Genomic DNA, 57,191 nt, shown 5'->3' on the forward strand with positions numbered 1-57,191 from the left:
ACCCCCCAGGTCATCGCCTTCGACAGGGGGCACACAGCCATACCGGACCCGGGGGCCAGGCACCCCATTGCGGGGCCACGAGAAAGGTAACGGGGCGAGGGCGGGCGTGAGTGCGGCCTACCACCAGTCGGAATCCAACCGTCCCTCGATCGCCCTGAGGTTCTCCCTGGCACAGGTGTCACAGAAGTAGTGCCGGGTCCCGTTCTCCACGGAGCAGGTCCAGGTGGGTTGCGGGCCTTCTGACCGGGTGCCGCAGCGGGCGCACACAACGGGCTGGGGCTCCGCGGTGGAGGCGCTGGTGTCACTGCCTCCGGGACGACTCGTCACGCGGCGACGATATCGCCGCGGCCGGGGATCGGGACAGAACGCACCGCGGGGGCCGGTCCGTTCGGACGGACCGGCCCCCGCGGGGAGCATTCGCCTCCCGGGCTGGGAAGGCCACCGCTTCAGGTGTGATCGGCTACTGCATGACGGCCATGGCGAGCGCACGGCGGGCGCGCATCGAGGCACGCTCGGCCCTGCGCTGCATCCGGCGAGCGGCCAGCAGGCGCGTGACCTGCCGTTCCCGCTCGGCCTCCTGCAGGCGCTCGTGCATATGCGCACGGGCCAGGGCTTCTGGAATGAGTTGCATCTCTCGGGTCCTGTTCTGGCGCGACTCGGTCGCACCCGGAGTGGTGAAGTCTGGGATCGCGGAGCCCGCGGGCTCGCTGGGAGTGGACGGCTTCATCGGGGCCTGCTTCTTGGGGTCGTGCGTGAGGGGGCGGTCGATCGTTCCGAGGGTGGTGTTCATGCCGTGACCGGGTTCTTGCGCGGACGGCCACGCGGCCGCTTGCGGGCCACGACGACACCCTGGACGAAGAGCTCGCCACCCCAGACGCCCCAGGGCTCACGCCGCTCCTTGGCGCCGGCGAGGCAGGCCTCGATCAGCGGGCAGGTGCGGCAGAGGGACTTGGCGTACTCGACATCGGCCGGCGACTCGGCGAAGAAGACCTCCGGGTCGTAGGAACGGCAGGGGACGGGCACGCCGAGGTTCTCGATGGCGTCGTCGAGCGCGGTGAGCGCAGTGAGCGGAGTCAAGGTGGAGTCCTCCGTGAGGCCGGGCGGGGGGATCGTTTCGGAAGGCGGTACGGACGGGGCGTGCGCTTCGAGTTGCACGGTTGTTCTTCCTCGTCTGGTCGGTCCGGCCCTGTTGGGCCGGGTGTCGGCTTGGTACCGGGTTCTTTTCTTGTCCCGAGGCCCCTTCGCTCCGTCATCCCCGTTCGGGGACAAACAGAAGGGCCGCGGATCCCGGATGGGGTTCCGCGGCCCTGAAGGCGCCGGCCTGATCAATCAGGCTGGATCACTCCAGGGTTCTGGCCCACGGAAGGCCCACATCTGGTGGTGCTGCGTCGTCTGCTTCCGGCTTCCGGCACCGGGCGCAAAGGCATAGGCCTGCGCCTGTGCTCCTACTGCTTCCAGTGCCTTGGTCGGTCGCTCATTGCGCTCACGGATGGGAAGAACCGCGAGAGACAGGGCGGACGCCGGACGGGCGGCAGAAATGCCGGACAGACCGGTGCCCAGGTTCGAAACGCCGAGCATGCACAGGGAGACGACCGAGGGATCGGTCATTTTCACGATGCTGGCGGAGCTGGTGTTGATGCTGATCACTGGAATCGCCTCCTCTCGGCGTCTCGGGGGACCGGGGGTGAGCCCGATCCTTCGGATATGCAAGTACATCACGGAATCAGGGCCTCCGAGAAGGCCTTCTGTTCCCGTGGCTTAGAACCTATGGGGATCGCTGGGGCATGCGCAAACTATTTTTCCGACGAGTTTTCATCAGTCCCCCGCGGCACCCTCCACAGGCTCCTGACCGTCGCAGATGGCCAGGACATCGGCCCCGTACCGGTTGAGCTTGCGCACTCCGACACCGGGGATCCGCGCGAGTTCGCCCTCGTCGTCGGGGACGGTCTCGGCGATCGCCATCAGCGTCTTGTCCGTGAAGACGCAGAACGCCGGCTGGCCGCTGCGCTGCGCCTGGACCTCCCGCCACTCGCGCAACCGCTCGTAGAGGCCCTCGTCCATGTCGGACGGGCAGTCCTCGCAGCGCATCAGTTTCATCTCGCCGGCGTCGGTGAGCGTGCGACCGCAGACCCGGCAGCGGGCCACGGTGCGCTGGGCCCGCCGGGGGACGACTTGGGGACCGGTGCCCGTGTAACCGCGCTCGATGCCGCCGGGGGCGACCAGGCCGGGTCTGCCCGCCCCGCCGGTCGAGCCGGGGCGCAGACCGTCCAGGAAGCGGCTGGGGCGGCGGTTGGGGCGACTGCCGGGTGAGCGGGCGAGGGCCCAGGAGACGTGGAGCCGTTCCCTGGCGCGGGTGACTCCGACGTACAGGAGGCGGCGCTCCTCCTCGATCTGTTCGTCGGTCTTCGCGTAGCTGATCGGCATCATGCCCTCGGCGACGCCGACCAGGAAGACGGCGTCCCACTCCAGGCCCTTGGCCGAGTGCAGGGAGGCGAGGGTGACGCCCTGGACGGTCGGGGCGTGCTGGGCGTTCGCCCTCTCGTCGAGTTCGGCGACCAGGTCGGCGAGGGTGGCTCCCGGTCTGGCCGCGGCGAAGTCCTGGGCGAGGTTGACCAGGGCGGCCAGGGACTCCCAGCGCTCTCTGACGGCTCCGGAGCCGGCCGGTGGCTCGGTGGTCCAGCCCTCGCCGGAGAGGACGGCACGGACCTGGGAGGGCAGGTCGACGACGTCGTCGAGGAGGGAGTCGTTGCCGCCGAAGCGGGCCGCGCCGCGCAGGGCGACGCCGGCCTTGCGGACCTCGGGGCGGTCGAAGAACCGCTCGGCACCGCGCAGTTGGTAGGGGACTCCGGCGTCGGCGAGGGCCTGTTCGTAGGTCTCGGACTGGGAGTTCGTGCGGAACAGGATCGCGATCTCGCTGGCCGGCACGCCCGCTGCCATCAGGTCACGGATGCGGCGCGCGGCACCCTCGGCCTCGGCGGGCTCGTCGGTGTAGTCGGCGTAGACGGGCTCGGGACCCGCGGCGCGCTGCGAGATCAGCTCCAGCCTGTGGTCGGCGGCCCGGCCGCGGGCCTGGGAGAGCAGGCCGTTGGCGAGGTGGACGACCTGGGGTGTGGAGCGGTAGTCGCGGACCAGCTTGACGACGGTGGCGCCGGGGTGGCGGGTGCGGAAGTCGAGGAGGTGGTCGGGGGTCGCTCCGGTGAACGAGTAGATCGTCTGGCTGGCGTCGCCGACGACGCACAGATTGTCGCGATCACCGAGCCAGAGCTCCAGGAGACGCTGCTGGAGCGGGCTGACGTCCTGGTACTCGTCGACCACGAAGTGCTGGTACTGCGAGCGAACCTGTTCGGCGATGTCGTGCCGGTCCTGGAGCACGGCGACGGTCAGCAGCAGGACGTCCTCGAAGTCGATGACCGCGCGGTCGCGTTTGACGTCCTCATAGGTGGCGTAGAGCTGGGCGATCTCGGCGGGGGCGCGGGGGACGTCGCGGCCAGCCTTGGCCGCCGCGGCGGCATAGTCGGAGGGGACGGTCTGGGTGACCTTGGACCACTCGATCTCGGCGGTGACGTCCCGCAGTTCGCCGCGGTCGAGTCGGATGCGGCAGGCCGCCGCCGCGTCGGCGACGAGCTGGATCTTGCGGTCGACGAGCCGGGGCATGCCGCCACCGATCGCTTTCGGCCAGAAGTACTGGAGCTGACGCAGGGCGGCGGAGTGGAACGTACGTGCCTGCACTCCCGTGGCACCGAGTTGGCGCAGTCGGCCACGCATCTCGCCGGCGGCGCGGTTGGTGAAGGTGACGGCCAGCACGCTGGAGGACTGCAGGACCCCGGCGCGCACTCCATAGGCGATGCGGTGGGTGATGGCCCGTGTCTTGCCCGTGCCGGCGCCCGCCAGCACGCACACCGGGCCGCGCAGGGCGGTTGCCACCTCGCGCTGCTCGGGGTCGAGCCCTTCGAGCACCGCGTCGGCCGAGTCCGGTACCTGCGGGAAGAGGGGGGAGTGCGTTGCTGCTGTCACACGGCCATGCTGCCAGGTCGCCGGAGACGGGTGAGCCGGTTGTCCACAGGGAGGCACCCGCAGTCGTACTAATGCGGCAGGCGTCACGTCCCGTGGGATACCCCGGCGGGAATGGCGGGTGCGTCGCGTACGTTTCGTCCACTGCGAGGACCTATTCCCTGAGCTGTTGAGGAGCGCGAGAGAATGTCGGGCACCGTGACGATGTACAGCACCACCTGGTGCGGTTACTGCCGTCGGCTGAAGAGCCAGATGGACCGCGAGGGCATCTCGTACAACGAGGTCAACATCGAGCTGGACCCGGATTCCGCGGCGTTCGTCGAGAAGGCGAATGGCGGGAATCAGACGGTTCCGACTCTGCTCTTCGCGGACGGTTCGACGCTCACGAACCCTTCGCTGGCCCAGGTGAAGCAGAAGGTCGGCGCCTGATCGGCGGTCGGCGCGCGCGGCTCCGCGGAAGGCGGCTCCTGATACGTCAGGGGCCGCCTTCTTGTTGCCTGCTCCTTGTTTTGCCTGCTCCTTGTTGTCGGCCTCAGACGAAGGTTCTCGTCGGCAGCGGCTTGCCGTACCAGAGTTCGATCAGACGGGCCGCGATCGAGATGCCGTACGGCGGCAGGACCTCTTCGGACTCGAAGGCGGCGCGCAGTTCCTCGCGGGAGAACCAGCGGGCCTCGTGGATCTCGTCGCCGTCGACGTTGATGTCGGTCGAGGTGGCGCGGGCCATGAAGCCCAGCATGAGGCTGGACGGGAAGGGCCAGGGCTGGCTGGCGACGTACTCGACGTGGCCGACGCTGATGCCGGCCTCCTCGAAGACCTCGCGGCGCACCGACTGCTCGATGGACTCGCCGGGCTCCACGAAGCCGGCGAGCGTCGAGAAGCGGCCCTCGGGCCAGTGGACCTGGCGGCCTAGCAGGATGCGGTCCTCCTCGTCGGTGACGGCCATGATCACGGCGGGGTCGGTGCGCGGGTAGTGCTCGGCGCCGCAGGCCGGGCAGCGGCGGATGTGGCCGGCCGCGGCGATCACCGTGCGCTCGCCGCAGCGGGAGCAGAAGCGGTGCAGGCGCTGCCAGTTCTCCAGGGCGACCGCGTGCACCATCAGACCCACGTCCCGGGGAGACAGCAGCAGACCCGCCTCACGCAGGCCCGCGGGCCGTGCCGACTGGTCGATACGGCCGGGCAGCGTGTCCTTCTGGAGGGCGAAGTAGCTGACGCCGTCCTCGTCGGTGCCCAGGAAGTAGCGGTGCGCCTCGGTGAGGGGTGCCTCGAAGGACGGGGTCATCACGAGTTCGGTGCTGCCGTCGGGCGTCTCGTCGATGAGGACCTGGCCGCCGGAGACCACGAAGCAACGGGTGGTGGGGTGGCTCCACGCCGCGGCGAGCCAGGCCTCGTCGAGCCGGTGGTGGGCGGCTCGGTCGATGCCGCTCGGGGCGGTGAGCGAGATGGGTCGGTCGGCTGTGTGGTCGGTCCAGGTGGTCACGGGTGCTTCCAACTCCCCCGGCAATGCGGATTGTTTCGGCGGGCGGTTCAGCGGGACGTACGGCAGGAGGCGACCGGGTCCGGCGGAGACGGGTGGCGGGGCGGTTCTTCCAGTGTGCCTCGCGCTTGTTGCCGTTCCGGATCGCGCGGGTTCGTCAGGGCGCGTGGCGCCAGGTGTCGGCGAGGTCTCCCCACAGGTGGGCGGTGGTTTCGACGCCCTTGAGGAGGAGGTCGAGTTCGACCTTCTCGTTCGGGGCGTGCCAGCCGTCGGAGGGGACGGAGATGCCCAGGAAGAGAACGGGTGCCCCGAGGACTTCCTGGAGGTCGGCGGCCGGTCCCGAGCCGCCCTCGCGGGTGAAGAGAACCGGTTTCTCGAAGGCGCGGGCCATGGCTCGGACGACGGACTGCAGGGCCGGGTGGTCCAGAGGGGTCAGGCACGGGCGCGTGGCGGCACTGAACTCGATCTCCTGGCGGATGCCATCGGGCACCTGCCGGGCGGCCCAGTCACGGACGACCTTCTCGATGTGGTCGGGGTCCTGGCCTGCGACCAGCCGGAAGGAGAGCTTCACCGTGGCCGAGGACGGGATGATCGTCTTGCTGCCCGGGCCCTGGTACCCACCGCCGATGCCATTGACCTCGGCGGTGGGGCGGGCCCAGATGCGCTCCAGGGTGGTGTGTCCGGCCTCTCCGTGGGTGGCGTACGACTTGGCGGTGCGCAGCCACTCCTGCTCGTCGAAGGGCAGCTCGGCGAAGAGCTCGCGCTCTTGCTCGGAGAGTTCGACGATGCCGTCGTAGAAGCCGGGGACCGTCACGCGTGCGTGCTCGTCGTGCAGCGCGGCGACGAGACGGGCGACCGCGGTCGCCGGGTTGGGCACGGCGCCGCCGAAGGAGCCGGAGTGGATGTCCTGGTCGGGGCCCTGCAGCCGGATCTCGCACTCCGCGAGGCCGCGCATGCCGGTACACACAGTGGGGGTGTCCTCGGACCACATGCCGGTGTCGGAGACGATCACGGCGTCGGCGGCGAGCCGGTCGGCGCGCTCCTCGACCAGCGCCCGGAAGTGCGGGCTGCCGGACTCCTCCTCGCCCTCGACGAGCAGCTTCAGGTGCACGGCCGGGGCGGTGCGGCCGGTGGCGGCGAGGTGGGCTCGGACGCCGAGTGTGTGGAAGAACACCTGGCCCTTGTCGTCGGCGGCCCCGCGCGCGTAGAGGCGGTTTCCGCGAACGACGGGTTCGAAGGGCTCGCTGTCCCAGCCGTCCTCGCGGGCGGCGGGCTGTACGTCGTGATGGCCGTAGACGAGGACCGTGGGTGCCTCGGGGTCGTCGGAGGGCCACTCGGCGAAGACGGCGGGTGCGCCCGGGGTCGGCCAGACCTCGGCGGTCGGGAAGCCGGTCTCCCGGAGTGCGGCGGCGAGCCAGTCCGCGCTGCGCCGGACGTCGGGCGCGTGCTCGGGCTGCGCCGACACGGACGGGATGCGCAGCCACTCGGCGAGGTCGTCGAGGAAGGCTGCGCGGTGCTGCTCGATGTACGTGCGGACCGCGCTGACGGCACTGTCAACGGTGTGGCTCATGGTCACGAGCCTATCGGCCCGCACTGACATCCTCGGTGGGCGGTTCCTCACAGTTTGCTTGCGCGGCCGGCTACTCCCCTCGCGCGCCCGGTGATTCCACCTGCGCGCCCGGCTCCTCCAGCAGCAGCCGCTCCAGTGCGGCCCGGTCCGGGAGGCCCTCCGGCCGGACGACCTCGCCGCCGCGCACGTACAGGAACGCGGCCGTGACCGCTTCCAGCGGCACGCCCTGCCGCTCGGCCCAGGCGAGCCGGTAGATCGCGAGCTGGAGCGGGTCGGCGGTGCGGGTGCTGCTGGTCTTCCAGTCGAGGATCTCGTACGTCGCCTCGTCGCCGTCGCCCTGCTTGTAGACGGCGTCGATACGGCCCCGTACGACGCGGCCGGCGATCGAGAGCTGGAAGGGGGTCTCGACGCGGTAGGGCGTGCGCCGGGCGTACTCGGTGCGTTCGAAGGCGTCCTTGAGTGCTTCCAGATCTCGTTCGTCGGCGATCTCGGCTTCGCTGCCGGGCAGTTCCTCCGGCTCCAGCATGGGCAGGGTCAGTTCTTCGAAGCGTGATTCCACCCAGGCGTGGAAGCGGGTGCCTCGACGTGCGGCGGGTTGCGGAGGGCGTGGCATGGGGCGCGCGAGTTCCTGCGCGAGCCCGTCCGGGTCGGCGGCAAGGTGCAGCAGTTGGGTGGCGGTCAGAGAGGCCGGCAGGGGGACTTCGGTGACGCCTCGGCGGGCGCGCAGGAGTTCACCGGTGAGCGCGTCGAGATCACGGTCCCAGGAGGCGATGGCTCGGGCTTCCTCGGGGGTGAGGCGGGTGCCGCGGGGTTCCCGGAGTGCGCCCCCTGGCGTACTGGAGTGTTCGGCAGAGTGCGGGGCCGTGGCCTGGTGCGGGAGGGTCGGGCGGTCCGTGGTCCAGGCGTCCCAATCAGCGGGGTCGTCCTCCGGTGGGCCGTCATCGGCATCGAGAGGGGATTCCTCGTAGGGCGGCTCGTCGTGGAGCGGTTCGTCGTCCTCCAGTGGCGGGGGCCAGTCCGGGTCGTCGTGCGCGTCCGGGTCGTGAGTGGCCGCGGGGTGGCTCTCGTCGTGGGAGGCGAGGCGCTCCAGGTGGTCCATGACCATCTTGGCGGCGTTGTGGCGGTGGGCCATCGCCCTGTCGTCCAACGGCAGTGGCCAGGCCTGGTCGACGGTGGCCGTCTGCAGGGCGGGGTTCTCCTCACCCTCTTCGGGTCCGTCCGCCCAGGCCTCGATCTCGCCGTACCCGGCCGCGGAGTGGTCGTAGAGGGCCTGGAGGAAGTCGGACGGTCCTCGGCGTTTCTTCTGGGTGGGACCCCACCAGTGGCCGGAGCCGAGCAGCAGGGAGCGGGGGCGGGTGAAGGTGACGTAGCCGAGGCGGAGTTCCTCGGTGCGCTGGTGGTCCTTCATGGCCTCGTGGAAGGCCTTCATGCCTTTGGAGTCCCAGGAGACGACGTCGGGCAGGGTGGCGGTGTCGCCGCGCAGCGCGTGCGGGAGGACCTTGCCCTGGGCGGTCCATTTCTCGCGGCCCTGGCCGCTGGGGAAGGTCCCGGTGACCAGGCCGGGGACGGCCACGACGTCCCACTCCAGGCCCTTGGACTTGTGCGCGGTGAGGACCTTGACGGTGTTCTCGCCGCCTGGGAGGGCGTTGTCGAGGCCCTTCTCGTACTGGGCGGCGGTGCGCAGGAAGCCGAGGAAGGCGAGCAGGCTCGCCTCACCGTCGCCGGCGGCGAAGGAGGCGGCGACGTCCAGGAAGTTCGACAGGGTCTCGCGGCGGCGGGCGGCCAGGGCGTGCGGGGACGCCGCGAGTTCGACCTCCAGGCCGGTGACGGCCAGGACGCGGTGCAGGACGTCCATCAGAGGGTCGGACAGGGAGCGGCGCAGGTCGCGCAGTTCGGTGGCGAGGCGGGCGAAACGCACGCGCGCGTCCGGAGAGAAGGGCAGCCCGTCGTCGTCCCCGGCGCCGCCGGAGCCGTAAAGGGGTGTCTCCAGGAACGTGTCGAGGGCGTCGGCGAGCGATATCACCTCGGAGGGGTCGACCCCCTCGACGGCCTCGGCGAGCCTGCGGTCCGGGTCGTCGTCGGCCCCCACGCGCGCGTGGGCCACGAGGAGTCGGGCGCGTCGGCCCAGAAGGGCGAGGTCTCGGGGGCCGATGCGCCAGCGGGGTCCGGTCAGCAGCCGGACCAGGGAGGCGTTGGCACCGGGGTCCTGGAGAACTTCGCAGACGGCGACGAGGTCGGCGACCTCGGGCAGGTGCAGCAGCCCGGAGAGCCCGACGACCTCGACCGGGATGTCGCGGGTCACCAGGGCGCCCTGGATCTCGGCGAAGTCGGTGGCCGTGCGGCACAGGACGGCGATCTCACCGGGTGCCTTCCCGGTCCGTACGAGGTGGGCGATGGAGTCGGCGAGCCAGTCGATCTCCTCGGCGTGGGTGGGCAGCAGCGCGCAGCGGACCATGCCGTCGCGCTCGGCGCCGGGGGCCGGGCGAAGGGCCTCCACGCCCGCGTGCATGGCGCGCAGGGGTTCCGCGAGGCCGTTGGCGAGGTCGAGGAGGCGGCCACCGCTGCGGCGGTTCTCGCTGAGCGACTGGCGGGCGGCGAGGCGGCCGTCGGCGTGCGCGAAGTGCTCGGGGAAGTCGTCGAGGTTGGCGACGGACGCGCCGCGCCAGCCGTAGATCGCCTGGCAGGGGTCGCCGACGGCGGTCACCGGGTGGCCCGTGCCGGAGCCGAACAGGCCTGCCAGGAGGATGCGTTGGGCGACCGAGGTGTCCTGGTACTCGTCGAGCAGCACCACCCGGAACTCGTCGCGCAGGATCTCGCCGACCTCGGGGCGGGTGCGCGCCAGGGTCGCGGACAGGGCGATCTGGTCGCCGAAGTCGAGCAGGTCGCGCTCGCGCTTGGCGGTGCGGTAGCGGCTCACCAGTTCGGTGAGTTCACGGCGGGCGGCAGCCGCCTCGGGGACCTTGCGGAGCTCGGGGTTGCGGAGTTTGACGCCCTCCAGGGCGCGGAGCAGATCGGTGTCGTACGCGCGCAGTCTCTCGGGTGGTACGAGGTGTTCGGAGAGCTCGGCGTCAAGGGTGAGGAGGTCGCTGACGAGGTCCGGGAAGGAGCGGGTGAGCGCCGGATAGGGGCCGGGGGCTTCGCGCAGTACGCGCGCGGCGAGCTGGAAGCGGGTGGCGTCGGCGAGCAGGCGGGACGTGGGTTCGAGGCCGATGCGCAGGCCGTGGTCGGTCAGAAGGCGGCCCGCGAAGGCGTGGTACGTCGAGATCACCGGCTCGCCCGGGGGGTTGTCCGGGTCGATGACGTCGGGGTCGGTTACGCCCGCCCTGATCAGCGCCTTGCGGACGCGCTCGGCGAGTTCACCGGCGGCCTTGTTGGTGAAGGTCAGGCCGAGGACCTGTTCGGGGGCGACCTGGCCGGTGCCGACCAGCCACACCACGCGGGCCGCCATCACCGTCGTCTTGCCCGACCCGGCTCCGGCCACGATCACCTGCGGGGCGGGCGGCGCGATGATGCAGGCCGTCTGCTCCGGGGTGAAGGGGATGCCGAGGAGCTCCTTGAGCTGATCGGGATCGGTGATACGGGCGGGCATGTCGGAGAGGCTAGCGGCGGCCACTGACAGTCGAGGACCAATCGCCCTCAGGGGAAGAAGAAACGCAGCTCAGCACGGGTGGTGCGATGTGTCACGCACGCTACTCGACCACGTGTCGCCCCTCGGGCCGCGCGCTGCACGAGGCCCGGAACGCGCAGTGGGTGCAATGCTGGCCGGTCTTCGGCGTGAACCGTTCGTCGAGGACCTTGCCCGCGGCCGTGGCCAGCAATTCACCGGCCCACTCCCCCTCCAGGGGCTCCTGGGCCTGAACCTTGGGCAGGGTTTCGCCTCCGTCCCGTTGGGCGGCGCCCTGGCGCAGCTGGACGAGTTCGGCGCCGCCCGGTTCGGGGCGTACTCCGTCGAAGGCGTCGTCCACGGCGCCTTCCTGCACGGCGAGTTGGTAGACGGCGAGCTGGGGGTGGCGTTCCACCTCGCGTGCGGTCGGCGTCTGTTTGCCGGTCTTGAAGTCGACGACGTAGGCGCGCCCTTCGTGGTCCGTCTCGACGCGGTCCATGGAGCCGCGGATGCGCACTTCGTAGTCGCCCGCTTCGAGGGTGACGTCGAAGTCGTGCTCGCTGGCGACCGGGGTGCGGCCGGCGCGGAGGCTGTTGGAGTCGACGTGCCACTTCAGGAAGCGTTCGAGCGCCACGCGCGCGTTGTCCTTCTCCTGCGCCGACTTCCAGGGCGCGTCGAAGGCGAGCGCGTTCCACACGGTGTCGAGGCGTTCCATGAGAACGGCCAGGTCGGCGGGTGTGCGTCCGGAGGCGACCTCGTCGGCGAGGACGTGCACCACGTTCCCGAAGCCCTGGGCGGCGGTCGCGGGGGCGTCGGCCTTCACCTCGCGGCCCAGGAACCATTGCAGGGCACAGGTGTTGGCGAGCTGGTCGAGGGCGCTCCCGGAGAGCACGACGGGCTGGTCGCGGTCGCGCAGCGGCACCTTGCTCTCGGTCGGCTCGAACATGCCCCACCAGCGGTACGGGTGCGCGGACGGGACCAGCGGGCGACCGTCCTCGTCGGCGAGCGCGGCCAGCCGGGCCAGCCTCCGCGCGGCGGCTTCCCTGAGGGTGTCGGACACGCGCGGGTCGACGGTCGTGGCACGCAGCTCGGCGACCAGTGCGGCGACGGACAGCGGGCGGCGGGGGCGTCCTGTGACGTCCTTGGGCTCGATGCCGAGTTCGGTGAGGAAGCGGGACGGCTGGTCGCCGTCGTCGGCGGGTGCCTTCACCGCGGTGACGACTAGGCGTTCACGCGCGCGTGTCGCGGCGACGTAGAACAGGCGGCGTTCCTCGGCGAGCAGGGCTCCCGGGGTGAGCGGTTCGGCGAGTCCGTCGCGGCCGATGCGGTCGGCCTCCAGGAGCGAGCCGCGGCGGCGCAGGTCCGGCCAGAGGCCCTCCTGGACACCGGCCACGACGACCAGGCGCCACTCCAGGCCCTTGGAGCGGTGTGCGGTCATCAGGCGTACGGCGTCGGGGCGTACGGCACGCCGGGTGAGGGTGTCGGCGGCAATGTCCTCGGCGTCGATCTCCTCCAGGAAGTTGAGGGCGCCCCGGCCCCCAGTGCGTTCCTCCGCGCGGGCCGCGGTCGCGAACAGCGCGCACACGGCGTCCAGGTCCCGGTCCGCGTTGCGCCCGGCCGCGCCGCCGCGCAGGGTGGCCCGCTCCAGGCGCCCGGGCCAGGGGGTGCCCTGCCAGAGATCCCACAGCGCCTCCTCGGCCGTACCGCCGCCCGCCAGGCGCCCGCGCGCCTTGCGCAGCAGCGCGCCCAGGCGCTGGGCGCCGCGCGCGTACGTGGGGTCGTGCGCGACCAGCCGCTCCGGCTCGGCGAGCGCCCGCGTGAGCAGCTCGTCGGAGGGCGGCGGCACGGGGTTGCCCCCGGCTCGCTCCTCCTCGCGCAGCGCGCGGCCCAGGCGGCGCAGGTCGGCGGCGTCTATGGCGGCGAGGGGGGAGGCGAGCAGGGTGAGGGCGGTCTCGGTGTCGAGCCAGGAGGTGTCCGTGGGGCTCTCGTCGGATGCGTCGGAGTCGGAATCGTCCGCTTCGGCCGGGGCGCCCCCGGATGCCTCGGCGACCGCCACCGCCCGCAGCGCCGTCAGGAGGGGCGCCACCGCCGGCTCGTGGCGCAGGGGCAGGTCGTCGCCGTCGATGTCCAGGGGGACGCCTGCCGCCGTGAGGGCGCGACGGACCGTGGGGATCGTCCGGGAGCCGGCTCGCACCAGGACTGCCATGTCGTTCCAGGGGATGCCGTCCTCCAGGTGTGCCCTGCGGAGGATGTCGGCGATGTTGTCCAGCTCCGTGCCGGGAGTCGGGTACGTGTACACCTCGACGCGTCCGCCGTCGCGCACCGGGGACAGCTCGCGGTGGGCGCGCACCTTCTGGGCCGGGAGCCGGGTCAGGGGCATGCGCTGTGTCAGCAGGCGGGTGGCGGTCAGCAGGGTGGCGCCGGAGCGGCGGGAGGTCCGGAGCACCTCCACGGGGGCGGGACTTCCGTCCGCGCGCGGGAAGGCGCCCGGGAAGTCCAGGATGCCGTTCACGTCGGCGCCCCGGAACGTGTAGATCGACTGGTCGGGGTCGCCGAAGGCCACCAGGGTGCGGCCACCGCCGACGAGGGCGTGCAGCAGTCGTACCTGGGCCGGATCGGTGTCCTGGTACTCGTCCACGAACACGGCGTCGTACTGGGCGGCGAGCCGTTCGGCGGCCTCGGGGCGGTGGGCGAGGAGCACCGCGCGGTGGACGAGTTCCGCGTAGTCGAGCACTCCTTGGAGGTCGAGCACGTCGAGGTACTCGGCGAGGAAGGCGGCGGCTGCCCGCCAGTCGGGGCGGCCGATGCGGTGGGCGAAGGCGTCCAGGGCCGCGGGGTCCAGGCCGAGTTCGCGGCTGCGGGCGAGGACCGCGCGGACCTCGTCGGCGAAGCCGCGGGTGGTCAGGCAGGCCCGCAGCTCGTCCGGCCAGCGCACGTGCGCGAGGCCGAGCCGCTCCAGGTCGGGCTGGCCCGCGAGCAGTTCGCGTACGGCGACGTCCTGTTCGGGGCCGGACAGCAGCCGTAGCGGCTCGACGAACAGTTCGCTGTCCTGGTGGGCGCGGACCAGGGCGTAGCAGAACGAGTGGAAGGTGGTGGCCCGGGGTGCGCGGGCGGCGCCGATGCGCAGTGCCATGCGGTCGCGCAGTTCGACGGCGGCCTTGCGGCTGAACGTCAGCACGAGGATCCGCGCGGGGTCACCTCCCCGGGCGATCCGGGCCGCGACGGACTCCACGAGTGTGGTGGTCTTGCCGGTGCCCGGACCTGCGAGGACGAGCAGCGGACCGGCCTCGTGGTCAACCACCGAGCGCTGTGGCGCGTCCAGGTGAGGGGGAGTCGGCCGGGTCGGCGGGGTACGCACCAGTCGGTAAGCGCCACGGTTCCCCTGTCGCACCTGGGGGTGCGACAGGCGCCTGGTGGAGGAAGAGGAGCTCACGTGGTTCGCCGGTCCTGGTGGGTGTACTGGTTGGCAGGCTGCCGCGCGTCGGGGTCGGTGGCAGCGGGGTGAGGGGGACACGTGCAGCCGACGCTACGCCGACGGGTCGTACGGGAGCGGGACTTCTGCTTCTTCCCCCACGGCTCTCACGACCCGTGTGTCCCTCACCCCTCGAACGTACGGCATGCCACCGACGTGCCCTGTTTCCCCCGTACGGGCCACAGGCCGCACCCGGGCGGGTCCGATGGCGGAAGCTGTCAGGTGTGACCGTCCGCGCGCTCGCCGCCGTCCCATCGCGCCCGTCTCATGTCGAGGCGCGGCAGGTGGTCCTCGGCGGCCCTGCTCGCCTCCTTCAGAGGGGTGCCTTCCTGGCGGTAGCGGGCGAGGGCCTCCAGTTCGTGACCGGGAAGCAGCACGCCGTCCGCGCGGACGACGCGCCACCACTCGACGGCTCCCCCGTAGAGGGCCATCACGCGGCCGACCTGGCGCGGCCCGCCCTCCTCCAGCCATTCGGCGACGTCGCCGTACGTCATGACGCGCCCGGGCGGAATCCGTTCGGCCACGTCAAGGACCCGCTCCGCGTACTCGGGCAGCGCGTCCGCGTGCTCCGGGCCGATGCCGTCCGGAAGGCTCTCCTCACTCATCCGCCCCATCCTGCCGCACGCCACCGACAATGCGACGCGCTGGCGACTGTGCGTAACCCTCGCCCCGGAGCGGCGCTTGGGGCAGACTGTGCGCCCCCGCATTTGCACCCTGATGCCCCCGTGTGTCGGTGGGGCATGCCACCATCGTGCGGGCGGTGACTGGTGATACGAGATCAAGAAGAGACGATGAAGCAGCAGGGTGTGCACCCCGAAGACGCGGAGGGCACCTCTGACGCCGCGTCGCGCCCGGACACCCCCGACGCGCAGGAGCAGGACCCCACGGAGGGTCCCGCCAAGACGCCCGAGCCCGACCCCACGCCCGGCCCGGACGACTGCGACGGCGAGACGCATGCCGAGGAGGTCGAGGGCGACGAACCGCTCCTCCCCGCGCGCGTGCACCGTCCTTCCGATCTCATGCGCCTCCTGGTGGGCGTTCTCGCGATCGTCGTACTGCTCGCGATCGCCGCGTTCGCGCACGGCACGACCTCGGGGCTCGAACAGGACATCAACAAGGGCACCGGCCAGGCGCCCGACCTGCTGATCAAGCTCGCGGGGCTGGCGTCGAGCATCGCCATCCTGTTGGTGCCGGTCGCCTTCGCGATCGAGCGGCTGATCAAGCGCGACGGACTGCGCATCGCCGACGGCGTACTCGCGGCGGTCCTCGCGCACGGAGTGACACTCGCCACGGACCTGTGGGTCGCCAAGGCCGCCCCGGGCTCGATCCAGGAAGCGCTCACCCAGCCCTCCCCCGGCGACATCCACGCGCTCACCGACCCCGTGCACGGCTATCTGGCACCCGTCATCGCCTATATGACGGCCGTCGGCATGTCCCGGAGGCCGCGCTGGCGCTCCGTGCTGTGGATCGTGCTGCTGCTGGACGCCTTCTCGATGCTGGTCACCGGGTACACGACTCCGTTCTCGATCATCCTGACCGTGCTGATCGGCTGGACCGTGGCCTACGGGACGCTGTACGCGGTGGGCTCCCCGAACGTCCGTCCCACCGGGCGGACGCTGATGGCGGGTCTGCGAACGGTCGGCTTCCACCCGGTGGGCGCGGCCCGTGAGGAGGCCGTCGACACCGAGAACGGCGACCGCGGGCGACGCTACTTCGTGACCCTGGAGGACGGTCCGCCACTGGACGTCACCGTGGTCGACCGGGAACAGCAGGCCCAGGGCTTCTTCTACCGTGCGTGGCGCAATCTGACGCTCCGGGGCTTCGCGACCCGCAGCAGCCTCCAGTCGCTGCGCCAGGCGCTGGAGCAGGAGGCCCTGCTCGCCTACGCGGCGATCGCGGCCGGGGCCAACGCCCCCAAGCTGATCGCGACCTCGGAACTCGGCCCCGACGCCGTCATGCTCGTCTACGAGCACACCGGCGGACGCACCCTGGACTCGCTCGCGGACGAGGAGATCACCGACGATCTGCTGCGCAACACCTGGCACCAGGTGCAGGCGCTTCAGTCGCGGCGCATCGCCCACCGCAGACTCGCCGGTGACGCGATTCTGGTGGATCGTTCCGGCACCGTGATCCTGACCGACCTGCGCGGCGGCGAGATCGCGGCCGGTGAACTGCTGCTGCGCATGGACGTCGCCCAGTTGGTGACGACGCTCGGGCTGCGAGTGGGTGCCGAGCGCGCGGTGGCGTCTGCGGTCGGTGTCCTCGGCCCCGACGCGGTGGCCGACTGTCTGCCGATGCTCCAGCCCATCGCGCTGTCGCGCTCCACGCGCGCGACGCTGCGCCGACTGTCCCGGGAGCGGGCCCAGCGGGAGCGCGAGGCGATCCTTGAGGCGTCCCGGCAGACGAGGCTGGCGCACGCGGAGGCGCACGCGCAGAGCGGCTCCGCCCCCGTACTCGAGAAACCCGACAAGAAGGCCGTACGGGCGGAGCAGCGGGCCGAGAAGCGGGCCATCGACGATGCCCTGGACGAGGCGCGCGAGGAGGATCTGCTGACCCAGATCCGCCACCAGGTGCTGCTCATCAGGCCGCAGGCGCCGGTCGAACCGGCCCGTCTGGAGCGGGTGCGGCCACGCACGCTGATCAGTTTCATCGCCGGTGCGATCGGCGCGTACTTCCTGCTGACGCAGCTCACGCACATCGAGTTCGGGCCGCTGGTCGCCAACGCCCAGTGGGGCTGGGTGGCCGCGGCCGTGCTGTTCTCGGCGCTGAGCTATTTCGCGGCCGCGATGGCCCTCCTGGGGTTCGTGCCGGAGCGGGTGCCGTTCCTGCGGACCGTGGCGGCGCAGGTCGCCGGGTCGTTCGTGAAGATCGTGGCCCCGGCCGCGGTCGGCGGTGTCGCCCTGAACACACGCTTCCTGCAACGTGCCGGAGTGCGGCCCGGGCTCGCGGTGGCGAGTGTCGGCGCGTCGCAGCTGTTCGGCCTGGGCTGCCACATCCTGATGCTGCTGTCGTTCGGCTATCTGACCGGCACCGAGAAGACGCCGTCGCTGTCGCCCTCCAGGACGGTGATCGCCGGCCTGTTGACGGTGGCGGTGCTCGTGCTCGTCGTGACCTCGGTGCCGTTCCTGCGGAAGTTCCTCGTCACGCGCGTGCGGTCGCTGTTCGCGGGCGTCATCCCTCGGATGCTCGACGTGCTGCAGCGGCCGCAGAAGCTGGTCACCGGCATCGGCGGCATGCTGCTGCTGACGGCCTGCTTCGTGATGTGCCTGGACGCGTCGATCCGGGCGTTCGGCGACCAGTCGACGTCGCTCAGCCTGGCCAGCGTCGCCGTCGTCTTCCTCGCGGGCAACGCGCTCGGTTCCGCGGCCCCCACGCCGGGCGGTGTGGGCGCGGTCGAGGCGAGCCTGACGCTCGGTCTGATCGCCGTCGGCCTCCCCAAGGAGGTCGCCGCTCCTGCGGTGCTGCTGTACCGGCTGCTGACGCTGTGGATTCCGGTGCTGCCGGGCTGGCTGTTCTTCAACCACCTGTCCCGCAAGGGCTCCCTGTAGAACAGGCTCACAGCCGCACGTGGGGCACGCACGCGTGCGTACCTCGTACGGCCCGTGCCCCGAGCGCCCCGTCGTGCACGACCTCAGGATGGGATCATGCCGAACCCCTCCCGGCTGCGTGCCGCTGCCCTGACCGCCACCGTCGTCCTGCTGTCCGCCACCCTGGCGGCCTGCAGCGGCGACTCCAAGGACGAGGATCCGACGGCCCAGAAGCTGAGCTGGAAGGACTGCCCGGTCCCGTCCGAGTCGGAGGGCGGGGGCGCCGCGCCGTCGCCGCTGCCGAACGGCGACAAGTGGCAGTGCGCCACCATGAAGACGCCTCTCGACTGGAGCAAGCCCAAGGGCGACACGATCGGGCTCGCGCTGGTCAGGGCGAAGGCCAGTGGTGCCGCGGACAAGCGGATCGGGTCGCTCGTCTTCAACTTCGGCGGCCCCGGCGGCTCGGGCGTCACCACGCTGCCCGCGTTCGGTGAGGACTACGCGACCCTGCGCACCCGCTACGACCTGGTGAGCTTCGACCCGCGCGGAGTCGGCCGCAGCGCCGGCGTCGAGTGCGAGAGCGACTCCCAGCTCGACGAGTACTTCCAGCAGGACGCCACACCGGACGACGCGGCTGAACGCACCAAACTCCTGGCCAACACCAGGCAGTTCAACGCGGCCTGCGAGAAGAACTCCAAGAAGGTGCTCCCCCAGGTGCGCACCACGGACGCGGCCCGCGACATGGACCTGATGCGCCAGGTCCTCGGCGACGACAAGCTGCGCTACTTCGGCATCTCCTACGGCACCGAACTCGGCGGCGTCTACGCCCACTTGTTCCCCAAGCATGTGGGGCGAGCCGTGTTCGACGCGGTCGTCGACCCCACCCAGAACTCCGAACAGGGCTCCCTGGGACAGGCCAAGGGCTTCCAACTGGCGCTCGACAACTTCGCCGACGACTGCACGTCGAAGACCACGGACTGCCCGATCGGCGACACCGCGCAGGACGTCAAGGACCGCATCGCCAAGCTGCTCAAGAGCCTCGACGCCAAGCCGATCCCGGGCATCTTCCCTCGCCGGCTGACCCAGACCGCCGCGACCAACGGCATCGCGCAGGCGCTGTACTCCAAGGACTTCTGGGAGTACCTCACCGAAGGACTCGAACAGGCCTACAGCGGTGACGGCAAGGTCCTCATGGCGCTGTCCGACTCGATGAACGGGCGCAGCGAGAACGGCGAGTACAGCAACATCACCGCGGCGAACGTCGCCATCAACTGCGCCGACGACAAGCCGAGGTACACCGCCGACTACGTGCAACAGAAACTGCCCGAGTTCCGGGCCGCCTCCCCCCTGTTCGGGGACTTCCTGGCCTGGGGCATGGTCAGTTGCACCGACTGGGCCGTGCCTGGCGCCGCCGACCATCCCGACGTGAGCGCGGCCGGTTCGACGCCGATCCTCGTCGTGGGCAACACCGGCGACCCGGCAACGCCGTACGAGGGCGCGCGGAAGATGGTGGACGCGCTGGGCAAAGGTGTCGCGGTGGAGCTGACGTACAAGGGCCAGGGGCACGGGGCGTACGACAGCAAGAACAAGTGCGTGCAAAGCGCGGTGAACGGCTATCTGCTGAACGGAAAAGTGCCGGCGGCCGGCACCGTCTGCTCCTGACCCTCCCTCTGAAATCCCAACAAAAGCGCAGGTCAAACGGTTATCCACAGGTCGACCCGGGCTCGGCTCGCGCCGCCTACTATGGCCTGACCGCCATCCGCGGCGTGACGCGGACGGCCTGCGAGGGGGGAACGCACATGGCGCGATTCGTACGGTGGACGGCCCTGTTGGCCGCCGCCGCACTGCTGACGGCCGCTTGTAGCAGCGGCTCGTCCGACGACGGCAAGGACGGCACGGGCGCGGGGGACGCCAAGCCGTCCGCGGCCGACTCGTCCTCTTCTACGTCCACCACGGCCGCGCTGCCCGCGTCGCTGACCGCGCAGAAGCTCGACTGGGGGCGTTGCAAGGCCACCGGCGACTCCGCCGCGCCCAGCAGCGACTGGCAGTGCGCGACGCTCAAGGTGCCGCTGGACTGGACGAAACCGGACGGCTCCACGATCGGGCTCGCGCTGATCCGCTCGAAGGCGACCGGCGGCGACCGCATCGGCTCGCTGCTGTTCAACTTCGGCGGCCCCGGCGGCTCGGGCGTGGACTACATGCCGGCGTACTCCGCCACCGTGTCCGCGCTGCACGAGCGGTACGACCTGGTGAGCTGGGACCCGCGCGGGGTCGCCGCCAGCGAGGGCGTCCGCTGCCGCAGCGACAAGGCGATCCAGGCCTCCGAGGACGTGGACGCCACGCCGGACACACCGACCGAGGAGAAGGCGTACTTCCAGGACGCCACCGACTTCGGCAAGGGCTGCGAGAAGGCTGCCGGAAAGCTGATGGCACACGTGTCGACGACCGACACGGCCCGCGACATGGACCTGATGCGCCAGGTCCTGGGCGACACGAAGATGCACTACTTCGGTATCTCCTACGGCACCGAACTCGGCGGTGTCTACGCCCACTTGTTCCCGAAGAAGGTGGGGCGGCTGATCCTGGACGCGGTCGTCGACCCGACGGCCGACTCGGTGGGCCACGCCCTGAACCAGACCCGGGGCTTCCAGCGCGCCCTGGACGACTACCTCAAGTCGACGGGACAGGACCCCGCGCAGGGCTCGAGGAAAATCGCGGCCCTGCTGAAGCAGATCGACGCGAAACCGCTGGCGACCTCGACGGGGCGCAAGCTGACGCAGACGCTCGCCCTGACCGGCATCGTCCTTCCGCTGTACAGCAAGCAGAGCTGGCCCACGCTGACCAGCGCCCTGGACTCCGCGAAGGCGGGCGACGGCTCGGAGCTGCTGGCGCTCGCCGACGGCTACAACGACCGTGACAGCGCGGGGCACTACGGCACGACGACGCATTCACAACGGGTCATATCGTGCTTGGACGACAAGCAGCGGCCGACGCCCGAGCAGACGCAGAAGCTGCTGCCGGAGTTCGAGAAGATCTCCCCCGTGTTCGGCGACTTCCTGGGCTGGGACACGGCCGGGTGGTGTCACGACTGGCCGGTGGCCGGGCAGTACGACACCCCGGAGGTCGGCGCGTCCGGTGCGGCGCCGATCCTGGTGGTCGGCAACACCGGGGACCCGGCGACGCCGTACGAGGGTGCCCGCAAGATGGTCGACGAGCTGGGCAAGGGCGTCGGTGTGGAGCTCACCTGGAAGGGCGAGGGCCATGGTGCGTACGGCAGTGGGAGCGACTGTGTCGACTCGACGGTGGACGCGTATCTGCTGAAGGGAACGGTGCCCAAGGACGGCAAGGTCTGCGCCTCCTAGCCCGGGCGGCCGGAGCGAGCAGGGCAGCGGAAAGGGGCCCGGCACCTGTGGTGCCGAGCCCCTCCCGGGAAGGTGTGTGCCTAGTAGACCGGCTTGTCGGGCTCGATCTGGTTGACCCAGCCGATCACGCCGCCGCCGACGTGGACCGCGTCGGCGAAGCCCGCCGACTTCAGGACGGCGAGGACTTCCGCACTGCGGACACCCGTCTTGCAGTGCAGGACGATCTTCTTGTCCTGCGGGAGGGTCTCCAGGGCGGTGCCCATGAGGAACTCGTTCTTCGGGATCAGCTTGGCGCCGGGGATCGAGACGATCTCGTACTCGTTGACCTCGCGGACATCGATGATCTCGATGTTCTCGCCGTCGTCGATCCACTCCTTGAGCTGCTTGGGAGTGATCGTCGAGCCGGCGGCCGCCTCCTGGGCCTCTTCGGAGACGACGCCGCAGAAGGCCTCGTAGTCGATGAGTTCGGTGACGGTCGGGTTCTCTCCGCAGACCGCGCAGTTGGGGTCCTTGCGGACCTTGACCTGGCGGTACTGCATCTCCAGGGCGTCGTAGATCATCAGGCGTCCGACGAGCGGGTCGCCGACGCCGGTGAGGACCTTGATCGCCTCGGTGACCTGGATGGAGCCGATGGACGCGCACAGCACGCCGAGGACGCCGCCCTCGGCGCAGGAGGGGACCATGCCGGGGGGCGGGGGCTCCGGGTAGAGGCAGCGGTAGCAGGGGCCGTGCTCGGACCAGAAGACGGAGGCCTGGCCGTCGAAGCGGTAGATCGAACCCCACACGTACGGCTTGTTCAGCAGTACGGCGGCGTCGTTGACCAGGTAGCGGGTCGCGAAGTTGTCCGTGCCGTCGACGATCAGATCGTACTGGCTGAAGATGTCCATCACGTTCTCGGCTTCGAGCCGCTCTTCGTGCAGGACCACGTTCACGTACGGGTTGATGCCCAGCACGGAGTCGCGCGCCGACTCCGCCTTGGAGCGGCCGATGTCGGCCTGGCTGTGGATGATCTGGCGCTGCAGGTTCGACTCGTCGACCTCGTCGAACTCCACGATGCCGAGCGTGCCCACGCCCGCCGCAGCCAGGTACATCAGCGCCGGCGAGCCCAGACCGCCGGCGCCCACACAGAGCACCTTGGCGTTCTTCAGCCGCTTCTGCCCGTCCATGCCCACATCGGGGATGATCAGGTGGCGGGAGTACCTGCGGACCTCGTCTACGGTGAGCTCGGCAGCCGGCTCGACCAGGGGTGGCAGCGACACGGGGACTCCGTTGGTCGGTCAATCACTACAGTTGTTCTCCCCGTAACACTGCCATGCCCCTCTTCATTCCGAGACACCCGTTCCGATCCGCGAGACGATCTCGTCCCAGTAGCCGGGCATCGTCTCCCAGGGGTCGGTGCGGCCCCCGCGATCGGTGTGGTCGGTGAAGTAGATGGTCGAGGCACCCTGCCAGCGGGCGATGCGCAGCGCCTCGTCGAGATGGCCGCGCGGGACGCTGTGCACGAAGTGGCAGAAGCGTTCGGGCGGGTGATCGGCGGTCCACTCGGCCACCTGCGACCAGCGGTAGTCGCTCCACGGGCCGGAGAAGGTCACCAACTGGTCGGCGAACTCGGCGTAGCCGGGGTGCGGGTGGGTGCCGTGCCCCAGGACGACATGGGCGCCGTCGTTGATCTCACGGAGCGTGGCGACCGTGCGGCGGATCTCGGGGAGCGCGGTGCCTCCGCTGGGGCAGCGGTCCAGGAGGAAACCGTCGGCCCGGTACCAGTCGAGATAGCGGTGTGCCTCGGAGATCAGCTCACCGAAGGCACGGGCGCCGTACGCGGCGTCCAGATGACCGAGCACGCGGATGCCCATGTTGCGCAGCCGGCCGGCCGCTTCCAGGCAGTGCGGGTCGGGACGCGTCCCCGGGCCGGAGGAGACGTTGAGGACGACCCAGTGCAAGGGGGTTTTGGGGCGGGTGAGTTCGCCCCACTCGGCCGGTGCGACGAGGGGGTGCGCGTAGCCGGGAATGCCGAAGCCGGTACGGACGCCGGTGCTGGCGGTGCCCGGGGTCGTGCTGGTCAGATGCGGCATGCCGCCTCCATCCAGATGTCGGCGAGGGACTCCTCCAGGTTGATCCGGGGCCGCCAGCCGAGCCGGTCGCGCGCGGTGCGCACATCGGCCTGCTGCCAGCTGCCGCAGCCGTCCGGGTACGGGTACGCGACCGGGGCCGCGTGGTCGGGATCGCTGCGGGGGTGGCCGATTGCGGCCCGCAGCGGGCCGGGCGGGCCGTCGAGTTCGTGCAGCGCTCCGCCGTATCCGGCGACGCGGGCGAGGACGGAGGCGGCGTCGCGCAGCCGGACCGCGCGGCCCGAACCGATGTTGATGACGCCCTGCGCGGCGGAGAGCGAGGCGGCGTGGACGGCGCGGGCCACGTCCCGTACATCGACGAAGTCGCGTTGCGCGCCGAGGCCGCCGAGCTTGAGTTCGCCGTCGCCGGACTGCATGGCCCGGCGCATTGCCTCGGCGAGCCGGCCGAGCGGCGAGCCGGCCGGGGTGCCAGGTCCGGCGGGCGAGAAGACACGCAGGACGACGGCGTCCAGACCGGAGCCCAGGACCAGTTCGGTGGCGGCGAGTTTGCTCACGCCGTACGGGCCGCCGGGGCGGGGGACGGCGTCCTCGGCCGTGGAGGAGCCGGGCTGGCTGGGGCCGTACTCCGCACCGCAGCCGATCTGCACGAGCCGGGCTCCGCAGCCGCTGCGGCGCAGCGCCTCGCAGACGGTCGCGACGGCGACGGTGTTGTGCCGGGTGAGTTCGCGGGCGCCGCCTCTGGTGGCACCGGCGCAGTTGACGACGACTCCGGGGTGGACGGCGTCGAGGAAGCGGGTGAGCGCTCCGGGACTGCCGGACGCGAGGTCGAAGCGGACGTCGGCGTCGTCGCCGCGGCCGAGCGCGGTGAGCTGGACGGCCGGGTCGGCGAGCAGGCGGTCGGCGACGAACCGCCCGAGATAGCCGTTGGCTCCGATCAGCAGGACCCTCATCGGACGGCTCCCGTGGCCGACTCTCCGGATCGGGAGGTGATCATCTGGTGTTCTCCTTCACAAGGTGATGCGGTTGCCTCCGGCGGTGGGGCCGGTTGCCTGCGGCTGGGTGACGGGGCCGGTTGGTTCGAGGTCATGGCGGCGTCACCGCGGCTCGTCCGCCGGCGCGTGCGCGGAGGCTCTGGTCAGCGTGCGGGTGGTGTGGAACAGGAGGGTCAGGGCGGCTGCTCCGCAGGCCAGGGTGGGAATGCTGCCCGGCCCCCAGGAGCCCAGGAAGGTTTCGACGGGGGTGGCCAGGAAGCCGCAGTCGGGAAGTCGGCCGATGAGGTCCAGGGACAGGGCCGTGGCCTCCGTCGCCGCTGCCGCGCCCAGAGCGAGGGCGGGGGCGCGGGTGAAGCCGTGCACGAAGAGGAGGCGGGCGAGCAGCAGGAGCGCGCCCAGGGTGACGCCCTGGGCGTACGCGGCGGGCTCGCCCAGAGTCGCGCCGCAGAGAGCGAGGAGGGCAGCGAGGGCACACAGGAAGAGGGCGAACGTGCCGAGCAGCAGCGGCTGCACGGAGTCGGCGAAGTCCTCCAGGCCGTGGCTGGTGGCGAGCTTGCGCCGGGCGCGTGCGGCGAAGTGGTGGGCGCACCAGGCCGCCGGGACGCAGGCCAGGGTGAGGGCCAGGACGGGTGCGGTGGCCGTGGGCCAGGGTCCGCCGGCGATGCCGGTCGGCAGGTTGTCGGGGCCGCCGTCGTCCACCGCGCGGAGCAGACCGTCGCCGAGGAGGGCGTAGGCGAGCAGCCAGTACGTCCACAGGCGCGTGCCGGGCGGAGTGCGCCACGCGGGGGTTCCGGGCGGGGTGCCGAGTGGGCCTCGGCCCAGCGCCATGCGCACGCCGAACGCCACGGCGAGGACACCGACTGCGGCCACCGCCGGCCGCACCCGACCGTCCGTGAGCCGCACGCCGGTCACGGCTGCGGCGCAGAGGAGTCCGGGCAGCAGGGCGCGTACGGCCCAGGCGGCGCGGGGCGCGGGCGTAGTGGCGACGTCGGTGTCGGGGTACGGGGCCGCTGTGTCGGCGCGGGGCACCCGCGCGTACATCTCCTCGGCGAGCGAGAAGACGTCACGGTGCCGGAAGCGGGTGGCGGTCCGGTCTGTGACACCGTGCGCCTCAAGGCCCGCCGCGATCTCCAACGGGTCGACGGCCCGCTCGCACAGTTCGCGATGCCGGTGCATCAACGCCTTCACGGGGTCGGCGGCACCGCGCCGGGCGGGGGTCGGCTTGCGGCTGGTTGTGCGCGGGGGCTGTACGGGGGTGGGGAGGGCGGTCGGCGGATCGGTGTCGTCGTCGGCCCGCGCCTTCTCCGTCTCCGACTCGGGCTCCTCCCGTCCTCCGAGCCACTCCCCCGACCGCTCGTCCCACGCCTCCGCTCCGGCGGGCGTTCCCGGACGGTCGAGTTCGCCGAGGCCGCTCATCGGGCCGCCTCCGTCGTCGGCAGGGGAGCGGTGGCGCGTACCGGTGCTCCCGCCGCCCAGCGTGGGCCGCCGCGAGCCACGACACGGGCTGCGGGGGCGATCGCCGCGCCTGCCGTGGAGCCGGTGGCCGAGTCCGGCGTAGAACCTGTCGCCGGGCCTGGTCCGGGGCGGCCGGTCCAGCGGCCGGGGACGTGGGATTCCGCTGGGGCGGCGAACGGGAGGGGTTCGCCGGTCTCGTCGAGGACGACTCGGTGGACCGGGGAGTGGGAGACGACCTCCAGGTAAATGCCGTGAAATGCCGCGATGTTCTGCTCGACGGTGAACAGTTCGAGTGCGCGGGCGCGCGCGGCGGCGCCCAGGCGCTCGCGGCGCTCGGGGTCGCGCAAGAGGCTCACGCATGCCTCGGCGAGCGCCCGTGGATTGCGCGGGGGCACGACGAGTCCCGTGCCGCCGATGACCTCGACCACCGCGCCGACGTCCGTGGACACGGTCGCCCGGCCGCAGAACATGGCTTCGACCAGGCCGATCGGGAAGCCCTCGACGACGCTCGACAGGACGATCACCGTGCCGGCCGCGTATGCCTCGGCGAGCGTGGGGGCTTCCGGGCCTCCGATCTCCTCGAAGGACACCGGGTTGTCACCGACCGCGTGCACCCCCTCGGCCTCGTCGGGGAAGAGCTGTGCGGCCAGTGCCCGGCAGTGGCCCAGGTAGGCCGCCCCCTCGGCACCGGCGGGCGCGCCGACCATCCGCAGGCGCGCCTTGGGCTCCTCCTTGCGGATCTCCGCGAAGGCGTGGAGCAGGGAGATCAGGTCCTTGGCGGGTTCGATACGGCCGACCCACACCAGCGTGTCCGGGTCGGCGCGGTCGGGCGCCTCGCCCACCTCCGCGAAACGGGACGCCTCCATGCCGGGGTGGACCATGCGCAGCTTCGCGCGGTCGGCGCCGCAGCGTTCCTGCCAGCGGCGGGTGTGGGTGTTGCCGGGGGTGATCAGCGCGGCCCGCCGGTACACCTCGGCGGCCAGCCTGCCGTGGAAGGCCGCGAGCAGGGCCCGTACGGCGGGCGGGGCGTCCGCGGAGGCCAGATAGTGGGTGCGCAGCTGTACGCCGTACTCGGTCACCAGGAGTGGTACGCCGGCGAAGTGCCGGGCGAGCAGGCCGGGCAGGGCCGCGGTCCCGCCGGCCGTCGCGTGGCACAGGTCCACGGAGCCGAGGGCGTCGTCCTCGTACCAGTCGAGCGAGAGGGGGCGCAGGGCGCGTTCGACGTGCGCGGCGACGCTGAGGAGATCGGGTACGCGCGCCTCGCGTGCCGTGCGGAGTGCGCCGGGCGCACGACAGGCGCGTTCGAGGGCACGTACGGCGCTCTCGGAGCGCAGCGCGGACACGAGTCCGCCCTCGTCGCGGGCGAGTTCCGCGAGCCCGTACAAGGCGTTGGCGAAACGGTCCGCCACAACGGCGGAAGCCTCCCCGGAGAGCGCTGAAGGCCCTTCTGCAACGGCCTCCGAGCACTCGGCGAGCCGCACGGAACCAGCCGGCTCCGACCCGACGGGCCCCGGCATTGGCGCGCCCGGCAAGCCCGGCCCCTGCACCGGCGCATCCCCCGCGCACAGCACCGCCGCCAGCTCCTCGTAGTACTCGCGGAACCGTCGGCGTGCGCGGCGGCCGAGCGCCGGTCCGTCGTCCTCGGTGCTCCACAGAGGCGCGGTACGTACTCTCCGGACCTGGGGCGGCAGTTCGAGCCAGCCCTCGTCCTCCTGGCGTTCGCTGCGGCTGAGCGCGTAGACGTCGAACTCGTGCTGCCCGAGCCCGCGCACGAGCCGGTCGCACCAGAGTCTGGCGTCACCGCTCACATACGGATAGCCACCCTCCGTAACCAGTCCTATGCGCACGACCACACCCCCGATCTCCCTTGTGGGGAGCCACCGTTGACCCGGCGGCTCGCAGCGGGACGAACGTATGCGGACATGACGGTGGCGCGACGGACGGTTGTCCATCGCGCCACCAAAAGGGGTGAACGGTCGTAACTTTCCCGTGCGGGTCGCGTTCGCTCGCGCTAAGGGATCACCCGGGGGCGGATCGTTCTACGATCCTCATGCCGTCGCCAACTCCCGTCGGACCGCCCTCCGCTGGGCCGCCACCTCCGGATCGAGGGCCGGTACGGCAGCCAGCAGCTGCTTTGTGTACGGCTCCTGTGGGGAGTCGTAGACCTCGTCGGCGGGGCCTTGTTCAACGATCCTCCCGCGCCGCATCACCGCGACCCGGTCGCTGACCTGGCGTACCACGGCGAGGTCGTGGGCCACGAACACGAGGGCGAGACCGAGTTCGCGCTGGAGTTCGCCGAGCAGGGCGACGACCTGGGCCTGAGTGGTGACGTCGAGCGCGGAGACGGGCTCGTCGCACACGATCACCCGCGGGTCGGCCGCGAGCGCCCGCGCGATGCCCACGCGCTGGCGCTGGCCACCGCTGAACTCGTGCGGGTAGCGATCGTAGTGCGCCCCTTCGAGCCCCACGCGCTCCAGGAGTTCGCGTACGCGCCCCCGGATGCGCCCCTCGTCACGCTCGCCACGCGCGCGGAGCGGGTCGGCGATCGACTCGCCCACGCTGCGGCGGGGGTTGAGGGAGGAGACGGGATCCTGGAAGACCATCTGGACGTCGGGGCGTACGCCTCCGCCGGGCTTGATCTCGCCGGCCGTCGGCTTGAGCAGCCCCACCAGCATGCGGCCCAGCGTGGTCTTGCCGCTGCCGCTCTCGCCCACGATGCCGAGGGTCTCGCCCCGGTGGACGGTCAGCGACACGTCGTCCACGGCCGCGAACGCCCGCTTCCCGCGCCCGAATTCGCGCCGCAGGCCCGTGGCCTCCAGGACGACTTCCGGGGCCGCCGAAGACGTCTCGGAGGACGCCTCGGACGAGGCCGTGGACGCGGCCGAGGGAAGCGCCCTGGTGGACCCCTCGGAGCGGACGCGCCGCGCGTCCACCCGCGGGACCGCACCCAGCAGGTCCCGGGTGTACGGCTCGGTCGGTGCTCCGAGGACGGTGCCCACCGTTCCGTGCTCGACGGCCCGTCCGTGCCGCATGACCAGGATCTCGTCGACGCTCTCGGCAGCGACCCCCACGTCGTGAGTGACCAGGAGCAGGCCCAGGCCGGTCTCCTCGCGGAGCGTGTGCAGGAGGTCGAGGATCTGGGCCTGGACGGTGACGTCGAGCGCGGTCGTGGGCTCGTCGGCGATGAGCAGGTCCGGCTCACAGGCCAACGCCATGGCGATCAGGGCACGTTGGCGCATGCCGCCGCTGAACTCGTGCGGGCGGGAACAGGAGCGTCGTGCCGCGTCCGGGATGCCCACCCGGTCAAGTACGTCGACGGCACGCGCGCGTGCGGCCCGACGCGACACACGCGCGTGCACGCGATAGACCTCGGCTATCTGGTCGCCGATCGCGTAGTACGGGTCCAGGGACGACAGCGGGTCCTGGAAGACCATCGCGGCCTTGCCGCCGCGCAGCCGCCCCAGGTCCGCGTCGGACGCCTCCTGTACGTCGATGCCGGCCACGCGCACGGAGCCGCCGACATCGGCTCCCGTGCCGCGGTGCAGCCCCAACAGGGCCGAGGCCACCGTGGACTTGCCCGAGCCGGACTCGCCGACCAGGCCGAGCGCGGCGCCCCTCTCCAGCCGGAAGGAGAGGCCGTCGACCGCGCGCAGCGAGCCGAACCCGACCGTCAGGTCGGTGACTTCCACCAGGACGTCCGCCACGACGTCCGCCAAGACGTCCTCCGAACCGTCCATCGAGCCATCCACCGAACTCATGCGAGCACCACCCGTCGGTCGGCCACCGCGTACAGCACGTCCGCGACGGCGTTGGCGATGACCACGAAGAAGCCGATGACCAGGACCATGCCGACGACCACAGGGAGGTCGACGACATTGACGGCGTGGACGAGTTCCTGTCCGATGCCGGGCAGTCCGAAGAGGGTTTCGGTGAGCACCGCGCCGCCGACCGCCGAGCCGACGTTGTTGGCGTTGAGCGCGATGATCGGCGCGAACGCCCCGCGCAGCGCGTGCCGCCCGATGATGGACCGTTCTCCGACGCCGTACGCGCGGAAGGTGCGGATGTGGTCCTCGGCGAGGGTCTCCAGCATCGACGCCCGGGTGAGCCGGGCGAACGTGGCTGCCTCGATGAGGGCCAGGGAGAGCCAGGGCAGCAGCAGGTTCCAGGCCCACTGTTCGGGGTCGTCGGTAAGGGCGACGTACTGCGGGAAGGGCAGCAGTTGGAGCTGGCCGCAGACGACGATCATCAACACCAGGCCGATCACGAAGACCGGGGTGGCGACGCCCGCGAGGGTGATGCCGGTCAGCAGGCGCTCGGTGAACCGGCCGCGCCGCCACGCGGACAGGACGCCGGTGCCGACGCCGAGGATCAGCCACAGCACCATCGCGCCGAACACGAGGGACAGGCTGACCGGCAGCTTGGTCAGGATCAGCTGGGTGACCTGCTGGTCGCCCTGGTACGACAGGCCGAGGCAGGGCGCCGAGCAGTGCTCCACGGAGGTGCCCGTGGAGTAGTCCTGGCCGACCAGGATGCCCTGGAGGAAGTGCCAGTAGCGGAGGTAGAGCGGGTCGTCGAGCCTCAACTGCTGGGCGACCTGGTGCACTTGTTCCGGGGAGCAGCGCGGGCCGCAGGTGATCTGGGCGACGTTCCCGGGGGTGACGAAGAAGACCACGTAGACGATCACCGAGATGGCGAGCAGGGTGATCACGGTGCCGATACCGCGGCGCAGGACGAATCCTCCGAAGCCGCTCATGACGTGGCCTCCTTGGAATCCGTGCTCTTCGTAGTCGCACCCTTGGTGCCGGCGTCGCCCTTGCCGCTCGCGCCCTTGGTGCCCGCGTCCGCCTTGGCCTCGCGCTTGCGGCCGGTGCCGATGCGCAGGCGGGAGGCCGCGCGCGGATCCAGGGCCGTACGGATGCCGTCGCCCAGGACCGTCAGGGACAGCACGGTGACGAACAGCGCACCGGCGGGCAGCAGCAGGTACTGCGGGGCCGCCTGGTACCAGACGTCGGCGGCGGTGAGCATCTGTCCCCAGGAGGGCGTCGGGGGCTTCACGCCGACGCCGAGGAAGGACAGCGCGGCCTCGACGGTGATGTTCATCGGGACGAGGAGCGCCGCGTACGTGATGACCGGCGCGGCGAGTCCCGGAAGCAGTTCGCGGCGGGCGATGCGCCAGGTGCCCCAGCCGCTGAGCCGGGCGGCGGAGACGTAGTCGAGTTCCTTCAGGGTGAGTGTCTGGGCGCGCACGATCTTCGCTGTGTTGCCCCAGGCGATCAGGCCGATGACGAGGGCGACCAGCAGGGGCCGCGGGAAGCTGCTGGGCACGATCGCCAGCAGCGCCAACGACATGATCATCAACGGCATCGCAATGATGATCTCGGTGAACCGGCTCAACAGTTGATCAACCCATCGACTGCCGAGCGCGGCGGCGACACCGACCACGACACCGATGAGGACCTGTACGACGGTCGCTCCCAGTGCGACACCGAGCGAGACCCGGGCGCCGTAGACGAGACGCGCGAACAGGTCGCGGCCGGTCTGCGGTTCGACGCCGAGCCAGTGGTCGCCGGTGATGCCCCCGAAGGAGCCGGTCGGCACACCTCCGCGCGCGGAGTCGATGAGCGACGGGTGGTAGGTGAAGGGGTCCTGGCCCTCGATCGCGGTGAGCAGCGGCGCGGCGAGCGCGACCAGGACGAGCAGGGCGACGACGGCCGCCGCGACGAGGGCGGCGCGCTGCGCGCGCAGCCGCCGCCAGAACTGACGGGCCCCCGAGGCCGCCGGGACGGTGACGTCCGTCCCGGCGGCCTGGGAGACGACAAGTGCCTCGCTCATGGGGTTACTTGACCGCGACCTGGGAGATGTCCAGGACGCCGGTCCAGTCGCTGATCACGACGTTCTTGATGTCCTTGCCGACCAGCCGCTTGTAGACGGGGTGGAACAGCGGCACGGTCAGGGCCTGCTCGCCGATCTTCTTGTCCAGTGCACCCCACCTCTTGGCGGCCTCGTCAAGATTCGTCAACTTGTTGATCGCGTCAATCTCGGCATTGACCGACTTGTCGTTGAGCAGGCCGGTGTTGAAGTTCGCGCCGTCCTTGACGATCTGGCGGCCGTCGAAGATCGGGGCGAGGAAGGGACCGCCGGAGGGCCAGTCGGCACCCCAGTGGGCGAGGAAGAAGCCCGGCTCGGTCTTGACGCTGTGGATCTTGTCCTTGTAGTCGTTGATCTCCAGGCCCTGCAGCTTGACGGTGATGCCGGCCTTCTTGAGCGCGTCCTGGATCGCGGTCGCGATCTCCGGGCTGGTCTCGAAGTCCTTGTCGTTGGAGTGCGTCAGGGTGACGGTGAGTCCCTTCGGGTAACCGGCCTCCTTCAGCAGCTCCTTGGCCTTCGCCGCGTTGCCGGACGCGCCCGCCGGGAAGAGGTCGTAGGGGTCGTACCCGAAGGACTTCTGGTTCGGCAGGAAGGTGGTCGCGGCCTCCGCCAGCGACGAACCGCCCGCCGCGTTCACCACCGACGACCGGTCGATGGAGTACGAGATCGCCTGGCGCACCTTGACGTTGTTGAACGGCGCGACCGTGGGGTTGAAGGCGATGTAGTTCGTGTAACCGAAGTGCCCGGTCCCGACGCGCGCCGCGAGCTCCTTGTCACCGGTCACCTTGGCGAGCTCGGCCGGACCGAGGTTGGTGTCGGTCGTGACAGCGGCGGCGTCCGCACCCTGGGACGCTGACAATCGCTGGTTGATCACGGACGAGTCGAGCCCCGACTTCACGTCGATCTTGTCCGGATAGGCCTTGCGCTCGGAATCCGTGGCCGTGGACCAGTACTTGTTGCGCTCCAGGACGAGCGTCTCACCGTCGTTCTGGTTGCTGACGACCTTGTACGGCCCCGACGAGATCGGGTGCTGCTCGTACTTCGTGCCCGTGTCCTTCCCCTGCGGGACGGGCGTGAACTGCGTCTGCGTGGCGAGGTAGGGGAACTCGCCCTCGGGCTTGTTCAGGTGGAAGACGATGGTCCGGCTGTCGGGCGTCTCGATCGCGGAGAGCCCCTTCTTGTCCTTGTACGGCCCCTGGTAGTCGGCCGCGCCGACCAGCCAGTCCCGCAAGTAGGGTGCGCCGCCGGAGAGTTCGGGGGCGAAGGAGCGCTCGATGCCGTACTTGATGTCGGCCGAGGTGATCGCGGTGCCGTCCTCGTACTTGAGGCCCTTCTTCAGGGTGTACGTCCAGACGGTCGCGTCCTTGTTGGGCCGCCCGGTGTCGGTGGCGAGGTCCGGGACGACCTTGGCGCCGGCCGCGCCGTTCTCACGGTTGCGGGTGGTGAGCGTGCGGAAGACGAGGGAGGGGACGTTGCCGCCGCCGGAGGTGTACAGGCGCGCGGGGTCGAAGTCCTCCTGCGGCTGCGAGTTCAGCACCGTGAGCGTGCCGCCCTTGTGCGGCGTGGAGCCGCCACCGGAGCCCTTGGCATCGTTGTCCTTGGGCCCGCAGGCGGCGGCGCCCGCCGCCACGGCCAGGCTGACGGATGCCACGGCCACGCGCCGGGCTATGACGGACGGTTGACGCATCGGAATGACGACCTCTCGGGGGGATACTCGGGAATTCTCATGGGTTTTCCCGAATAGCGAGACGGATGGACGAGGCGTGAGACGGCAATGAACAGCCGTCCGCCCCGGCGTCAGGTCGTCGGAAGTGCCCTGCCGAAGTCACACGGGCAAGGGCGTGATGGTGCGGGTCGCGACACGAACGCCAGGGGCGGTGTTCAGCGACAGAGAATGTCGGCCACGCAGAGCGGGGTCACGCCGATGAGCGCCAGCTCGATGGCGGCGCGATTCGCGACATGACTAGACCACATGCCCAAAAATATGAAGGATGCTGCGGCTCGTGTCAATGTGACATAAGCGTCGCCCGTCAACTGCCCGGGTACGGCCAGGGGTTCGCCAGACAGTGGATCCCGTCATGGTCGAGGAACTTGGTCTGCTGCTGCATGACCGGGGCCAACTCGCCGTCCTTGTCGCAGGTCACATGCCCGTAGCCGAGACGATGACCGACCTCGTGGTTGATCAACATCTGTCGATACGCGTACATCTCGTCCCCATATGTTGACGACCCCTGCGCCCATCGATACGCATTGATCAACACACGTTCGGTGGCCGCCGAGTCGCACGACACATTGTCCTCGGTGGTGTCGAGGCCGGACTTGGCGCACCACTTGGCGGTGGTACCAGGGCTCGCGAGAGTGATCACGAAGTCCGGTTTGCCGGAGTAGATGCGCTCGAAGGTACGGGCCCCGTTGTGGGCCCAGCTCCGCTTGTCGTTGAGCGTCTTCTGCACGGCCTCCGCGAAGAGCGTGCCGTCAAGCCCGAGCCCCTGCTCCACGTCCACGCGGTAGGTGTACTTGCGCCCCTTGCCGGGCGCCTTGGCGACGCCGGGCACCGCGTCGAACTTGTCCGGGCCCTTGAGCGTGGCGCTGAGCGGATACTTCTTGTCCATCTTCTGGGCATACGTCAGGGTCGCCAGCTGCGGCGAGGCGGACGCGCCGGGCTGCGCCGAGGCTGTACCAGCACCCCGTACGTCCCGGGCCTGGTCGGTGGCCGCCTGCGACCGCACGCCACCGTTGTCATTGCCCCCGGCGACCTGCCCGGCGACGACGACGGCCAGCACGGTGGTGACGGCCGCGGCGGCGATGCCGGTGTAGGCAAGCCCCTTGCCCCCCTTGGCGGGACCGGTTCCGGCGCCGGGCCGGCCACGGTCGCCGGGCGGCGCGCCCGCACTGTCGACGTCGCCCTCGGTGCCGTTTTCGGCGTCGGTGCCGGAGTCGCTCTCAAACGGCCAGTCGGTGACGGAGGCGTACGGGTCGGAGCGGTGCGCGGCGACACCGGCCCGGGGCGCGAAGACGTCGCCGTCGCCGTCACCGTCTCCGTCGAAGGCGTCGACGTAGTCCTGCCGGGGACCACGACCGCGCCGCCCACCTCGCCCGGCCCCGGGCTGAGGCGCAGGCGCCTGCCGCTGGCGGGGAATGGGAAGCACCGGGCCCGCCCCGGGAGGTACGGGTCCGCCTACGACCGGGGCTTGAGGCACCCCGGCCCGACCGCCCCGCCCCCTCAACTCGCCCCAACCGCCGCCGGATTCAGTCTGCTCGGGGTGCCCGGCCCGAGCCTGCGGAACACCGCGCGCGGGAGTGCCGTCCGGCAGCCGGGGAACACCGCGCGCGGGAGTGCCATCCGGAAAGCGGGGGGTGCCGTGCGCGGGAGTGCCGTCAGGAAAGCGCGGCATGCCATGTGCCGGAGTCCCGTCGGGAAAGCGGGGACTGCCGTGCGCGGGAGTCCCGTCCGCCTGGCGCGGAACACCCCGCGCCGGAGTGCCGTCAGGAAGCCTCGGAAAGCCATGCGCAGGAGTTCCGTCAGGAAGCCTCGGGAAGCCGTGCGCCGGGGTCCCGTCGACGTAACGCGGCCCCCCAGGGCCCGGGTTCCCGCCCCCGGAACGCGGCGCACCCGGCCGGCTCGCCCCCGGCTGAGCCCCCTGTCCCGCTTGACCCGCTCGGTTCACTTGACCCGGCTGGCCTGGCCTGCCCGGCTGACCCACCCGGCTCGACCTGCCCGCCTCGCCCGGCTGAGGCCCCTGAGCCCGCTGACGCCCTTGAGCGGCCCAACTACCCTTGCCAGTACCGGCGTTGGCGTCAGCACCGGCACCCGTGCCTATGCCTCCGTCCGCGGAGTCACCCTTGGTAGTGGATTTACGGCGACTATGGCGTCCCACGTCGCCTCCTCAACTCCCCGCGTTCGTATCGTCGCCCTTGCCGTCACCCGTGGCAGCACCGCCGCCCTCGCTCACCGTACTCACCGAACCGGCGTCACGGACCCCCCGCGCACCACTCCGTCCCCCTCGGCCACCGCGGCCCACCGCTTCCGCGTCGACCGTCCGGCGCTCCGTCACCGCACCCACGCCCTCACCGGTACCAGAACGGGCTCCGGCACTAATCTCCGTCCCCAACTCCCCCGCGTCCGCGAGCAGTTCATTAAACGCCGAGGCCACGATCCCCGGGTACTCCATCATCGCGACATGCCCGGCGTCCGGCAGGGACAGCAGTCGGGAGTCGCGGAAGGCGCGGGCGGCCCGCTGGGCCATGCGGTAGCCGACCAGTTGGTCGCGGCGGCCGTAGACGAGGAGGGTCGGGGCGAGGACGCGTTCGGCCTGGCGCCAGAGGCCGTGCTGGCCGCCCAGGGTGTACGCGTTCACGACGCCCCGGGAGGAACGGGCCATCACGTCCCAGAAGTACGGCAGTTGGAGCCGCCGCTCCAGTTCCTCGACGGCGTGGCGGAACTCCTCCGGCGTCACCTGGCCGGGATCGCCGTAGCAGAGGGCCATGACGCCGCGGACGCGCTGTTCGGCCGTCCATTCCCTGCTGACGCGGGTGAACAGCGAGGCCACGCCGGGTACGCCGAGCAGCGCCGTCGGGACCGCCGTGCGCTGGACGCGGAGTTCCGGGAGAGCCGGGGAGACCAGGGTGAGCGTGCGGACGAGGTCCGGGCGTACCGCGGCCACCCGGGTCGTGATCGCGCCGCCCAGGGAGTTGCCGACGAGGTGCACCGGGCCGCGTCCGGCCGCGTCGAGGTAGCGGATGACCGCGCGCGCGTGCCCCGTGACGGAGTAGTCGCCGTCGTCCGGCGGCGGGGAGTCGCCGAAGCCCGGCAGGTCGAGGGCCTCACTGTCGACCACGCCGTCGAGCTCGGCCATGAGCAGCGACCAGTTCTGCGAGGAACCGCCGAGCCCATGGACGCACAGCGCGGGCGGGAGTCCTTCGCGCTCCGGTGGCCTCGACCGCACCGTGAGGGTGATCCCCGGCAGCCGGACCGACCTGAGCCGCTCGCCGTCGCCGACTCTGACGGGCGCCACTTTGGGGAGCACGGAGGCGACCGACACGGAGGGCAGCTCTGTCGAAGACATGCGGCAATGTTACGAGACGATCACGCCGTGGTTCATGTGTTCGCCGTCACAGACAACGAACGGGCCGGGAGCGGACGACGGCGAACCGGCAGGGGACCGGCAGGGGACCGGCAGGGGACCGGCAGCGGGGCGGGCAACCTGGCGATTTCCCCTCTCATCGCATGGCGTCCGGGTCGGGTGTCTCCTAGGCTCGTACACAGGGCACCCGCATGTGGCCCCCTGCTTCGCCAGGGACGTACTAGGAAGGGAGCCCCTCATGACCGTCGATCCCACCGATCCCGAGACCTTCGAGGACGAGAACGGCGCCACCGAACTCGACGTCGAGGCTCCGGAGGACGACGCCGCCGAGCAGTTGGCCGAGGTGACGGCGGGCCGCGAGGATCCGCTGACCGAGGTGGACCCGGACTCCGCGAACGAGGCCGACGTCATCGAACAGGCCCAGGTCGTCTCCATCGACGAGGACGACTATCGCTGACCGCCCCGCGGTCACCACCGCCCCCGCCTCCCCCGGGAGCGCGCAGCGGACCGCGCCCCTGTGCCCGCTCCATCCCCTTTCGAAACACTTTGCGCGACTTCCGTCGCTGTCCGGTCCGTGAAATTCTGCGCTCGCAGCGCGCACACCACGGTTACCGAAAAGTACGATGGCGGCGCGGCGCTCACCGCATGAGGACGACATTGGGAGGCGGCGTGACAGCCATCGAGCAGACAGAGGCGGCACGCCCGCGGGGCACCCGCCTGCCGCGCCGTGCCCGACGGAACCAGCTCCTGGGCGCCGCCCAGGAGGTCTTCGTCGCGCAGGGGTACCACGCGGCCGCGATGGACGACATCGCCGAGCGCGCCGGCGTCAGCAAGCCGGTGCTCTACCAGCACTTCCCCGGCAAGCTCGACCTCTACCTGGCCCTCCTCGACCAGCACTGCGAGTCACTGATCCAGGCGGTACAGACCGCGCTTGCGTCGACGTCCGACAACAAGCAGCGCGTCCGGGCCACGATGGACGCGTACTTCGCCTACGTCGAGGACGACGGCGGCGCCTTCCGGCTGGTCTTCGAGTCGGACCTGACGAACGAGCCCGCCGTGCGCGAGCGCGTCGACAAGGTGACGAACGAATGCGCCGTGGCGATCTGCGACGTCATCGCCGAGGACACCGGCCTCTCGCGGGCCGAGTCGATGCTCCTGGCCTCCGGTCTGGGCGGCCTCGCGCAGGTCGTCGCCCGCTCCTGGCTGCACAGCGACCGCAGTGTCCCGCGCGACCAGGCGGTCCAGCTGCTGGCCTCGCTGGCCTGGCGCGGCATCGCCGGTTTCCCGCTGCACGGGAGCGAACAGCACCACTGACCCGCGGGCTCCCCTTTTGTTCCCGTCCGGTGTTCGCTCCTGGCGTTCCCGGCGCGGAACATCTACGTCCTCTCACCGGGCTAGTGTGTGCTGCGTACGGCGCGGAAGATCGCGCACTTTGCTGACCGTCGGAGGGACATAGCGTGGAGGTCAAGATCGGCGTGCTGCACACGCCTCGCGAGATCGTTCTGGAGACCGGTCAGAGCGCCGAGGAGGTCGAGCAGGCCGTGGCCGAGGCACTGACCGGGAAGGCTCCGCTGCTGAGCCTCGTGGACGAGCACGGCCGCAAGGTCCTCGTCCCCGCCGACCGGCTCGCCTATGTCGAGCTCGGTGAGGCGGCCCCGCGCAAGGTGGGCTTCGGAGCGCTGTAGCCACGGACAGACGAGGGGGCCCGGTGACCGGAACGGCCACCGGGCCCCCTCGCGTTTCCATCACAGATGGAGCACAAGTCGCCCACAGGGGAGGATTGCATTCCGCAGGTCACGGGTATGACCGGCTACGACAGCAGTACGCAGGCCGACCGTGGGAGGGACCCCGTGATGATCCTGGAAGCGCTCGGCTCCGCCGTGCTGGGTCTGCTGCTCGCATGGGCGGCCACCCACCGGCTCGCGGACCGTCTTCCGGCCCGCACCCTGGTCTTCTCCACCGGTGTCGCCGGAGCCCTTTTCGGCGACTTCGTCACGCACAGCGCGCTGGGCCCCGGCAGTGGCCTGCCCAGCCTGCTCGGCGCGGCGGTCGTCTCGGCCGCCTCGCTCTCCCTGCTCGTCCGACCGTCAAGACGACTCCGGGGGCGATCCGCGCCGGCGTGACTAGGCGGCGAGCCCCAGGGCCGCCATCCGCTTGGTGTGCGCCTCGGTGATCCGGGAGAACATCCGGCCCACCTCCGCGAGGTCGAAGCCGTCCGCCACCCCGCCCACGAGCATCGTCGACAGCGCGTCCCGGTCGGCGACCACCCGCTGGGACTGCGACAGCGCCTCACCCATCAACCGCCGTGCCCACAGGGCGAGTCGGCCTCCCACGCGCGGGTCCGCGTCGATCGCCGCGCGCACCTTCTCCACGGCGAAACTGGCGTGCCCGGTGTCGTCGAGAACGCCGACCACCAGCGAGCGGGAGTCCTTGTCGAGGCGGGCCGCGACCTCGCGGTAGAAGTCGCTGGCGATCGAGTCTCCGACGTAGGCCTTGACGAGCCCTTCCAGCCAGTCCGAGGGAGCCGTCTGCTTGTGGAAGCCGTCGAGCGCGGCGACGAACGGCTGCATCGCCTCGGTCGGCTCGGCCCCGATCTCCGTCAGTCGGTCCCTGAGCTGTTCGAAGTGGTGGAACTCGGCCGACGCCATCTTCGCGAGTTCCGCCTTGTCCGCGAGCGTCGGCGCCAGCTTGGCGTCCTCCGCGAGCCGCTCGAACGCCGCCAGCTCGCCGTACGCGAGCGCGCCGAGCAGGTCCACGACCGCGTTGCGGTACTGCGGGTCGGCGGCGGCCGTGGCCCAGTCCTGGGCGGCGACTCCGGTGGGTTCGGCGGGTGCGTCGGAGGCATTGTCAGCGGTCGTCATGAAGCGCACAATAGCCCGCTCACCGCACAGCGGAAGGCCCTGGTCAATCAGTGTGACGACGACTACGTGACCAAATCGGCCAACGCATATGCGTGATTCCAGGGTATGGTGGTAATGCGCCCGCCGAGTATTCGCCGGGCCGCACGAATGAGGATGCCCGGTCGGTGGCCCGATCGGCTCCGACCCGACAGCCCTCCTCGCCCGTACGGCACGTTGCGTACGAAGTTCGGAGGGGGACCCTCAGCGGTTCGAGCGCTAGAGCGTCGGCAGTGGTCCCGTGCCTCACGGTTTGCCCTCACGGGTTGTCCGTAAGGCAGCCGACGTCCCCGGCACGGTCCTGACACGACCCCCGCGCTCGCCTCGCACCGCGCACACAGAAGAGGCAGCACCCTGACTACTTTCCGAGAGCTCGGAATTCTTCCCGAGACCGCTGAGGCCCTTGAGGCCGTCGGTATCGTCTCCCCCTTCCCGATCCAGGAGATGACGCTTCCCGTCGCCCTTTCCGGCACGGACGTCATCGGCCAGGCCAAGACCGGCACCGGCAAGACGCTGGGCTTCGGCCTCCCGCTCCTGGAGCGCGTCACCGTCCCCGCCGACGTCGAGGCCGGCCGCGCCAAGCCCGAGCAGCTGACCGACGCCCCGCAGGCGCTCGTCGTCGTCCCCACCCGCGAGCTGTGCACCCAGGTCACGAACGACCTGCTGACCGCGGGCAAGGTGCGCAACGTGCGCGTCCTCGCCATCTACGGCGGCCGGGCCTACGAGCCGCAGGTCGAGGCGCTCCGCAAGGGCGTCGACGTCGTCGTCGGCACCCCGGGGCGACTGCTGGACCTCGCGGGCCAGAAGAAGCTCGACCTCAAGCACATCCGGTCCCTCGTCCTCGACGAGGCCGACGAGATGCTCGACCTGGGCTTCCTGCCCGACGTCGAGAAGATCATCAACTTCCTGCCGGCCCGCCGCCAGACGATGCTGTTCTCGGCAACCATGCCGGGCGCGGTCATCGGTCTCGCCCGCCGCTACATGACGCAGCCCACGCACATCCGCGCCACCTCGCCGGACGACGAGGGCAAGACGGTCGCGAACACCGCGCAGTTCGTCTACCGCGCGCACAACATGGACAAGCCCGAGCTCGTCGCCCGCATCCTGCAGGCCGAGGGCCGTGGCCTGGTCATGGTCTTCTGCCGCACCAAGCGCACCGCGGCCGACCTCGCCGACCAGCTCCAGCAGCGCGGCTTCGCCTCCGGCGCGGTCCACGGCGACCTCGGCCAGGGCGCCCGCGAGCAGGCGCTGCGCGCGTTCCGCAACGGCAAGGTCGACGTGCTCGTCTGCACCGACGTCGCCGCCCGCGGCATCGACGTCGAGGGCGTCACGCACGTCATCAACTACCAGTCCCCCGAGGACGAGAAGACCTACCTGCACCGCATCGGCCGTACGGGCCGCGCGGGCGCCAAGGGCATCGCGGTCACCCTCGTCGACTGGGACGACATCCCGCGCTGGCAGCTCATCAACAAGGCGCTGGACCTCAAGTTCAACGACCCGCCGGAGACGTACTCCACCTCCCCGCACTTCTTCGAGGAACTGAACATCCCCGCGGGCACCAAGGGTGTCCTGCCCCGCTCGGAGCGCACCCGCGCCGGGCTGGCCGCGGAGGAGGTCGAGGACCTCGGCGAGACCGGCGGTCGTGGCGGTCCGCGTGGCCGTGGCGGTCGTGACGGCGGCAGAGGCGGTCGTGACAGCGGCCGAGGCGGACGTGACGGCGGCCGGGACAACCGGAACGAGTCCCGCACCGGTGCCGCTTCCGGTCCCGTCGACGCCGAGCGTCCGGCGCGCACCCCGCGCCGCCGCCGTCGTACGCGCAACGGCGCCCCGATGGAAGGGACTTCGGCCGCTACGGCCGTGACGTCCACGCCGGAGGAGACCGCACTGGCCGCCTCCGAGGAGACGGCGACCCGTACTCCGCGCCGCCGTCGCCGCACTCGCAACGGAGCGACGGGAGAGCAGCTGCCGGCCACGGCAGTCACCTCCGCCGCCGCACCCGAGGCGGCGGAGAGCGCCGTGGCGACGGCCGAGGGCCCCGCCCTGGACGCCCCCGCGCCGGCGCGCCGCCGCCGTACCCGCAAGTCCGCGGAGTCCTCGGAGTCGGCTGTCGCGACGGCCGAGACCGTGGCCGCCGAGACGCCGGTGGCCGAGGCCCCGGTGGCCGAGGAGACTAAGCCGCGCCGCCGGACCCGTAAGGCCGTAGCGGCCACGGAGCCGGTCGAGGCCGTCGCGGTGGCCACTACGGAGACTGCCGCTGTGGCCGCCGTCGACACGGCCGAGGCCGTCGAGACCAAGCCGCGTCGCACCCGGACCCGGAAGACCGCGGCTCCGGCCGAGGGCGTCGCCGTCGACACGGCCGAGGGCACGGACGCCAAGCCGCGCCGCCGCGCCGCGACCAGCAAGGCCGTCGCCGACATCCCGGCCCAGCTCGCCGAGGAGTCCGAGGCCAAGCCCCGTCGCCGTACGACGCGCAAGACCGCCGAGGCCCCGGTCGCGACGGAGCCGACGGTCACGGCGGAGGCCAAGCCTCGTCGGACCCGGAAGGCCGCGGTCGCCACCGAGGCCGCCGAAGCCGTCCTGGACACGGCGGAGGCCGTCGAGACCAAGCCGCGCCGTACCCGCAAGGTCGCCGCCGCTCCGGTGGCCGCCGAGGCGCCGGAAGCCGTAGCGGTCACGGCCGAGGTCAAGCCGCGCCGGACGCGGAAGGCCGCGGTCGCCGCCGAAGCCGTCCTGGACACGGTCGAGGCCGTCGAGGCGAAGCCCCGTCGGACCCGCAAGACGGCCGTCGCTCCGGTAGCAGCCGAAGCATCGGAGGCCGCCGAGGTCAAGCCGCGCCGGACGCGCAAGACGGCTGCCGCCGCGGTCGCCACCGAGGCGCCCGAGGTCGTCGAGACCAAGCCGCGCACCACGCGGACCCGGAAGACCGCGGCTCCGGCCGAGGTCGTCGCCGTCGACACGGCCGAGGGCACGGACGCCAAGCCGCGCCGCCGCGCCGCGACCAGCAAGGCCGTCGCCGACATCCCGGCCCAGCTCGCCGAGGAGTCCGAGGCCAAGCCCCGTCGCCGTACGACGCGCAAGACCGCCGAGGCCCCGGTCGCGACGGAGCCCGAGGCAGCCGAGGCGAAGCCTAGGGTGCGCCGTCCCCGCAAGGCCGCGGCGACAGCGTCGACGGCGACGGAGACCGGCGAGAGCTGACCGGCCCCCGAGTGACACAACACCGAACGGCCCGGCCCACTCCACGTGGGCCGGGCCGTCGGCGTTCCCCCTCCGCTCGCCGCTCCCGCTCCCCCGTTAACCCCGGTTACACCCTCCCGTCCCCATCCCGCTCAGCTCGGCCGGATAACCTCGGCCCATGAGTAGGCCCCCCTCCTTCGTCCCGCCCCCCGGTGCTCGCGCGTACCCGCTGCGGACCGGTCGCGGTGAGTTCGCCGTCGTGGATGCGCCCGTGGCCGGCGGTGTCGAGCCGAGGGGGGTCGCCCTGTTGCTGCCGGGATTCACCGGGAGCAAGGAGGACTTCAACCCCTTGCATGTGGCGCTCGGTGCGCGCGGGTATCGGACGGTCGCCGTGGACGGACGGGGGCAGTACGAGACGGACGGGCCCCGGGACGACGAATCCGCCTACGCCCAGGACGAGTTGGCGCGGGACGTGCTCGCGCTGGCCGAGGCGGTCGGCGCGCCGGTGCATCTGCTCGGGCACTCTCTCGGCGGACAGGTCGCGCGGGCCGCCGTGCTCCTGGACCACGCGCCGTTCGTGTCGCTGACGCTCATGGCGTCGGGGCCCGCGCAGATCTCGGCGTCCCAGCAGGATCGGGTGAAGCTGTTGCGGGACGCGCTGGCCGTGATGTCGATGGCGGAGGTGTGGGACGCGATCCAGTCGATGGAGGCGCCCGAGGAGACCGAGACCGGTGGCGCGCTGGACGAGGGACTGGACGACCGGGACGATCTGCGCCGCCGTTGGCTGGGCACCAAGCCGGCCCAGCTCCTCGCCACGGGACGCCAGTTGTGTGTCGAGCCGGACCGGGTCGCCGAGCTGGCCGCCGTCCCGCTGCCGGTGCACGTCCTGTCGGGTTCACGCGACGACACCTGGCCGGTGCCGCTCCTCGACGACATGGCCGTACGGCTGAAGGCGCGGCGGACGGTCATCGCGCGGGCCGAGCACTCGCCGAACACGGACCAGCCGGCCGCGACGGCCCGGGCCATCGCCGACTTCTGGGACACGCCCGTCCGGTAGGCGATCAGTACTGCGTCTGCAGGTGCTCCCAGAACCCGTCCCGCAGCGACCGCCGCAGGTCGGACTGCCCGCGCAGGGAGTACTGCAGCAGCCCCTCCGCCTCCACCAGCAGATCCTGGTCGACCGAACCGGGCAGGTACGGATGCCCGGGCAGCAGTTCCACCAGCGCCTCCCGTCCCCGCGCGGCGAGCCACTTCGCGGCGATCTGCGCGCCCACGAAGCGGACGTCGTCGCGGGTGGGCCGGGTGGCGGCGGCCTCGTAGACGGCGGCCGTGCGCCGGGAGACGTAGGGCTTGAAGAAGTCGAGGTCGAAGGTGCGCTGGCTGTCGACCTCCCAGAGGAGCGGCTCGGCCTGGTTGCGGCCCTCGGGGGCCTCGATGCCCCACAAGTGGACGCGGGCGCCGTACCCTTGGGCCGCCTCGACCGCCGACACCAGGTCCTCGTCGCCGCCGATGAGGGCCGCGTCGCTGATGGCGCGGTGCCGGGCGAGGGACTCCAGGTCGGAGCGGATGAGTGAATCGACGCCCTTCTGCTGGTTGTTGGCGTTGAGATTGCCCAACCGCACCTTCACGTCCGGGAGTTCGGCGATGGCCTGCTGCTCGGCGGTGTGGATGCGGCGCCGGGCGCCGTCGTACCAGTAGACGCGCAGCAGTCGGCTGTCCGCGAAGATCGTGCGGGCCTTGTCGATGAGCGCCTCGATGAGGCCCTCGGTGTCGAGGTCGAAGGTGCGCCGGTCCTCGGTCCCGGAGACGAGCCGGCCCGCGGCTGCATACAAATACCCGGCGTCGACGAAGATCGCATGCGTCGAGGGCGTCTTCGCCACTTCGGCGAGCATGCGCTGCAGCAGTTCGTTCGTGCGGTCGATGCGGGCACTGAGGGCCGCGAGGTCGTCGTTCATCGCCTCCATTGTCCCGGCGGTCACGCTGCGAACACAACCGGTCCCGGTCAGTCTCGTGCCGATCTCTTACCGGTCAGTAATTAGGCGTTCGAAAAATTTCCTTAGCGTAGGGAATGTTTGTAACACGCATCCCGTTGACTACATCAGTACCCAAGTAGTTCTCCTCAGGAGGATGACCAGACGAAGGGAGAAGCCAATGCGCTTCGAAATCATGCGTCTTGACGAGGTCGACGGCACCACCGTGGACAGCACCGTCGTGGACGCCGCCTCCGTCAATCGGATCGTGCAACAGGCCGCCGCCATAGGACAGCGACTGTGGATCCGCCCCGCCGAGACCAAGGCCTCGTAACACCTACGACATTTGCCCCGCACCGAAGACGGAACGCGACCAGACTTCAGAACCCCCGTACGGCACCGACGCCGTACGGGGGTTCTGCGTTCACCGGCCTCAGCTCGCGCGGATCACCTGGGTGATCCCGTTGATGATCTGCTGCACGGCGATGGCCGACAGCATCATCCCCGCGAGCCGCGTGACGAGGACTACCCCGCCGTCCTTGATGACCCGGATGATCAGCAGCGAGTACCGCATCACCACCCACAGCACGGCATGGATGGCGAGGATCGCCGCCCACACCGACACCTGCGTGGCCACACTGTCGGCCTTCTGCACGGCGAGGATGACGGACACGATCGCACCGGGCCCGGCGAGCAGCGGCATGCCCAGCGGTACGAGGGCGACGTTGACGTCCTTGGTCTGTTTCGGCTCGTCGGTCTTGCCGGTGAGCAGGTCGAGCGCGATCAGCAGGAGCAGCAGCCCGCCCGCGATCATCAGCGCGGGCACGGAGACATGCAGGTAGTCGAGGATCTGGTGCCCGAGCAGCCCGAAGACGGTGATGACCCCGCCGGCCACGCAGACGGCCTGGAACGCCATCCGCTTCTGCACCTTGGCAGGCCGTCCGGCGGTCAGCGCGAGAAAGATCGGGGTGATCCCCGGGGGATCCATGATGACAAAAAGGGTCAGGAAGAGAGAGCCGAAGACGGCGACGTCGAACATGGGTGAGCCACAAGCCTTGCTGAGAAGAGGTGAGCGGGGAGGACGCGGGCGGGGTCAGACTCCGCCGGCCCCCGGCACCGGGAACGCACCGGTCGCGCGCCGCGTGATCTCGCCGTAGACCTCGGGATCGGTCGTGTACTCACCGAGCTGCACGGACTTGCGGCTCCCGTGGTAGTCGCTGGACCCGGTGACGAGCAGCCCGAGCTCCTTCGCCAGCCCGCGCAGCCGCACCCGTGTCTCGGCGTCGTGGTCCATGTGGTCGACCTCGATGCCGTCGAGCCCGGCCGCGGCCATCTCGGCGATGGCGGACTCGGGCACTGTGCGTCCCCGCTTGCTGGCCCCCGGGTGCGCGAAGACGGTGACCCCGCCCGCGCCCTTGACCAGCCGGATCGCCTCGAACGGATCGGTCTCGTGCTTCGCCACATGGGCCCGGCCGCCGTCGCCCAGCCAGTCCGCGGTGAAGGCGTCGTTCACGGTCGGTACGACACCCAGCTCGACCAGCGCGGTGGCGACGTGCGGCCGCCCGACCGACCCGTCACCGGCGATCCGCGCGACCTGTTCCCAGGTCACCGGCACACCCAGCCCCTGGAGCCGCTCCACCATGGCCCGGGCCCGCGGCACCCGGTCGTCCCGCACCAGCTCCCGCTCGGCGAGCAGCGCCGGCTCCTCGGGATCGAAGAGATAGGCCAGCATGTGCATCGAGATCCCGTCGATCCGACAGGACATCTCGGCCCCGGTGACCAGCGTGATCCCGGCAGGCAGGGCGTCGATCGCCTCGCCGTACCCACGGCTGGTGTCGTGATCGGTCAGCCCGACGACGTCCAGCCCGGCAGCGGCGGCATTCCGCACCAGTTCGGCGGGCGAGTCCGTACCGTCGGAGGCCGTGGAGTGGGTGTGCAGATCAATACGCACGCGCAAGCTCCAGACGGCGACGGTTCAACAAGGGACCACTCAAGGGTAACGGCATCCCAAGGGCCCCTTCGAACACGCCGAGCCGCGACCCCCAAGGGGCGCGGGGAACTGCGCGACAAGCCCCCACGCACCCGCACCCGCCCCACAACCGACCGAGATACCCCCTTGGGCGCCTACGGCTCCAGCAAGCGCGGCGACAACGCGCCACAGGGCACCAGGTCCACTTCCGCCCCCGCATCCCGCAAATCCGTGAGCACCAGCTCGTCGTACATCAACAACCCCGACTGCTCGGGCCAGACAACGGCCCACAGCCACAACCCCAACGCCTCACCGGCGAAAACGGCCCGATCATCCGGCGCCGTAGCCACATGCCACAAGGGCGTGGGCCGCCCGGCCGCCAGCAGCTTCGCCTGCGGCGGCTTCTCGACGCTCATGTAAGGCCCCGGATCGGGCCCGTCGATCCCGGCATACCGCGCCCCGAGCCCGACCCCCAGCTCCTCCGCGACGAGGATCAGCTCACCCATCCCACCGAGCGGCCCGGGCCCGGAGCACGCGACAGCCGTCGCACGACCCCCGCTCCGGTCGTCCCCCGCGCACGCCACGCCCGTGAACAGCCAGCCGACCGGCAGGGGCCACGGCATCCACACGGGCACCTGCGTGCGATGCACGACGACACTGAGGGCCTCGACGCTGGGCGGGATCACGGGCTGCACCGGATGCACCGTGCCATGGACATCGCACTGCCAGGAATCGGCGAAGAGTCCGGGAGCCCTGACCCGGCCACCACACTTCGGGCAACTGGGTTCGCCCCTCATAGGGCCCCACGGTCCTACCCTCGCACCCACACGTCAAGGACGATCACCCGTCCGGACGGGACCACTCACCGAGCGAAACTAGATGCATCTTGCATTTATTACCTTGCCTAACTTACTATGTGCATACACCAACTACTTGGGAGGAAGCATGGACGGGACGGACGACCCCTTCGACAGCGGAGCCGGCACAGGCAGCCTGCTGCGCCAGCCGAAGGCCGTATGGGCCACCGCCGGCGCCTCGGTCGTCGCCTTCATGGGCATCGGGCTCGTCGACCCGATCCTGCCGTCGATAGCCAAGGGCCTGGACGCCACCGCCGGCCAGGTCTCCCTGCTCTTCACCTCGTACTTCCTGATCACCGCCGTCGCGATGCTGGTGACCGGCTTCGTCTCCAGCCGGATCGGCGGCAAGAGGACCCTGCTGCTCGGCCTCGCCCTCGTCGTGGTCTTCGCCGGCCTCGCCGGCACCTCGGGCTCGGTCGGCGAACTCGTCGGCTTCCGGGCCGGCTGGGGCCTCGGCAACGCGCTCTTCGTCTCGACGGCCCTCGCGGTGATCGTCGGCGCGGCGGCCGGCGGCAGCGCCGCCGCGATCCTGCTCTACGAGTCCGCCCTCGGCCTCGGCATGGCCTGCGGCCCGCTGGTCGGCGCCCTGCTGGGCAACCAGAGCTGGCGCTACCCCTTCTTCGGCACCGCGTTCCTGATGGCGATCGGCTTCCTGTGCATCACGGCGTTCCTGAAGGAACAGCCCAAGCCCGCACGGAAGACCTCGCTGCTGGACCCGCTCAGGGCGCTCGGCCACGGCGGTCTGGCCTCCGCGGCCGTCTCGTCCTTCTTCTACAACTACACGTTCTTCACCGTGCTGGCCTTCACCCCGTTCGTGCTGAACATGACCCCCTACAAGTCGGGGGCCGTGTTCTTCGCCTGGGGTGTGCTGCTCGCCGTCTTCTCCGTGTTCGTCGCCCCGCGCCTGCAGTCCCGGTTCGGCTCCCTGAAGGTGCTCGGCGGTTCACTGGTGCTGCTCGCCGTCGACGTGCTCGTCCTCGGCTACGGCAGCCACACCACCGCCGTCGTCTGCACGATCCTGTCCGGCGCCTTCATCGGCGTGAACAACACCGTCTACACCGAGCTGGCCCTCGGCGTCTCGGACGCGCCGCGCCCGGTGGCGAGCGCCGGCTACAACTTCGTCCGCTGGTTCGCCGCGGCCGCCGCGCCGTTCTTCGCGCCGAAGATCGAGGGCTGGACCGACATCCACGTCCCGTTCGTGGTCGCCGCCGTCACCGCGGCGCTGGGCGCGCTGGTGGTCGTCGTACGACGGAACGCGCTCACGCTCCCCCACTCTCAACTACGTTCGAGCGGGGGGACCCTCATCGCCGAGGTGCTGGAGCCGAGGCACGCGACGGAGGACGGTGTCGCGGTGTTCGCCAACTAGCCGAATCCCGGCCGCCGTTGGTGAGCTTGCTCACTCCGGCTGTCAGTCGAGCGGGACGGATGTGCGGGACGGATCCCGCAGGTCCGTCCCGTTCGTCAGCCAGCGCTCCTGGAGGGCCTGGGCGCCGTGGACGCGTTTCCAGGCGGCCTCGTTCGGGGTCATCGGGAGCAGCGGCAGGAAGCGGACCGGGTCGAGGAGCGCGTCGAGTTCCAGGTCCTCGACCAGACCGCCCGGCTCGGCGACCAGCACCGAGGTGAAGGGGGCGCCGGGCCACAGCGGCTCGCCCACGTCGAGCGAGGCGCCGGGGGCCACGACCACGCCCTCGACCTGCGGGGACGCGGCGAGTACAGCGAGCGGGCGGAGCACCTTGTCGGTGTCGGCGAGGCCGCCGCGCACGGACAGGACCAGCTCCGCGCGGGGGCCCGCGACCGGGTCGGCGAGCATCGCCGTGGGGTCGCTCATGGGCTGTGCGGACATGCCGAGCGTGGCGTAGCGGACGATGCCGCCCTCCTGACCGGTGTCCTGGAAACGCAGTACCTCGACGCGGTCCGTGCCCAGGAAGGTGACCGCCGCGCGCGCGTCCGGTTCGCCCAGCGCGGTGCGCAACCGTGCCTCGACCAGAGCAAGAACATCAACCATGCGGGGAGCATAGAACTCGTCAGTACCGGGCAAAGCAGCGCCTTGACACTTCGGCCTGCTGATACTCTGGGCCGGTCGTTCGGGCAGCACGCAGATGGGGGTACCTCCCAGGCTTTGGGCACTGGGGGAGTCGCGATCAAGTCCGACGCCGTTGAGACTCCCCTACGGGGGACCGGCCGGAGGAGGTGGGGCTGCAATGGACCGAAGTCGACCTGGCAGTACCACCCGCTCTTCCGGCCGCTGATGTCGTCGCTCTGGCTCTAGCCCCTCCAGCCGGCTGCCGCCGCTCGCACTTCTTCACTGTCGCGGAAGAGCACTTCGTTTCCTTTTCCTGATCTGCCTGATCTGTTCGATCTGTCTGTTCCGAAGTCAGTGCCTGTATCAGTAGCGAAACTCGCCACCGCGACGGTGCGGTGCTCCCCGCTTTGTGGACGTGCCAAACATCCGCACACAGGACGTCCCCATTCCGGTCAGTTCCAACCGTCGTTGGCGCCTTTCGTTGCTCGTCGCGAAGGAGCCCGCCATGTCGATGATCCGCGACCTGCGTGCCGTGGTCCGCCCGTCCCGCCCCTCCCTGCGCAAGGACGGCGGCGCGTACGACACCACGCGTGACCCCGGCACCCCGTCGGCCGTCGTCGACTGCGCCGTCTACCGCGACGGAGCCCGCGTCGACACCGGCAAGCCGCTCACCCCGCACGAGGCGATGCGCCAGGTGAGGCGCGACGGCGGCTTCGTGTGGATCGGGCTGCACGAGCCGACCGAGGCCGAATTCGCCGGTATCGCCGGGGAGTTCGGACTCCACCCGCTCGCCGTCGAGGACGCGGTGCAGGCCCACCAGCGGCCCAAGCTGGAGCGCTACGACGACTCCCTGTTCACTGTCTTCAAGACCATCCACTACGTCGAGCACGACCAGCTCACCGCCAACAGCGAGGTGGTGGAGACCGGCGAGGTCATGTGCTTCACCGGGCGGGACTTCTTCATCACCGTCCGGCACGGCGGCCAGGGTTCGCTGCGGGCGCTGCGGCACCGGCTGCAGGACGACCCCGAGCTGCTCGCCCGCGGTCCCTCGGCGGTGCTGCACGCGATCGCCGACCACGTCGTCGACGGCTATGTCGCGGTCGCGGACGCGGTGCAGGACGACATCGACGAGGTCGAGACCGAGGTGTTCACGCCTGGCCGCAAGGGCGGGGTCTCGCGCGGTGTCGACTCGGCGCGGATCTACCAACTCAAGCGCGAGGTACTGGAGTTCAAGCGCGCGGTGTCGCCGCTGCTGCGTCCCATGCAGCTGCTGAGCGAGCGGCCGATGCGGCTGATCGACCCCGACATCCAGAAGTACTTCCGCGATGTCGCCGACCACCTCGCCCGGGTCCAGGAGCAGGTCATCGGCTTCGACGAGCTGCTGAACTCGATCCTCCAGGCCAACCTCGCGCAGGCGTCCGTCGCCCAGAACGAGGACATGCGGAAGATCACCGCGTGGGCCGCGATCATCGCCGTACCGACGATGGTGACCGGTGTATACGGCATGAACTTCGAGCACATGCCGGAGCTGCACGCGCGGTACGGGTATCCGGTGGTGCTCGCCTTCACGGTGACGGTCTGTCTGGCGATCCACCGCACGCTGAAGCGCAACGGCTGGCTGTGAGCGGCCTGGATAGGCTGAGCCCATGACTAGCAGCGAGCTGCTCGACCAGGCCCTCGTCGAGGAGGCCACGAAGAAGTCCGGTCTCGTCTGGGTCAACGGTCCGGGCGTACCGGCCCGTGCCCTGTGGCACGTCTGGCACGAGGGCGCGGCCTGTCTGGTCGGTGACGGTCCGGGCGAGCAGCCGCTGCCGGGGCTGACCGACGGCGGCGGCGCCGAGGTCACGGTCCGCAGCAAGGACAAGGGCGGCCGGCTGGTCGTATGGACGGCGAAGGTCGTGGAACTGGCGCCGGGCTCGGAGGCCTGGACCGCCACCGTCGGCGAGCTGAAGGGCAAGCGGCTCAACGCGCCCGACGGCGAGGCGATGACGGAGCGCTGGGCGCGCGAGTGCCGGGTGCTGCGGCTCGAACCGACGGGCGCCACGGGCGAGTTGCCCGAGGGTTCGCTGGCGGAACCTCCGCTGCCCTCTCCCGCGACGACCCGTCAGCCGGCCCCGGCCGCGCTGCCGCGCCTGCTGCTGAAGAAACGCAAACGGCGGTAACCACCGCTAGGAAGACGGCAGTTGCTTGCCGTAGTCGACAGTGTCGTCGTCCGCGGGTTCCGTCACGGCGAAGCTCTTGCCCCAGTCCGAGAAGGTCAGGGTGCCCGCGCCGCCCGCGCGGACCAGCCGGAGCGGATACGGCTTGCCCTCCAGGGACACGTCGAGGGTGCCGCCGGAGCCGTCGTCGCCGGTGATGCGGATCGTGCGGACGCCGTTCTGGTCGTGGTGTCCGTCCGTCGCGAGTGAACCGTGCAGGGTCAGCAGACTGGAGAGGAGGACGTCCTTGTCCGTGAAACCACTGAACTTCTTGTACGAGGGGTCGCCCTGCGGCACCTTCACGTACTTGCCGTGCAGCGAGTCGCCGACGCCCGAGTCCCCGTTGCTGTTCCAGAAGTCCGCGTCGGCCTTCAGATACAGCTGCTCGCCGACCCGCAGCAGCCCGAACGTCGACCCCTGGGAGGTGACCGAGCCGCTGCCGCCGTCGGACTTCAGCCGCATGTCGAGCTTGTACGTCCGCCCACTGGTGACGACGGTCCCGGACAGCCGTACGGCGTCGGCGGCGCCCGCGGCCGTCACCGACTTCGACTGGATCTTGTCGGCGGCCAGCTTGCCGATCCCGTTGGTCCCCGCGTCCGGATCCTCACTGCAGCCCGTCAGTCCCGTGCCCGTCACGACCAGGGCACAGACCGCGCCGAGCAGCGCCGCACGACGGTTTCGGACCGGGGGAATCGCAGTCACAGGTGGGGGGCCTTTCGTGCGGAGGGCGGCGATGGCGTACGGCAGCGTACCGGGGTCGCCACACGGTGGCGGAGCGGGTCCCTCCGGACCGCCCACCTGCGCGGATCGCAATCGGACGGGCTAGCCTGAAGCCCGTCCGAGCGGGCAAATCGGAACATCCGGAAACCAGCAAAAGAAAGGGAGGTGCGGCCATGGCAGGGGGCGCCCCCAGGGTCTTCGTCTCGCACCTCTCCGGTGTCGCCGTCTTCGATCCCAACGGCGACCAGGTGGGCCGCGTCCGCGATCTCGTCGTCATGCTGCGCGTCGGCCAAAAGCCCCCGCGCCTGCTCGGCCTGGTCGTCGAACTCTCCACCCGGCGCCGCATCTTCCTCCCCATGACCCGGGTCACCGGCATCGAGTCCGGCCAGGTCGTCACCACCGGCGTGCTCAACGTCCGCCGCTTCGAGCAACGGCCCACCGAACGGCTCGTGTTCGGCGAACTCCTCGACCGGCGCGTCACCCTCGTGGAGACCGGCGAGGAGGTCACCGTTCTCGACCTGGCGGTGCAGCAGCTGCCGGCCCGCCGGGACTGGGAGATCGACCGGGTCTTCGTCCGCAAGGGCAGGCCCGGCGGAGCCTTCAGAAGGGCCAAGGGCGAGACGCTGACCGTGGAGTGGTCCGCCGTCACCGGGTTCTCCCTCGAGGAGCAGGGACAGGGCGCGGAGAGCCTCCTGGCCACCTTCGAGCAGCTGCGCCCGGCCGACCTCGCCAACGTTCTGCACCACCTCTCCCCCAAGCGCCGGGCCGAGGTCGCCGCCGCCCTCGACGACGACCGCCTCGCCGACGTCCTCGAAGAGCTCCCGGAGGACGACCAGATCGAGATCCTCGGCAAGCTGAAGGAGGAGCGCGCGGCGGACGTCCTGGAGGCGATGGACCCGGACGACGCGGCCGACCTGCTCGGCGAGCTGCCCGAGGAGGACCAGGAGCGGCTGCTGAACCTGATGGAGCCCTCCGAAGCGGCCGACGTCCGCCGCCTGATGTCCTACGAGGAGCACACCGCGGGCGGCCTCATGACGACCGAGCCGATCGTCCTGCGACCGGACGCGACCGTCGCCGACGCGCTCGCCCGGGTCCGCAACGCCGACCTCTCCCCCGCCCTCGCCGCCCAGGTCTATGTGTGCCGCCCGCCCGACGACACCCCCACCGGCAAGTACCTCGGCACCGTCCACTTCCAACGGCTGCTGCGCGACCCGCCGTACACCCTGGTCAGCGCGATCATCGACGACGATCTGCAACCTCTGGACCCGAACGCCTCGTTGCAGCTCATCGCCGGGTTCTTCGCGACGTACGACATGGTCGCGGCGCCGGTGGTCGACGAGACCGGGTCGCTGCTCGGCGCGGTGACCGTGGACGACGTACTGGACCACATGCTTCCCGAGGACTGGCGGGAGACGGAATTCCACCTGGACGAGGACGAGAACGAGGCAGGGACAGAGGAGGTGGCGGCTCATGACTCCTGAGCGCGAGACCACGCGTGAGCGGACACCGGCGGGCGCGACCGCCACCACCCGGTCGCGGACCCGGCTCGACCAGCCGCGGCCGCCCCGGCGCAGGCTGCTGCCCGAGTACGACCCGGAGGCCTTCGGACGGCTGTCGGAACGGATCGCCCGCTTCCTGGGCACCGGACGGTTCATCGTCTGGATGACGATCGTCATCATCGTCTGGGTGCTGTGGAACATCTTCGCGCCCGGTGATCTGCGGTTCGACAACTACCCGTTCATCTTCCTCACCCTGATGCTGTCCCTCCAGGCCTCCTACGCCGCCCCGCTGATCCTGCTCGCGCAGAACCGGCAGGACGACCGCGACCGGGTCAACCTCGAACAGGACCGCAAGCAGAACGAGCGGTCGATCGCCGACACCGAGTACCTCACCCGCGAGATCGCCGCCCTGCGCATCGGTCTCGGCGAGGTGGCGACCCGGGACTGGATCCGCTCCGAGCTGCAGGACCTGGTGAAGGAACTGGACGTGCGGCACGACGGGCATGTCGTATTCCCGGCAGAACGGTCTGCGGTGCGTGACGCAGACGACCGCTGACGGGCTGGCCGAAGGGACCGGTCGGCGCCGTACCATCGACCCATGGCTACGGAAGACGCGGTGCGTGAAGCACTGTCGACGGTGAACGACCCCGAGATCCACCGACCCATCACCGAACTGGGGATGGTCAAGTCGGTGGAGATCGGTGCGGACGGAGCGGTCGCGGTCACCGTGTACCTGACGGTCTCCGGCTGCCCCATGCGCGAGACGATCACGCAGCGCGTGACGGAGGCGGTCCTGGGTGTCGAGGGCGTCACCGGCGTCGACGTGACCCTCGACGTGATGAGCGACGAGCAGCGCAAGGAACTCGCGACCGCCCTGCGCGGTGGCACGGCCGAGCGCGAGGTCCCCTTCGCCAAGCCCGGCTCCCTCACCCGCGTCTACGCGGTCGCCTCCGGCAAGGGTGGCGTCGGCAAGTCCTCGGTGACGGTGAACCTCGCGGCGGCAATGGCGGCCGACGGTCTCAAGGTCGGGGTCGTCGACGCCGACATCTACGGCCACAGCGTGCCGCGCATGCTGGGCGCCGACGGCACTCCCACCCAGGTCGAGAACATGATCATGCCGCCGTCCGCGCACGGCGTGAAGGTCATCTCCATCGGCATGTTCACCCCGGGCAACGCCCCGGTCGTGTGGCGCGGCCCGATGCTCCACCGGGCGCTCCAGCAGTTCCTGGCGGACGTGTACTGGGGCGACCTGGACGTGCTGCTCCTCGACCTCCCGCCGGGCACGGGCGACATCGCGATCTCGGTCGCGCAGCTCGTCCCGAACGCCGAGATCCTCGTCGTGACGACCCCTCAGCAGGCGGCGGCCGAGGTCGCCGAGCGGGCGGGCTCCATCGCCGTACAGACCCACCAGAAGATCGTCGGCGTCGTCGAGAACATGGCGGGCCTGCCCTGCCCGCACTGCGGCGAGATGGTCGACGTCTTCGGCACCGGCGGCGGCCAGTCGGTCGCCGACGGCCTGACCCGCACGACGGGCGCCTCGGTCCCCGTCCTCGGCTCCATCCCGATCGACGTCCGCCTCCGCGAGGGCGGCGACGACGGCAAGCCGGTGGTCCTGACCGACCCCGACTCCCCGGCGGGCGCGGCCCTGCGGGCGATCGCGGGGAAGCTCGGGGGACGGCAGCGGGGCCTTTCGGGACTGTCACTCGGGATCACTCCCAAGAACAAGTTCTAGAGCTCTTCCTACGACGATGGGGGCGCCGTCCGGTGAGACGGCGCCCCCATCGTCGTAGCAGCTACTGGGCGTACGTCGCGATGTCCTTGATCATGGCGAAGCCGAGCCCGTAGGCGCTCATGCCCCGGCCGTAGGCCCCCACGTGGACCCCCGCCTGGGTCGACCCGGCCAGTACCCAGCCGAACTCGGACTCGCGGTAGTGGAAGGGCGTCGGGACACCGTCCACCGGCAGGGACAGGGTCGACCAGGCGTCGCCCGCGAGGTCGTCGGCCAGTACCCAGGCCGTCTCGGTCTGCTGCTCCAGCCAGTCGTCGCGCAGGGTGTGGTCCATCTGGCCGGGCCAGGTGAAGGACAGCAGTCCGACACCGGCGAGCCAGGCAGCCGAGGACACCGAGGTGGCCTCCAGGAGACCCGTGCCGTCGGCCGTGCGCCGTGCGGGGTTGCCCGCGACGGTGACGACCACCGCGAACTTCTCCTTGTCCTCCGTGCCTTCGTTGCGTACGGAGGGCTCGTCGCCGTGCCCGATCGAACCGTGCTCGACGGCACCGTCCGCCGCCATGCCCACCTGCATCAGCCAGCGCGGCCCCGTGAAGGCCTCGTCGAGGCCGTACCACGGGAAGGGCGCCAGCAGGTAGCCGTCGACCGTGCGCCGGGCGGAGGGGACCTGTTGTCCGCCCTCCGCGGCCGGCGCCTGCGCGCCTACCCGACTCGTCGTCTCCATGCCGGACGCCTCCTCGCTCTCGTCGGACCGGGGCGGCCCGCCCCCCTTCGGGCGACTCGCCCGGTCCGCACAACAACTCGGCAGCATAGCCACCTCGTGCGAGACAGCCCGGAAAGCGCCCGGCGCGTGAGGCGTGCGGAGGCCGTGTTCAGGCCGTACGAGGGCGTGGCAAACGTATGAAACGCGTCACGTGGGAAGCGCTGCGGGAGCCGCGCCGGAGGATCAGGTGGCATCCGCGTCGAAGGGCGGGCGCTCGTCCTTCTCGGGGTCCTCGGGCTTCTTGGTCATGTCGATACGGCCACCGGAAGCGGACGGCGAACTCGGAGTGTCGGCGCTCTGCACCGCCTCCGTGACCTCGGCCATCTCCTTCTTCAGGTCGAAGCCGTTGCGGATCTCCTTGAGCCCCAGCTCGTCGTTGTCCAGCTGCTTGCGCAGGAACGTCTTGGGGTTGAGGTCCTCGAAGTCGAAGTCCTTGAAGTCCGGGCCCAGTTCCTCGCGGATGTCCGCCTTGGCGCTCTCCGAGAACTCTCGGATCTTCCGGATCGTCCGCATGACGTCCTGGATGACCTTCGGGAGCTTGTCCGGACCGAAGACGAGCACGGCGAGGACAATGATCGTCACCAGCTCTAGCGGTCCTATGTCATTGAACACCTGAAGCTCCTTGCGATGTCCTCGGTCCTCGGCCCTCGGTGGCTGTGCGGGTCTTCCGTGGTCCGGGCCGGGTCCACGGTACCCGGCCATCCCACCCGACCGGTACTGTCCCGTGGGCTACGAGTGGGTGTACGGGACCGGTTTTCCGGGTTGTTTGCCTAGTGGGACGGGGCGCGGGGCTCTCGCCTGTGACGTTTCTGTCAATCGCCGGTCGAGGAGCCCAGAGCGAGCGACACGGTCATGTCCTTGCCTTCCCGCCGGAGAGTCAGGCGCAGGTGGTCGCCGGGGCGGT

49 protein-coding genes (1 of these 49 running past the window's edge) are annotated in these 57,191 nt (G+C 70.8%); 17 read left to right on the top strand and 32 right to left on the bottom strand.

Translation table 11 applies throughout. From position 1 onward, the window contains the following. Positions 1-117: 117 nt before the first annotated feature. The 5 genes from AB0I51_RS15365 to AB0I51_RS15385 form a co-directional block, all read right to left on the bottom strand. The gene (locus AB0I51_RS15365) at positions 118-327 is read right to left on the bottom strand and encodes a hypothetical protein (protein WP_362975183.1); all 210 of its coding nucleotides are present in this window, start codon (positions 325-327) and stop codon (positions 118-120) included. A gap of 133 nt (positions 328-460) precedes the next feature. Beyond that, positions 461-790, bottom strand: a complete 330-nt coding sequence (locus AB0I51_RS15370) for a hypothetical protein (protein WP_019072120.1) — start codon at positions 788-790, stop codon at positions 461-463. Beyond that, on the bottom strand, positions 787-1,155 hold the full coding sequence (locus AB0I51_RS15375; protein WP_019072119.1) for a WhiB family transcriptional regulator: 369 nt from the start codon (positions 1,153-1,155) through the stop codon (positions 787-789). The genes AB0I51_RS15370 and AB0I51_RS15375 overlap by 4 nt, the downstream gene beginning before the upstream one ends. Positions 1,156-1,329: 174 nt before the next feature. Further along, complete coding sequence (locus AB0I51_RS15380; protein ID WP_200715742.1) at positions 1,330-1,647, bottom strand: hypothetical protein; 318 nt, start codon at positions 1,645-1,647, stop codon at positions 1,330-1,332. A gap of 168 nt (positions 1,648-1,815) precedes the next feature. Further along, complete coding sequence (locus AB0I51_RS15385) at positions 1,816-4,014, bottom strand: ATP-dependent DNA helicase UvrD2 (RefSeq protein WP_362975186.1); 2,199 nt, start codon at positions 4,012-4,014, stop codon at positions 1,816-1,818. Between the two features lie 183 nt (positions 4,015-4,197). Here AB0I51_RS15385 and AB0I51_RS15390 point away from each other — a divergent pair, with 183 nt between their 5' ends. Next, entirely contained in the window at positions 4,198-4,440 is a 243-nt protein-coding gene (locus AB0I51_RS15390; RefSeq protein ID WP_362975188.1) for a mycoredoxin, read from the top strand. A gap of 103 nt (positions 4,441-4,543) precedes the next feature. On the opposite strand, the gene nudC is transcribed toward AB0I51_RS15390, so the two are convergent. The 5 genes from nudC to AB0I51_RS15415 form a co-directional block, all read right to left on the bottom strand. Beyond that, positions 4,544-5,488 carry an NAD(+) diphosphatase gene (nudC, locus tag AB0I51_RS15395; RefSeq protein ID WP_362975190.1) on the bottom strand — a complete coding sequence of 315 codons (945 nt, stop codon included), beginning with the start codon at positions 5,486-5,488 and terminating at the stop codon, positions 4,544-4,546. Positions 5,489-5,642: 154 nt separating this feature from the next. Continuing rightward, the gene (locus tag AB0I51_RS15400) at positions 5,643-7,055 is read right to left on the bottom strand and encodes a dipeptidase (RefSeq protein ID WP_362975192.1); all 1,413 of its coding nucleotides are present in this window, start codon (positions 7,053-7,055) and stop codon (positions 5,643-5,645) included. 70 nt (positions 7,056-7,125) lie between these two features. After that, on the bottom strand, positions 7,126-10,644 hold the full coding sequence (locus AB0I51_RS15405; protein ID WP_362975194.1) for an ATP-dependent DNA helicase: 3,519 nt from the start codon (positions 10,642-10,644) through the stop codon (positions 7,126-7,128). A gap of 100 nt (positions 10,645-10,744) precedes the next feature. After that, positions 10,745-14,092: an ATP-dependent DNA helicase gene (locus AB0I51_RS15410; RefSeq protein ID WP_362975196.1), complete on the bottom strand. Its 3,348-nt coding sequence runs from the start codon at positions 14,090-14,092 to the stop codon at positions 10,745-10,747. 257 nt (positions 14,093-14,349) lie between these two features. Next, positions 14,350-14,736 (bottom strand): MGMT family protein, encoded by a 387-nt coding sequence (locus AB0I51_RS15415; RefSeq protein WP_362975198.1) that lies wholly within the window; start codon positions 14,734-14,736, stop codon positions 14,350-14,352. 186 nt (positions 14,737-14,922) lie between these two features. Between AB0I51_RS15415 and AB0I51_RS15420 the strand changes: the two genes are divergently transcribed. From AB0I51_RS15420 to AB0I51_RS15430, 3 genes are all read left to right on the top strand, one after another. Further along, on the top strand, positions 14,923-17,679 hold the full coding sequence (locus AB0I51_RS15420; protein ID WP_362975200.1) for a lysylphosphatidylglycerol synthase domain-containing protein: 2,757 nt from the start codon (positions 14,923-14,925) through the stop codon (positions 17,677-17,679). A 96-nt stretch (positions 17,680-17,775) separates the two neighbouring features. Then, positions 17,776-19,320 carry an alpha/beta hydrolase gene (locus tag AB0I51_RS15425; RefSeq protein ID WP_362975202.1) on the top strand — a complete coding sequence of 515 codons (1,545 nt, stop codon included), beginning with the start codon at positions 17,776-17,778 and terminating at the stop codon, positions 19,318-19,320. Between the two features lie 137 nt (positions 19,321-19,457). Continuing rightward, a complete protein-coding gene (locus AB0I51_RS15430; RefSeq protein ID WP_362975204.1) occupies positions 19,458-21,020 on the top strand; it encodes an alpha/beta hydrolase in 1,563 nt (520 codons plus the stop codon). Positions 21,021-21,100: 80 nt separating this feature from the next. Here AB0I51_RS15430 and moeZ read toward each other — a convergent pair whose 3' ends face one another. The 12 genes from moeZ to AB0I51_RS15490 all read right to left on the bottom strand — a co-directional run bounded on the left by moeZ (position 21,101) and on the right by AB0I51_RS15490 (position 36,470). After that, the gene (gene moeZ, locus AB0I51_RS15435; protein ID WP_362975206.1) at positions 21,101-22,279 is read right to left on the bottom strand and encodes an adenylyltransferase/sulfurtransferase MoeZ; all 1,179 of its coding nucleotides are present in this window, start codon (positions 22,277-22,279) and stop codon (positions 21,101-21,103) included. Positions 22,280-22,342: 63 nt separating this feature from the next. Further along, positions 22,343-23,092 carry a spherulation-specific family 4 protein gene (locus AB0I51_RS15440; protein WP_362975208.1) on the bottom strand — a complete coding sequence of 250 codons (750 nt, stop codon included), beginning with the start codon at positions 23,090-23,092 and terminating at the stop codon, positions 22,343-22,345. After that, entirely contained in the window at positions 23,080-24,039 is a 960-nt protein-coding gene (locus AB0I51_RS15445) for an NAD-dependent epimerase/dehydratase family protein (RefSeq protein WP_019072106.1), read from the bottom strand. The genes AB0I51_RS15440 and AB0I51_RS15445 overlap by 13 nt, the downstream gene beginning before the upstream one ends. 144 nt (positions 24,040-24,183) lie before the next feature. Then, on the bottom strand, positions 24,184-25,497 hold the full coding sequence (locus tag AB0I51_RS15450; RefSeq protein WP_362975211.1) for a hypothetical protein: 1,314 nt from the start codon (positions 25,495-25,497) through the stop codon (positions 24,184-24,186). Further along, positions 25,494-27,383, bottom strand: a complete 1,890-nt coding sequence (locus tag AB0I51_RS15455; protein ID WP_362975605.1) for a DUF3492 domain-containing protein — start codon at positions 27,381-27,383, stop codon at positions 25,494-25,496. The genes AB0I51_RS15450 and AB0I51_RS15455 overlap by 4 nt, the downstream gene beginning before the upstream one ends. 201 nt (positions 27,384-27,584) lie before the next feature. After that, positions 27,585-29,273, bottom strand: coding sequence for an ABC transporter ATP-binding protein (locus AB0I51_RS15460; protein WP_362975607.1), 1,689 nt, complete (start codon positions 29,271-29,273; stop codon positions 27,585-27,587). A gap of 17 nt (positions 29,274-29,290) precedes the next feature. Beyond that, the gene (locus tag AB0I51_RS15465) at positions 29,291-30,289 is read right to left on the bottom strand and encodes an ABC transporter permease (RefSeq protein ID WP_362975213.1); all 999 of its coding nucleotides are present in this window, start codon (positions 30,287-30,289) and stop codon (positions 29,291-29,293) included. Then, entirely contained in the window at positions 30,286-31,368 is a 1,083-nt protein-coding gene (locus AB0I51_RS15470; RefSeq protein WP_362975215.1) for an ABC transporter permease, read from the bottom strand. Before AB0I51_RS15470 ends, AB0I51_RS15465 begins: the two co-directional genes overlap by 4 nt. A gap of 4 nt (positions 31,369-31,372) precedes the next feature. Further along, positions 31,373-33,091, bottom strand: coding sequence for an ABC transporter substrate-binding protein (locus tag AB0I51_RS15475; RefSeq protein ID WP_362975217.1), 1,719 nt, complete (start codon positions 33,089-33,091; stop codon positions 31,373-31,375). A 194-nt stretch (positions 33,092-33,285) separates the two neighbouring features. After that, a complete protein-coding gene (locus AB0I51_RS15480) occupies positions 33,286-33,378 on the bottom strand; it encodes an Ms4533A family Cys-rich leader peptide (protein WP_317886218.1) in 93 nt (30 codons plus the stop codon). A gap of 56 nt (positions 33,379-33,434) precedes the next feature. Continuing rightward, complete coding sequence (locus tag AB0I51_RS15485; RefSeq protein ID WP_362975219.1) at positions 33,435-34,553, bottom strand: DUF3152 domain-containing protein; 1,119 nt, start codon at positions 34,551-34,553, stop codon at positions 33,435-33,437. 738 nt (positions 34,554-35,291) lie between these two features. Beyond that, positions 35,292-36,470, bottom strand: coding sequence for an alpha/beta hydrolase (locus AB0I51_RS15490; RefSeq protein ID WP_362975221.1), 1,179 nt, complete (start codon positions 36,468-36,470; stop codon positions 35,292-35,294). Positions 36,471-36,726: 256 nt separating this feature from the next. On the opposite strand from AB0I51_RS15490, the gene AB0I51_RS15495 reads away from it, so the two are divergent. The 4 genes from AB0I51_RS15495 to AB0I51_RS15510 all read left to right on the top strand — a co-directional run bounded on the left by AB0I51_RS15495 (position 36,727) and on the right by AB0I51_RS15510 (position 38,611). Beyond that, positions 36,727-36,945, top strand: coding sequence for a hypothetical protein (locus AB0I51_RS15495; protein WP_362975223.1), 219 nt, complete (start codon positions 36,727-36,729; stop codon positions 36,943-36,945). Positions 36,946-37,157: 212 nt separating this feature from the next. Further along, a complete protein-coding gene (locus tag AB0I51_RS15500; protein WP_200714443.1) occupies positions 37,158-37,802 on the top strand; it encodes a TetR/AcrR family transcriptional regulator in 645 nt (214 codons plus the stop codon). Between the two features lie 143 nt (positions 37,803-37,945). Next, positions 37,946-38,173 (top strand): DUF3107 domain-containing protein, encoded by a 228-nt coding sequence (locus AB0I51_RS15505; protein WP_019072095.1) that lies wholly within the window; start codon positions 37,946-37,948, stop codon positions 38,171-38,173. Between the two features lie 168 nt (positions 38,174-38,341). Next, on the top strand, positions 38,342-38,611 hold the full coding sequence (locus AB0I51_RS15510) for a hypothetical protein (protein WP_362975609.1): 270 nt from the start codon (positions 38,342-38,344) through the stop codon (positions 38,609-38,611). Here AB0I51_RS15510 and AB0I51_RS15515 read toward each other — a convergent pair whose 3' ends face one another. After that, a complete protein-coding gene (locus tag AB0I51_RS15515) occupies positions 38,612-39,349 on the bottom strand; it encodes a ferritin-like fold-containing protein (RefSeq protein ID WP_362975226.1) in 738 nt (245 codons plus the stop codon). 480 nt (positions 39,350-39,829) lie between these two features. Between AB0I51_RS15515 and AB0I51_RS15520 the strand changes: the two genes are divergently transcribed. Both AB0I51_RS15520 and AB0I51_RS15525 read left to right on the top strand, forming a co-directional pair. Then, positions 39,830-42,580 (top strand): DEAD/DEAH box helicase, encoded by a 2,751-nt coding sequence (locus tag AB0I51_RS15520; protein WP_362975228.1) that lies wholly within the window; start codon positions 39,830-39,832, stop codon positions 42,578-42,580. 157 nt (positions 42,581-42,737) lie between these two features. Further along, positions 42,738-43,616: an alpha/beta hydrolase gene (locus tag AB0I51_RS15525; RefSeq protein ID WP_362975230.1), complete on the top strand. Its 879-nt coding sequence runs from the start codon at positions 42,738-42,740 to the stop codon at positions 43,614-43,616. Between the two features lie 4 nt (positions 43,617-43,620). Here AB0I51_RS15525 and AB0I51_RS15530 read toward each other — a convergent pair whose 3' ends face one another. Next, on the bottom strand, positions 43,621-44,514 hold the full coding sequence (locus tag AB0I51_RS15530) for an NYN domain-containing protein (RefSeq protein ID WP_093629010.1): 894 nt from the start codon (positions 44,512-44,514) through the stop codon (positions 43,621-43,623). 196 nt (positions 44,515-44,710) lie between these two features. Here AB0I51_RS15530 and AB0I51_RS15535 point away from each other — a divergent pair, with 196 nt between their 5' ends. Beyond that, positions 44,711-44,863: a hypothetical protein gene (locus AB0I51_RS15535; protein WP_019058373.1), complete on the top strand. Its 153-nt coding sequence runs from the start codon at positions 44,711-44,713 to the stop codon at positions 44,861-44,863. A 99-nt stretch (positions 44,864-44,962) separates the two neighbouring features. On the opposite strand, the gene AB0I51_RS15540 is transcribed toward AB0I51_RS15535, so the two are convergent. The 3 genes from AB0I51_RS15540 to AB0I51_RS15550 form a co-directional block, all read right to left on the bottom strand. Beyond that, the gene (locus AB0I51_RS15540; RefSeq protein ID WP_200714438.1) at positions 44,963-45,568 is read right to left on the bottom strand and encodes a MarC family protein; all 606 of its coding nucleotides are present in this window, start codon (positions 45,566-45,568) and stop codon (positions 44,963-44,965) included. A 54-nt stretch (positions 45,569-45,622) separates the two neighbouring features. Continuing rightward, positions 45,623-46,480: a PHP domain-containing protein gene (locus tag AB0I51_RS15545; protein ID WP_362975233.1), complete on the bottom strand. Its 858-nt coding sequence runs from the start codon at positions 46,478-46,480 to the stop codon at positions 45,623-45,625. Positions 46,481-46,653: 173 nt separating this feature from the next. Next, positions 46,654-47,295 (bottom strand): DUF6758 family protein, encoded by a 642-nt coding sequence (locus AB0I51_RS15550; protein ID WP_026179063.1) that lies wholly within the window; start codon positions 47,293-47,295, stop codon positions 46,654-46,656. A 148-nt stretch (positions 47,296-47,443) separates the two neighbouring features. Here AB0I51_RS15550 and AB0I51_RS15555 point away from each other — a divergent pair, with 148 nt between their 5' ends. After that, positions 47,444-48,721 carry an MFS transporter gene (locus tag AB0I51_RS15555; RefSeq protein WP_362975235.1) on the top strand — a complete coding sequence of 426 codons (1,278 nt, stop codon included), beginning with the start codon at positions 47,444-47,446 and terminating at the stop codon, positions 48,719-48,721. Between the two features lie 42 nt (positions 48,722-48,763). Here the strand turns inward: AB0I51_RS15555 and AB0I51_RS15560 are convergent, their stop codons facing one another. Next, positions 48,764-49,360 carry a suppressor of fused domain protein gene (locus AB0I51_RS15560; protein ID WP_362975237.1) on the bottom strand — a complete coding sequence of 199 codons (597 nt, stop codon included), beginning with the start codon at positions 49,358-49,360 and terminating at the stop codon, positions 48,764-48,766. Between the two features lie 523 nt (positions 49,361-49,883). Between AB0I51_RS15560 and AB0I51_RS15565 the strand changes: the two genes are divergently transcribed. Continuing rightward, on the top strand, positions 49,884-51,002 hold the full coding sequence (locus AB0I51_RS15565) for a magnesium and cobalt transport protein CorA (protein WP_362975239.1): 1,119 nt from the start codon (positions 49,884-49,886) through the stop codon (positions 51,000-51,002). 22 nt (positions 51,003-51,024) lie between these two features. Continuing rightward, the gene (locus AB0I51_RS15570) at positions 51,025-51,540 is read left to right on the top strand and encodes a hypothetical protein (protein ID WP_362975241.1); all 516 of its coding nucleotides are present in this window, start codon (positions 51,025-51,027) and stop codon (positions 51,538-51,540) included. 6 nt (positions 51,541-51,546) lie between these two features. Here AB0I51_RS15570 and AB0I51_RS15575 read toward each other — a convergent pair whose 3' ends face one another. Next, entirely contained in the window at positions 51,547-52,278 is a 732-nt protein-coding gene (locus AB0I51_RS15575; RefSeq protein WP_362975243.1) for a hypothetical protein, read from the bottom strand. A gap of 191 nt (positions 52,279-52,469) precedes the next feature. Here AB0I51_RS15575 and AB0I51_RS15580 point away from each other — a divergent pair, with 191 nt between their 5' ends. From AB0I51_RS15580 to AB0I51_RS15590, 3 genes are read left to right on the top strand one after another with little or no spacing between them, the layout of a single operon-like run. Continuing rightward, entirely contained in the window at positions 52,470-53,777 is a 1,308-nt protein-coding gene (locus AB0I51_RS15580; protein ID WP_362975245.1) for a CBS domain-containing protein, read from the top strand. Continuing rightward, positions 53,767-54,351: a DUF1003 domain-containing protein gene (locus AB0I51_RS15585; protein WP_362975247.1), complete on the top strand. Its 585-nt coding sequence runs from the start codon at positions 53,767-53,769 to the stop codon at positions 54,349-54,351. The genes AB0I51_RS15580 and AB0I51_RS15585 overlap by 11 nt, the downstream gene beginning before the upstream one ends. A gap of 42 nt (positions 54,352-54,393) precedes the next feature. Then, positions 54,394-55,527 carry an Mrp/NBP35 family ATP-binding protein gene (locus AB0I51_RS15590; protein ID WP_362975249.1) on the top strand — a complete coding sequence of 378 codons (1,134 nt, stop codon included), beginning with the start codon at positions 54,394-54,396 and terminating at the stop codon, positions 55,525-55,527. A gap of 61 nt (positions 55,528-55,588) precedes the next feature. On the opposite strand, the gene AB0I51_RS15595 is transcribed toward AB0I51_RS15590, so the two are convergent. From AB0I51_RS15595 to AB0I51_RS15605, 3 genes are all read right to left on the bottom strand, one after another. Continuing rightward, positions 55,589-56,248 (bottom strand): hypothetical protein, encoded by a 660-nt coding sequence (locus AB0I51_RS15595; protein WP_362975251.1) that lies wholly within the window; start codon positions 56,246-56,248, stop codon positions 55,589-55,591. Between the two features lie 222 nt (positions 56,249-56,470). After that, positions 56,471-56,899: a sec-independent translocase gene (locus AB0I51_RS15600; protein ID WP_362975253.1), complete on the bottom strand. Its 429-nt coding sequence runs from the start codon at positions 56,897-56,899 to the stop codon at positions 56,471-56,473. Positions 56,900-57,099: 200 nt separating this feature from the next. Then, positions 57,100-57,191, bottom strand: the 3' end of a protein-coding gene (locus tag AB0I51_RS15605) for a trypsin-like peptidase domain-containing protein (protein WP_362975255.1). It continues 1,390 nt past the right edge of the window; the window shows 92 of its 1,482 coding nt (coding positions 1,391-1,482); its start codon lies off the right edge, out of view; it ends in the stop codon at positions 57,100-57,102.

The sequence above is a fragment of the Streptomyces sp. NPDC050549 genome, assembly GCF_040655035.1.
Taxonomy (GTDB): Bacteria; Actinomycetota; Actinomycetes; order Streptomycetales; family Streptomycetaceae; genus Streptomyces.

What these genes read in the sequence shown, in the direction of transcription:
- AB0I51_RS15370 (WP_019072120.1), bottom strand. Translation starts at nt 790, where the DNA reads ATGAACACCACCCTCGGAACGATCGACCGCCCCCTCACGCACGACCCC.
- AB0I51_RS15440 (WP_362975208.1), bottom strand. Translation starts at nt 23,092, where the DNA reads ATGCCGCATCTGACCAGCACGACCCCGGGCACCGCCAGCACCGGCGTC.
- AB0I51_RS15470 (WP_362975215.1), bottom strand. Translation starts at nt 31,368, where the DNA reads ATGAGCGAGGCACTTGTCGTCTCCCAGGCCGCCGGGACGGACGTCACC.
- AB0I51_RS15420 (WP_362975200.1), top strand. Translation starts at nt 14,923, where the DNA reads ATGAAGCAGCAGGGTGTGCACCCCGAAGACGCGGAGGGCACCTCTGAC.
- AB0I51_RS15580 (WP_362975245.1), top strand. Translation starts at nt 52,470, where the DNA reads ATGGCAGGGGGCGCCCCCAGGGTCTTCGTCTCGCACCTCTCCGGTGTC.
- AB0I51_RS15465 (WP_362975213.1), bottom strand. Translation starts at nt 30,289, where the DNA reads ATGAGCGGCTTCGGAGGATTCGTCCTGCGCCGCGGTATCGGCACCGTG.
- AB0I51_RS15525 (WP_362975230.1), top strand. Translation starts at nt 42,738, where the DNA reads ATGAGTAGGCCCCCCTCCTTCGTCCCGCCCCCCGGTGCTCGCGCGTAC.
- AB0I51_RS15510 (WP_362975609.1), top strand. Translation starts at nt 38,342, where the DNA reads ATGATCCTGGAAGCGCTCGGCTCCGCCGTGCTGGGTCTGCTGCTCGCA.
- AB0I51_RS15480 (WP_317886218.1), bottom strand. Translation starts at nt 33,378, where the DNA reads ATGTGGTCTAGTCATGTCGCGAATCGCGCCGCCATCGAGCTGGCGCTC.
- AB0I51_RS15515 (WP_362975226.1), bottom strand. Translation starts at nt 39,349, where the DNA reads ATGACGACCGCTGACAATGCCTCCGACGCACCCGCCGAACCCACCGGA.
- AB0I51_RS15560 (WP_362975237.1), bottom strand. Translation starts at nt 49,360, where the DNA reads ATGGTTGATGTTCTTGCTCTGGTCGAGGCACGGTTGCGCACCGCGCTG.
- AB0I51_RS15415 (WP_362975198.1), bottom strand. Translation starts at nt 14,736, where the DNA reads ATGAGTGAGGAGAGCCTTCCGGACGGCATCGGCCCGGAGCACGCGGAC.
- AB0I51_RS15495 (WP_362975223.1), top strand. Translation starts at nt 36,727, where the DNA reads ATGACCGTCGATCCCACCGATCCCGAGACCTTCGAGGACGAGAACGGC.
- AB0I51_RS15445 (WP_019072106.1), bottom strand. Translation starts at nt 24,039, where the DNA reads ATGAGGGTCCTGCTGATCGGAGCCAACGGCTATCTCGGGCGGTTCGTC.
- AB0I51_RS15555 (WP_362975235.1), top strand. Translation starts at nt 47,444, where the DNA reads ATGGACGGGACGGACGACCCCTTCGACAGCGGAGCCGGCACAGGCAGC.
- AB0I51_RS15565 (WP_362975239.1), top strand. Translation starts at nt 49,884, where the DNA reads ATGTCGATGATCCGCGACCTGCGTGCCGTGGTCCGCCCGTCCCGCCCC.
- AB0I51_RS15405 (WP_362975194.1), bottom strand. Translation starts at nt 10,644, where the DNA reads ATGCCCGCCCGTATCACCGATCCCGATCAGCTCAAGGAGCTCCTCGGC.
- AB0I51_RS15490 (WP_362975221.1), bottom strand. Translation starts at nt 36,470, where the DNA reads ATGTCTTCGACAGAGCTGCCCTCCGTGTCGGTCGCCTCCGTGCTCCCC.
- AB0I51_RS15590 (WP_362975249.1), top strand. Translation starts at nt 54,394, where the DNA reads ATGGCTACGGAAGACGCGGTGCGTGAAGCACTGTCGACGGTGAACGAC.
- AB0I51_RS15540 (WP_200714438.1), bottom strand. Translation starts at nt 45,568, where the DNA reads ATGTTCGACGTCGCCGTCTTCGGCTCTCTCTTCCTGACCCTTTTTGTC.
- AB0I51_RS15425 (WP_362975202.1), top strand. Translation starts at nt 17,776, where the DNA reads ATGCCGAACCCCTCCCGGCTGCGTGCCGCTGCCCTGACCGCCACCGTC.
- AB0I51_RS15400 (WP_362975192.1), bottom strand. Translation starts at nt 7,055, where the DNA reads ATGAGCCACACCGTTGACAGTGCCGTCAGCGCGGTCCGCACGTACATC.
- AB0I51_RS15390 (WP_362975188.1), top strand. Translation starts at nt 4,198, where the DNA reads ATGTCGGGCACCGTGACGATGTACAGCACCACCTGGTGCGGTTACTGC.
- AB0I51_RS15520 (WP_362975228.1), top strand. Translation starts at nt 39,830, where the DNA reads ATGACGCTTCCCGTCGCCCTTTCCGGCACGGACGTCATCGGCCAGGCC.
- AB0I51_RS15530 (WP_093629010.1), bottom strand. Translation starts at nt 44,514, where the DNA reads ATGAACGACGACCTCGCGGCCCTCAGTGCCCGCATCGACCGCACGAAC.
- AB0I51_RS15475 (WP_362975217.1), bottom strand. Translation starts at nt 33,091, where the DNA reads ATGCGTCAACCGTCCGTCATAGCCCGGCGCGTGGCCGTGGCATCCGTC.
- AB0I51_RS15570 (WP_362975241.1), top strand. Translation starts at nt 51,025, where the DNA reads ATGACTAGCAGCGAGCTGCTCGACCAGGCCCTCGTCGAGGAGGCCACG.
- AB0I51_RS15595 (WP_362975251.1), bottom strand. Translation starts at nt 56,248, where the DNA reads ATGGAGACGACGAGTCGGGTAGGCGCGCAGGCGCCGGCCGCGGAGGGC.
- AB0I51_RS15460 (WP_362975607.1), bottom strand. Translation starts at nt 29,273, where the DNA reads ATGGACGGTTCGGAGGACGTCTTGGCGGACGTCGTGGCGGACGTCCTG.
- AB0I51_RS15550 (WP_026179063.1), bottom strand. Translation starts at nt 47,295, where the DNA reads ATGAGGGGCGAACCCAGTTGCCCGAAGTGTGGTGGCCGGGTCAGGGCT.
- AB0I51_RS15450 (WP_362975211.1), bottom strand. Translation starts at nt 25,497, where the DNA reads ATGAGCGGCCTCGGCGAACTCGACCGTCCGGGAACGCCCGCCGGAGCG.
- AB0I51_RS15535 (WP_019058373.1), top strand. Translation starts at nt 44,711, where the DNA reads ATGCGCTTCGAAATCATGCGTCTTGACGAGGTCGACGGCACCACCGTG.
- AB0I51_RS15585 (WP_362975247.1), top strand. Translation starts at nt 53,767, where the DNA reads ATGACTCCTGAGCGCGAGACCACGCGTGAGCGGACACCGGCGGGCGCG.
- AB0I51_RS15430 (WP_362975204.1), top strand. Translation starts at nt 19,458, where the DNA reads ATGGCGCGATTCGTACGGTGGACGGCCCTGTTGGCCGCCGCCGCACTG.